Origin of the sequence: Paraburkholderia aspalathi (genome assembly GCF_900116445.1) — a bacterium.
In the GTDB taxonomy this organism is placed as follows: domain Bacteria; phylum Pseudomonadota; class Gammaproteobacteria; order Burkholderiales; family Burkholderiaceae; genus Paraburkholderia; species Paraburkholderia aspalathi.
Map to the genome: position 1 here is coordinate 1 of NZ_FPBH01000051.1, position 45492 is coordinate 45492.

A 45492-nucleotide genomic window follows, 5' to 3' on the forward strand; every position below is an offset into this window, starting at 1 on the left:
TCTTTGCGTCATGCCAACCTGGCTCCACGATTGTCCTGGAGATATAACGCTTGAGACGCTCAACGGTTGTCATGATTTTAGGAAATATCAATAGCTACCATGGTGCTGCGCTGTCCGCACTCAGTCCATCGAGAGTGAGCCAAACCGTGGGAGCTGAATTCAAGCCGCTCGGTGCGCATTCGGTGAGTTCGCAGCTACAGAAGCCCTGGCTAACTCGGCAAGTCTCTCAACCGAAAATTCTTCGTTGAGAACTGCAACCCTAACCAGCGCTAGATAGTGGGCTCCCTTGTCCGTCCATCGCATTTGCTGCTTCTTCGCCATGCGGTGGCTGACCACCAGGTTCACCGCGGACTCGGCAATGCTGCTGCTGATTGGTTGCCCCTTGTGATAGCGCATGCCATAGTTCACGAGCGCACCGGCGTTGTTCTCGATGTAAAAAAACAGACGGCGCAGGTTCCAGTACAACGTCGAATACTCATAGCCGTCGTTCACCATGAGCGTGGCATCCAATGTTTTGATACGGAATACTGATTGCTGGCCCCTTCCATGCCAAACCAGCCACTTGGCGTGATCGATCGCTGTCTCTACTGCAATTCGGTCGTCGGGCTCGATCGTTTTGTTTCCGAACACCGAACTCCTGGCAGCCTTGAACTTCATCGCTATGTGAAACCAGTCCAGGATCCTTGCTCTGGCGAGCTGGCTGCCGTCCACAGCCTTGCCAAATTCGCCGGCGTCATCGCTAATCACGGTTACTCGCTCGTCTTGACCCACGCCACTTTCAAAGAGGAATTGGTCTAGCCGTGCGGGCGCCGATGGCACCATCTTATGCACATACGCAAAGAGACGCGGGGTGTGATCAGCGAGAGTTGCTCGGCCCGCGACGACGTTGACATGTCGATCCTGAGTCAACTTCTGCGCCCAGGGCGATTTCAGCTCGGCAAGGTCGCGCGCCGCTTTGCGGCTCCTGGGGCTGCTGCTAAAGCGCAACCACGCCGAGTCAACGCTCACGCAACCCACGGTGGTCGATTCTCGAACCTGCACTGTGCTCTCCACTTTTGGTCCAGACGCGATATCGCGCTCAATCTGCGCGTCCAGCGCGCTACCAACGGTAAGGATCCGACGACGGATGCTACCGAAGGAGATCCCTTTGTCCAGCGGGAGGACCTCCCGAAGCAACTCTGTGGCTTGACGGTAGGGTAGATGGGCGGCCCACCTGGCCTGCAGGTACTCCAATTCCGGCGTCACACGTTGACGTACAGCCTTGCACAGCGGACTCACAGAGCGGCGCGGTTGCCCCGGCTTTGCCGCGCAGCTACACGTCCACGGCCTCGGGCTCGGCACTTTGACCTTGCCAAACACGGTTCGCAGCGCGATCGACCGGGCGTCCTTGTGCGCCAGCATCGAGCCACAACGGTGGCAAGCCAATTGGCTCTCCATCCACCCGGCAGTCTGCTCTGACACCAGTAACGATTGAACCTCGGCGAGCAAGGCGCGGCCTTCGGCAAGTGTGAGTCCCAGGTCGGCGACGCTCCGGTCCTTTCGTTCCACAACAGCAACGGTCGTCGCTTCAGTCTCACTCGTTTTCCCACCCTCCAGGCGGGCCTCGATGATCAGTCGCATAGCAACTCCGATCGGTTGGCAACGTCGCCAGCGTAGCTGATACAGCGAGCGTGCCGGGCGGGCTCGCTGGGCCCTCTTCGTTAGAAACCTCGCAGATTCCACGCGCCGCATCCCATCGGGTAAGGCGCCGTCGCGCCGTCTATGACGGCGATCAAGTCGACGGAAATGGCCTCCCACGGTTTGGTTCACTCTCGGCTTCGATAAACGCTGACATTGGCCATTCTCTTTGTCGCGCAACGCCGCGCCGTAGGTGCCAAGAATCAACATTTGAACGATCGTGCTTTTTCTGCGCTTATCAGATGTACGTCGACGCGACAGGTATGGCCAGCCGCCAACCGTCGGTTATCGGGTCAGGAAGCCGTTCACGGTCAGCCGCAGTGGTTCGTCGGGCCGCGCAAGTAACTTTCTTTGGGCGACCGCGACAATGCGATTGCGACCGTTTTCAAACGTCCGGAGTGTGCGCGTTGCGTCCGCGTCGCGCGATAGCCAGAAGTATTCTTCGAGTGCGTCACGAGCAACCGCGCCTTCGATCTCGCGTCCGCGAATCGACAGCATGAAAATCACAGCGCGTCCGTCCGGCGAGACGGCGGCCACGCGATCAAGAACTTCCATGAAGCACCTCGACGATATTATTGGCGGCCTTTGTATTTGTACTGCGCCGCGCAGCAATAATTTACCAGAAGTTGAAAGCAGGACGATCGTCATTGACACAACGATTCAACCTCACGAGGTATCCGCTATTAATCGCCACGTAACGTACCTGCTCAATAATTTTTGCGGGCGGCCACGTTCAACATACCTCCTTATGGTGAGCTTTTCCGGGAGTCAACGTGAGCCACGGACAGAGGACAAGTTTAACTAAATAGATAACGAAAAATCGATCACTTTAATTAGGTCAAAGCGTTGCGTCAGGGTAGCTGTCGAACCGCAACCCTCTTGGTCGGTCAGATACATGTGCCTGCAATGGGTAGCACGCCACGGCGTGGACGCGTGCCTTTCCCGCAAGTTCTGCCGGACCGACTCCCTTGTTCCCGCAGAAATATGTCAGCCACAGTGGCCCAGTTGTCCATCGATCCGGCAAAGAAAACAACGTATATCGGCGCCAGCCGGTCTGCAACGTCCGAAGATTTTTCTTGAAAAGATAGCCAGGTGGCTCATCCTCACCGAAATCATGGGCCGACAACAGCGTACATCCACTGGTCTGGTATGGCGCGAAGGCTTCTGGCTGACGGGGACCGGTGCTCAGAAATACACGCGTGTAGCCAGCAAACACCCTACTCGGTTGCACTTCCGACATGGGGCCTCCAAACGATCGCCATGACTACGAACGCCCGACTGAGCGATTTTTCACGGTGAGAACTCGAGGCACCTAGCTCCTAGGTGATGCCCGTCCCGCAAGACGGTCACGCTAGCGCACGACATTTCGTCGCCTCTGTGACGGCAGGACGGCTGCTTTAGCGCGGAGCACCCGTCGTCTTTTTCGAGGGCGTTTTCCGCTTCATTTGCTCACGCAGTTGCACTACATCGGGCACCTCGGCGCCCAACAGTGTGTAGACGTAACTGATGTGCTCCTGCGCGAAATGGTCGTCGAGCGGACCGTTTCCAACCAGCAGGCGCATGTAGACCGGCGCATACAGAACCTCGCTCAACGTCTCGATGTTCGGCGGCACGCGAATGCTGGTTGAACTGCGCCACTCTTCGAGCATTTCCCTGACAAGCGCCCTGCGCCCATAGTGAAAACGCTCGCGGAATTCGCGCAGCACGGCTGGATCGGCCTGACCTTCAGCAATGATCTGTGCGACGATCCTGCCGGACCAGCCGGCGTATTCGTGGATCAGCGAAATCAGATGCGCCGCAATGGCGTCGCCAGGCGGCAAATTGTGCGGCATGGGCGTTTTGACGACATGGTGTTCGATGAATGCATCGATCACGACGAGGGCTTTCGAATTCCACCAGCGGTAGATCGTCGCCTTGCCGACACCCGCCTCCTTGGCGATGGCTTCGATCGAGATCGACTGAACCGTGCGGGTTTCGAGCAGACGAACCGTCGCCGCAAGAATCTGCGCACGGGTTTCCTCGCTGCGCGGTCGGCCGACGCCTCTTGTGGTGGAAGCCGCTGTAACGGAAAGCTGGGCGTTTGTCTTCATTGGCATAGCGGAAAGTCGGCGGCAGTATGGCCGCGATACGTCGCGTCGCCGGGAACACCCGGGCGAACGCGTTGCCGTGAGCGCGAAACGCGCAGCACGGAATTATAAGACACATCGTATCCTAATTGCCGGCGAATTCGAAGAATGCCAATCCGCGCGGTTCCCGCCAGAATGACAACGACTGCCAACGCGGTCCAAAGCCGTCAAAGCCCGCCGAGCGCGACATACTTGATTTCAAGGTAGTCGTCGACGCCATACTTCGAGCCTTCCCGGCCCAGACCGGAGGTTTTTACCCCGCCGAACGGCGCCACCTCCGTCGAGATCAACCCCTCATTGACACCAACCATACCGAACTCGAGTTGATCGACAACACGGAAGATTCGCCCTACATCACGCGCGAACACATAGGCGGCCAGTCCGAACGGCGTGTCGTTGGCTAGCGCGATTGCCTCCTCTTCCTTGTCAAAGCGAAACAGCGGCGCGACCGGTCCGAAGGTTTCCTCGCTGAAGATCAGGGCGTCGCGAGACACATCGGCCAATACCGTCGGTTCAAAAAAGCAGCCGCCGAGTGCATGGCGTTTTCCGCCGGCAAGCACACGGGCACCCTTGGACAGGGCGTCCGAAATATGCTCTTCGACCTTGCAGACGGCGTCCTCGTTGATGAGAGGCCCCTGCACCACGCCTTCGCGCATGCCGTTGCCTACCTCGAGGGCGGCCGCGGCTTCGGCCAGCTTCTTCGCGAAGACGTCATAGATGCCTGACTGCACCAGTATGCGATTCGCCGCGACGCAAGCCTGCCCGGCATTGCGGTACTTCGCGGCGAGCGCGCCTTTTACGGCTGCGTCCACGTCGGCATCGTCGAAGACAATGAATGGCGCATTACCGCCCAGCTCCATACTCGTCTTCTTGATGGTCGGCGCGCATTGCGCCAGCAGTTGCGCCCCGACTTCGGTAGATCCAGTGAACGAAAGCTTGCGCACTACCGTGCTGGAAGTCAGCTCACCGCCAATGGCGCGAGCCGAGCCGGTGACGACGTTGCATACCCCCGGCGGCAGACCGGCGCGCTCGGCGAGCACGGCCAATGCCAGCGCGGACAGCGGCGTCTGGCTCGCCGGCTTGATGACCCCGGCGCAACCGACGGCCCACCCCGGGCCGGCCTTGCGGGTGATCATCGCGGATGGAAGATTCCACAGTGTGATCGCCGCGAAAACACCGATCGGCTCCTTCTGCACGAGGATGCGCCGGCCATCGACGCTACGGGGAATGAGGTCCCCGTAGACCCGCTTCGCTTCCTCCGAGAACCATTCGATGAATCCGGCTGCATACAGGATTTCGCCACGCGATTCAACGAGCGGCTTGCCCTGCTCCGCGGTCATGATCATAGCGAGGTCGTCAATGTTTGCCAGCATCAGGTCGTAGAGGGTGCGCAGCACCTTGGCGCGCTCCTTCGGCAACGCCTTGCGCCAGACCTGCATCGCGCGTCCGGCTGCAGCGATTGCGCGGCGGGTCTCGTTCGCGCCGCCATTGGGCACGCGTGCGAGCAGTTCGCCGGTGGCCGGATTGCGCACCTCCAGCGTCTCGCCGCTGTCGGCGGGCACCCATTCGCCGTCGATCAGCATCGCCTGCCGCAGCAGGCCCGGGTCCTTCAGGGCAAGCGTGATCAGTTCATTCATGACGGTCGGCTCTCACACAGGATGACGGCCGACGAAGAATGCCTCGTCGGGATCGCTTGCCGGATTGAGGCCCGCTGCTTCGAGGCCCTTGCGCAAGACGGTCATGTCGCGCTGGTACACGCGCTGCGTCGGATGCGGCATGGGGCCGCCGTTATAGCCCTGCAGCCATGCCTGGTACTTCCACAACATCCGGTTGAGCAGACCGTTGGCCGCGATCGGCAGGCTGGCGAAGGCCTTGCGTGCCGGGTCCATCTGGTACCAGAGCTGCGTGGCCTCGTTGTATTCGCCGGCGCGGATCAGCTTGTGGATTCGTGGCAAAAGCGGGCCGTAGTAGGCCGAATAGTTGGTGCCGCAGAACGGGATGTCCATCACCTGCGCAAGCGGTACGTATTCGTATTCCAGCGGAGACGAAATGACGACTTCCTCGTGGAATTCGCGATGCACCTCGATTGCCGACATGATGTAGGGCATGCCGCCCTCGGCCTTGATCGCGACCACGTTAGGTATCTCATCCACCATGCGGCGCAGCACCGGCAGCGGAATGTCGGCGGGATGCAGGCGGGAAAAGCCCCAGGCCGGCAGCGGGAACACCATCACGCCGAGATTCGTCGACGCGCAGATCACCTTCGTGTACTCGAACACTTCGTCGTAGGACTTCGGATAGAAGTACGGGGGATAGCCGAGCAGCACGAGGTCGGCGCCACCCGCCTCGGCCAGCTTGATCGCCTCGATGTTGTCTTCCAGCGTATTGAAGACCGCGTGATGAACGATGATGAGGCGGCCCGCAGCCTGGTCGGCCATGATGCCGCAGAACTCGCCGTACTGCGCCTGCGTGATGGCCACTTCCGAGCATGAGAGAGAGCCGACGAAGCCGTGCCTGATCGACAGTTCGACGTCGTGCCGGACTGCTTTTTCGTTGATGCGCCTGAAGTCCGACGTCATGGTCGGAATGGTCACGTTGGCGACGCCAACGAGGTTCTCACGTGCCCATTCACGGGCTTCCTTTCTGCTGTAGCGGGCCATGCTGTGCTCCTTTCGTCTGCGTTGCTATTGAATGTCGCGTGCGTTGGCGCACGGTTAGCGCTTGGTTTCGAATTCGATCGGCAGCGTCGTCGTGAGGCCTGCCGCGATTGCCTTGTCGAGGATGAGCTCCGCCACCACGATGTCCTGCAGGCCGCCGCCCACCGACTTGTACATTCTGGTTCTGGCGCTGTTCAGGCGCTCGTCGATTTTTCCGCTCATCAGATCCGCCAGGCTGAATGACTTGTCCCTGAACGCGACGCCAGCTTCATGGGCTGCGAGCATGTCGCCGGTTTCTTCCAGCACTTCCTCGAGCATGTCGCACACGATGATGTCGCTGCGAGCGACGACCGAGACATCGATCTCGCGCTGCTCGGGAATGGTCGAACCGATCGATACGACGGTCGCGCCGGACTTGAGCCTGTCGCCGAAAAGAATCGGCTGCTCGCCCCGGGAGCGGGCTGCGGCAAGCACGAGATCGGCCCCTTCCGCCGCTTCCTGCGCCGAGGCGACACCGCGGGCGGGCACGCCGAGATCGCGTGTCACGGCTTCGGCAAACGCGGCGCGCCGCTCGGGTGTCGGGCTGAAGACGACAACCTCGGTCAGATCCCGCACGCTGGCGATAGCGCGTGTATGCATCGTGGCCTCCAGGCCGCTGCCGAGCACGGCAAGGCGTGCCGCCCCTCCCGGTGCCAGCCGGTCGAGTGCGGCGGCCGAGGTGGCTGCTGTCCGGAAGCCGGTCACGAGGTTGCCGTCGACAAACGCGGCGATGCGGCTGGTTTCCTGGTCGAACAGCACGATCACGTATTCCACGCCGGGCACGGCGGAGCCCATCGCCATGCCCATGATCTTGGCGCCGTAGTAGCGGCCGCCCACCGGCACGGCCGGCAGCGTACGCAGCCAGGTCCTGCCGGCGACAGCCACGGTACGCGGCGGCGTGGACCTGGGAGGAATCGGACGGGCATAGGCCGACTGCAGGGCGCGTATGGCATCCGTCCAGTCAAAGACGGCCCTGGCGGCCTCGCCGGAGACAAACACGGGAGAAAACGAGGTGGTGGTCATGAGCAAAAGTAAAGAGTGAATTGAAGGGGGATGGCTGCGGGCAAGAGGCATTAATGCGTTTCTGCGCAATCCGATGCACGCCCTGGATCAGGGTTGGCAATTCAGCTCGGTCGCAATCGTCAGATGGGACTTCGTTACGACACCGATGGCGAACATCACTTGCTGGTGGACGCCATCCGCGCGCATAACCCAGGCAAGGCAGAGCATGTGCGCTCGGCGCCGGTCAAGCTGTCCGGTTTGCGCCGAGCCGGAGCGCGGCGGCGGCAGGATGGTTGTGGGTCCGCATTGAACGACGCGACTTCCCGGCGGCCCCGGTCTCGGGGCCGCCGATCATGAAGCCGTACAGCACGCGCTGCGCTCAGAACGGCTGAGCGAGCACGCCATATCCTTCGAACAACAGATCGACGGCGCGCTGTCCGCCTCCATGCGGATCCTGCTCCGCCTGGCAGATAGCCAGTGAGATGTCGAACACACGCTTCACCCGTTCGCCGCGACGCTGACCGTATGCCACGAGTGCATCGTCGATACTCGCCCGCTGACCCAGTTCTTCGGTGAGCACGACGGCGTCCTCGATCGCCATGCCGCCGCCGGAAGTTAGCTGCGGCGTGACCGAATGAGCGGCATCTCCCACCAGTACGACTCGCCCCCGATGCCACGGTTGCGGCATGAACAGAATGTCGAACGGACGGTAACTGATGTAGCGCGTGCCATCGCAACGGCCGATGACCGCGCGAAGGTCTGGAGCCGAGAACCCCTCCAGACGCTCCCTGAACATCTCGCTCAACCTCTCTCGCGGCATATGCGCATGGACTTTCGCATTCTCGAGGAAGAAGTAGTAGCAAAGCGTGTCCGACAACGGAAGCCCGCCCACCGCACGACCGTCCCGGTGCTTGTACAGCACCAGCCCATCAAACCCCGCGGGACGCTCAACAGTAAAACGCCACGCCCCTTGTCCGGCATAGGTCGGATGATGCTCAGTGCCGAATACCCTGGAACGCGTCTTCGAATACGTTCCGTCGGCTGCGACCAGCAGATCGCAGCGCCCTGTTTCGCCCGTCGACAGCCGGTATGACACACCGTTGCCGTCCTGCTCGACGTCCTCGACGGAGGTCCGATAGTCGACCCGCGCACCGCTCGCCAGTGCATGCCCTTCGAGCACCTCAGCCAGCTTCGGCCGCATGATGCCAATCGCGCCGGGCGCGTCATCCCTGAACGTGCGCGGAGGACGCCGCTCGCTCACGATCTCGCCTGCATCGTTACGCACGCTGACCGTGTCCCATCCGGATCCCGCCGCCATGCAACTATCGGCGAGCCCCACGCGATCCAGTGCACGAAGCGCGTTGCCGAGCAGGGAAATGCCGGTTCCCTGTTGATCGGATCGGTGGCTGCTCTCCACAACCCTCACATCCGCACCGGCCCGCGCGAGCCCGTGGGCGAGCGTCATGCCGCTGATCCCTCCACCTACGATAAGCACCTTGTGCTGCGAAGCCATGACTGTGTCTCCTTGAAATTATTGTAGTGATGCCGGCTCACATGAAGGGAGCGCGCTCCTCGGGCCACCACAAGCCAGACTGCGGCTGTCCCATGCGGTTGCGCAGGATGCCAATGCCGCCCACTTCGAGCTCTACCACATCGCCTGGCTGCAGCCTGCGGTCGAGTTCGAGCGCGGAGCCCCCGCCCATCGTGCCCGAGCCGATGACGTCGCCCGGCTCGAGGACTTCGCCGAGGCTGACCCATGCGATCAGTTCGTCCACGCTCCACAGCTTGTTCGCGCTCGTGCCTTTGCCCCAGGTCTCGCCGTTCACACGGACCTCCATCGGAATGGCGTCGAGATCGGCAAATTCGTCGATCGTCGTGATCCACGGACCCACCCCATAGGCGAAATCCTTGCACTTGGTCGGCCCCATCTGGATCGGCATTTCGATCGACTGGCGGTCGCGTCCACTGAAGTCGTTGAACACAGTAATACCGAAGAGGTAAGGACGCGCCTGTTCGGGTCTCAGATTGCCGCCGCGCCGGCCGACGATGTAGCCGAGCTCGAGCTCGTAGTCCATATGCCCGATGTAACCCGGCCACGGCACCTCCGCATCATGTCCGATGACCGTGTGTGGCGTGCCCTTGAAGTAGCCAGGAACTTTCAGCAGGCTCTCATGCGGCTTGTGCCCGATCTTCTCGTGAAAACCCTTGATGTGTCCGATGAAAGTCAATCCGTCACGGACAACGGAAGGGTCGGTTGCGGGCAGCCACTTCACCTCTGCGATTGGAATCGACGCCTCATCGGGGCGCTCCCTGTCCGCGCGACGGGCCGTGTCGAGGAATCGCTCGCCCAGACCAATCGCCGCCGACATGCTGCCGGGAAAGAGCGCCTCCGAGAACCGGCGCGCCGCTTGCCCCGTCGCGCCCTGCTTTTCCAGCGCCAGCACCGACGCGCGCTTCAGATCGACGACGCGCCCCTCTTCAGGCAATACCAGTACCAGGCGGGCAACGTCCCCGTCCGGACCATTCACAGCGATGCGACCCAGCTTCATTGTTCGGCTCCAGTTTCCAGGCTGCGGCGACGAAACCGGCCTCCCAGTCTCACCGCACGCACCTTCGTTAGTGATCGGCTCATAATATATACGATACGCAACGTATCGTAAGCGAGGGTTTTTCCTCATGCCGAAAAGTGCCATGGAAACCTTGAGCCCTCTTGCGTGATCAGGAGCCTGGGGAATATTATGATCCGCACCGTATCGTATTAATCGATATCGCATTCATTTTTTCAACAGGACGCTTAAAGTGAGAATTCTTGGACCTGACACACTCGTTTTCGGCGTTGAAGACGTCGAAAGCTGCGCGACTTTCCTCGCCGACTACGGACTGACTCCAAAAGGCGATGGGGCATTCGAGGCGCTTGACGGGACCGGCGTCATCATTCGCCACAAGGACGACCCGTCGCTCCCGAATTGGACGCTGCCGACCGCCAACCAGCTGCGCAAGACGATTTACGGTGTGGAAGATCGGGCCGCGCTTGATGAAATCGCGCACGAGCTGGGCAAGGACCGGGAAGTCAAATTTCTGGTGGATGGCTCGATTGAAGCTACCGACGACGCAGGATTCGTCCTCGGATTTCAGGTATCCGTGCGTCAGGCGCCAACGCTTGCCGCCGAGCAGGTCAATGCGCCGGGCGACGCGCGCCGCGGCCTGAACGTCGCGGGTTCGCCGGCCAACTGCGACGAACCGCCGCCGCTTCCCCGGACGCTTTCGCACGTCGTCTACTTTGTGCCCGACACAGACAAGGCCGAAGCCTTCTATGTGAACCGGCTGGGGTTCCGGGTCAACGATCGCTTCACCGGAATGGGCCCGTTTCTGCGCCCGCAGGGCACCCTCGATCACCACACGCTGTTCCTCATCAAGACCCCGCCGGTCATGCAGGGTTGCGATCACTTCACCTTCCACATGGGCGGCCCGTCGGACGTGCTGCGTGCCGGATACGCGTTCGCGGCGAAAGGCTACGAATCGTTCTGGGGGCCGGGGCGTCACCGGTTCGGGTCGAACTGGTTCTGGTATTTCAATAGCCCGATGGGCTGCCATATCGAATACGACGCGGACATGGATCAGCTCGATGACGCCTGGGTTCCGCGTGTCGCCCCCGCCATTGCCGAGAACTCACAGGAATTTCTCTTCCAGTGGCGCGAGACATGGGCGCCGGGAGGTCCGCCCCCGAAACAGTCCTGAGCGCAGATCGCCATGCCAGACGCTGACTGCTCCCGATGGGTCCGCCTGTGCGAGTTGAACGCGCTTTCGCCTACTGGCGCACGCGGATTCGACCTGCAGGGACGCGGCGTCGACGACCTCTTCGTCGTACGCAGAGGGGAGCTCCTGCGTGCCTATACCAATTCGTGTCCGCATTGGCCCGGGGCATCCCTGCCCTGGAAAAAGCATGCGTATCTCGACCACGGCGAGAACTATATTGTTTGCCACGGCCACGGCGCGAAGTTCACGCCTGAAGACGGCCTGTGCATATCGGGACCCTGCGCAGGCCAGTATCTCGAGGCCGTCTCGCTGAGGATTGAAGAAGGCAGGTACGTGAGCGCGCTTTTCCCGATGCCGCGTTGACGGGAACACCAGCGATTCCCCCGAGGAGTCGGCCACACAAACCAGATTGCACGCAAACGGAAACCGGTTTCCAGATAAAAAACTTCGTACTACAAATCAAAACCCATATAAATACAGGAGACAATGAAATGAAGCGATACAGACTTTACGGGGCCATGTGCGTCGTGGCCAGCTTGGCCCAGAGCCCGGCTTTCGCCCTCGAAAACGGGACGAGCAGCTATCCGTCCGGGATCATGACCGTCATGAGCGGACTGCTTGGCGGACCGGGAACGTACATCTACAGCTACAACAGATTCGAGGACATGACCTCACTGCGCGACGGTGGCGGCAACAGCAGCCCTGCCGGCGCTAACGGCGGCCTGCAGGCTCATGCACTCCGGACGGTCCATGTCTTTGAAACCCCAACCATTTTCGGCGGCAACATAGCCGTTCAGGCAGCCGTTCCCTACGTCGACGGCACGCTGCATCTTCCGTCGTTTGGCATCTCGGGCGGTGGACGGGGATTCGGCGACCCGCTGTTTGGCGTACTCGTTGGCTGGCAGTCGCCGCACTATTTCCAGACTGTCGAAGTCGATATCGTTGCTCCCTGGGGTTCATACGACAAGACCCGCCTTTTCAATCCGGGAAATAACGTCACGAGTCTCTATCTTGCCTACGCCTTTACATGGATGCCGCTCCAGCAGCTCGAGCTCAGCTCCAAGATCAACCTGAACTACAGCAGCGTCAATGCGGCGACCCGCTACCAGTCGGGCGTACAGCTTACCGCGGACTACGGTGTCAATTACCACATCAACCAGAACTGGCTCGTGGGCGTTGGCGGATATGTGAATACCCAACTCAACGACGACAGGATCAATGGACAGTCTGCGTTCGGCGACGGACATCGGACCAACGAGTTGACCATGGGACCGCAGGTCGGCTATGGATCGCAGAAATGGGGGGCTGTGCTTCACTGGCAGCATCAGATCTATGCGCGCAATGCTGCCTACGGCAATACGCTGTGGCTTAATGCCTACGTGAAATTCTAGGGGCGAGGATCCGGGCGTTGCCGTTGCATCGCCCGGCACCCGCGTCGGATCAAGGCGTCGGTGCCGAATTGCCACTGCCGGCCTATTCCCGGACTCGTGGCATTGGCAGCGCGCGTCCTACCCTCAACAGATGCGCAAGGACGAGCGCAAGGACAAGCAGTCCCAGCCCGCAGACAACGAACAGGACGCGTACTGAAACGTGACTGACCGACCAGGCGCCCATGGCGATGCCAAACGATTGCCCCAGAAAGAGCACGCACGAAAACAGCGAAACGGCCGTGCCTCTTGCCTGCGGCGCCATCTGCGCGGCATGATTCTGCAAGACGTTGTGAAGCGCGTAAAAGCCAAATCCGGCCAGTGCACAGGCCGGAACAGATAGCCACCAGACAGGCGAGGCCGCAAGTGTGACAAGCGCTATGGCGAGCAACAGTCCACCCCCTTCCGCGAGGCGCGTATCCCTCAAACGTCGTATTACGCGCTTCGCGTTCAGACTGAAGATCAGCCCGCCGATCCCGTACGTGGCGGCAATCAGTCCCGCCCTGGACCAGGGCAATGCAAACGACGCGTTGAGGTAGGTGGGCATGAACGCCAATGCGCAGTAGGCAAAGGTGCCCTCAACGAAAGTCAGCAGCAGGACAAGGCGAACCCACCTTGCGCCGAGAATATCGATCGTCTGGTGCACGAATGTGAGACGCTTCGTCGAGGTGTCTCGCGAAATGCGCAGCGATACGCTTGTCGCCGTCACCCAGCCGAGCACGAACACGGCACCAACCGACAGGAAGGGTGTTCGCCAGCTCAGGGACGAAGCCAGGGCGCCGCCGCCCCATTGCCCCGCCATCATGCCAAGCACGGTAGCGCCAAGCAGACGCGCCAGCGCTTCCTGCCGCTCGCCGTCCGGGCAGTGATCGCCGATCCACGCCATCGTCAATGGAACAATGCCCGCGGCAGCCGCGCCCGAAAAAAGCCGGGCGGCAAGCAGTTCGTCCAGACTTCCAGCAAGACATGCTGCAAAATTGCCAAGCGCGCAGGCAAACGCCGCGAACGCGATCACGCGTATTTTACCGAGCCGGTCGCCGAGCGGCCCGGAGCACAGCTGAAAGACTCCGTAAGCGAGCGCAAACAACGATATGGTCTGCGAAGCGTGGTCGGCGGGAACCGCAAACTCCCCGGCAAGAGCAGGCAGCATCGAATCGCACAGACGCATCGATGCCATGCTACCAAAGCAGCAGATATAAAGCGCCCATTGCGCGCCGCGGTCAATGGCGTGAGCCGTGCACAACCGCACCCATGTCATCAAGTCGTGACCTCACAGGCTCGCAGGATGGCGACGTGTGAAATCAGGCGCGCACATCGAACACCGCAAACGGGGCTGTGGCAGTGGCAACGCGCCGTGTTCCCGTCGCATCGTGCAGATCGGCTTCCACGAACGACACGCGTCCGCCCAGACGTTTGACGCGGGCATCGGCGACGAAGTCTCCGACATATCCCGGCTCGATCATATTGACCGTGAGACTGATGGTTGCGCACGTGCGGCCGGGCGGAAGCTGCGCGAGCAAGGCGAGCGCCATCGCCAGATCGAGCATCGATGCAAGCGTGCCGCCCGATACCACGCCATTGCCCTGGACTGAGTACTCCGGCGCGGTGAAGCGGATGGACAGCGCTTCACCGCTGCCCACCAGCAACGTGGCGCCAAGCGAGACCAACACGGGATTCATATCGAGCGGGACGTCCCGCGCCTGCGTCGACAGAAGATCGTGAAGAAAGGCGCGATCGGGATTGTCGCGACGTGCCGTCGCCTCGGTCACGTCAGCCATCCTGTTGCGCGACGCAGATCTGTCGTTGGCGGCCCAGCCCTTCGATCCCGGCTTCCATCACATCGCCGTCGCGCAGGAAACGGTTGTAGTGCGTGCCGTTGCCAGCCGGCGAACCGGTACAGATCACGTCGCCGGGCAGCAGCCGCGAATAGCGGGAAATATATTCGATCTGCCGCTCGATACCGAACAGCATGTCAGCGGTCGTCTCGTCCTGCATGACCTGGCCCGACACCGTGAGCCGCATCTGCAGACGATGCGGGTCGGGAACGAATGCCTTGGGCACCAGATACGGCCCGAGTGGCAGAAACCCTGGCTGCCCCTTCGAGCGCAGCCAGTCGGTGCCCAGCATCCTGTAGTCGGTGCGCGGGATGAGATCGCGCGCGGAGATGTCGTTGGCGATGGTGTAACCCGCCACATGGTCCAGCGCCTGTTCGCGGGGAATCTGGTAGCCGCCGCGCCCGATGACGACGGCCAGCTCCAGCTCCCAGTCCGGCTTCACCGTCGTGACCGGCAGCACCAGCGGATCGAACGCCCCGGAGACAGCGGAGACCGGCTTCGTGAATGCGTACGGCTCGCCGCTTGCAAGCCGTTCATCCATCATGGCCTCTGCCCAGCGCCGCAGCCCCGCTTCGTCGAGTCCGTCGGGACCGACCTTCGCATCCACCGTCAAATCGACCACGTGCTTGCGGTAGTTCGCGCCCGTGCAAAAAATCTGGCGCGGCAGATCGACGGCCGGGTGGGTATGCAAATCGGACAGCGCATACCATCCGCCCTCTTTTCCCGGGACCTGCGCGGCGAGGCGACCCAATGCGGGCTCGCTCGTCGACCAGGTCTCGAGAAGCGCGAGCACGCTGGGCGCGTTCGCCAGATCGCGTTCGCCATGACGCGCTGCCAGTTCGGCAAGCGAAGCCACGCGATCATTCACGACGAAGCCGACAAACCGGGCACCGTCCCCCACCGAAAACGTTCCGAGCGCGTATTGCTTCACTGCTGTCCTCCCGTGTATTGCTCCATCATTGAATCGTCGACGATGGTCGAATAGTCATTGTCCGCACCCGCGAGACCGAGCGAGCGGCGATGCGCGATGAGCAGCGCGACGCCCGCTGTCGTCGGACGCAGCGAATCAGGGTTCTGCGCGATCATCGCATCCGCAACGGCGCCCGGAAAGCCGGCTGCCAGCACCGCCTGTCTCGCAACTTCCGCATTCCCGCTCACGCGCCGGCGGGCACGCTCCAGCGCTCGCAGCCACGCCGCGACCCCGGTGTTCGCCTCGCCGCCCTGGCGCACGACGATGCCCTGCCCGGGAAAGTCAGCGTATATGTCCTGCACGCTGGCGATGTAAGCGAGCCCCGCCGCTTGCGCCATCGAATCGAATGGCGGCCCTAACAGGGTTGCGTCGCCCTGTCCCGCCACGAGCGCGTCGAAGCGCTCCTTGACGCCGCCCGCGGGCGTCAGGCGGACCGAGTCCGATTCGATACCCGCATCGCGCAGCATGGCCCTGAGCGCAACCACGAAGCCGTTATCCGGCGCATCGACCAGCAGGTTCGCGCCACGCAGATCCTGCAGGTTGCGCAGTTGCGGCCGCGCGACCACCGTCAACGGCGTGGTTCGCTCGATCTGCGCGACGACGCGAAAGTCCCGCGGACCCGCGCGGCGGTTCCAGCCGATCACGTTATCCATCGACGTCACGACGGCGTCCACGTCCCCGGCCACGAGCGCATCAAACTGCTGATCGGACGAGCGGTTGCGTTCGGCCCCGATAGCGGTTGCCTGCGCGTCCTGACTCGCGACAAGGGCAAGCAGCGGCGGCACGAACCACATCACGCGAATTTTCTGTGTCTCCATGAATCCCGACCGTTGTAATTGAATGCCGCCATTACAAAACGGACCGTTCATATTTGTCAAGCGCGAACAGGGCCAAAAAATGCCGAAAAATATCTCATCCTTTTCCCTATTGACAGGAAACTTGGACTCATTAACGATACGATACGACTCGTTAATGGAGAGAACATGGAGACGCTGGTAAAGAATCACGGGGTGCAGCAGGCAGACGCAGACGGCTATCGCGCGGTCCGGCGGATCGTCACGGGCATCAATGCACAGGGCAAGTCCTGCTTTGTCTCAGACGGACCCACACCGAACCGGACGAACCGGCCGGGGTTGCCGCTCGCGCAGGTGGTCTGGGCGACGGGCGAAGCGCGCGCGCCGGGCGACGATCCGGCGCCGGCCGGTCAGGCGTTCGCCTTCCATTCGAAAGGCGGCTCGCTGCTGCGCATCGTCGATTTTCCGCCTGACAGGAACTACGACGAAGCTCAACTCAAGCAGTTCCTCGACGACAGCGGCGTGCGCGACAAATCCGGCGCGCGGCATTTCTGGTTCCACAAAACGGAGTCGCTGGACTACGCAATCGTGCTCGAAGGCGAAATCTGGGCGCTGCTTGACGAAGGCGAAACACTCATGCGCCCCGGCGACGTCCTGATCCAGCGCGCGACCAGTCACAGCTGGGCGAACCGCTCGGACAAGCCGTGCCGGATGGCGTTCGTGCTGCTCGATCTCGTCGAAGGAGAGCCGCTATGAGCAAGGCGATCATCACCTGCGCGGTGACGGGTGGCGCTCATACGCCCTCCATGTCGCGGTTTCTGCCGGTCACGCCGGAGCAGATCGCAGCCGAATCCATCGCGGCTGCCGAGGCCGGCGCGTCGATCATTCACCTGCACGCCCGCAATCCCGAGGACGGCCGCCCCTCCGGCGACCCCGAAATCTTCCGGCGCTTCGTCACGGCCATCAAGTCCTCGACGAATGCCGTCATCAATATTTCGACGGGCGGCGGCGGTCCGAACATGCCCATCGAGGAACGCACGGCGGCAGGCCGCGCGCTCAAGCCCGAAATGTGCTCGCTCAACATGGGCTCGCTCAACCTCGTGCTGTCGGAGATGGCCGAACGCGAGCGCGAATGGCGTCACGACTGGGAAGTGCCTTTTCTGAAGGGCACGCGCGGGCTGATCTTCCGCAATACCTACGACGACATCGCGTGGATTCTCGAGCATGTCGGACAGGCCGGCGGCACGCGCTTCGAATTCGAGTGCTACGACGTCGGCCACCTGTACACGCTGCAGTACTTCCTTGAGAAGGGTCTCGTGAAGCCGCCGCTTTTCGTGCAGACAGTGTTCGGCCTGCGCGGCGCGATGGGCGCCCACGCCGAGGACCTGCTCCATCAGAAGCGCACGGCTGACCGGCTGTTCGGCAACGACTACCATTGGTCCGTGCTGGCAGCCGGCAAGCATCAGATGCCTGTCGCGACGATGGCGAGCCTGATGGGCGGCAACGTACGGGTCGGCCTCGAAGACAGCCTGTATATCGGCCGCGGCGAGCTTGCGCAAAGCAACGCCGATCAGGTCCGCAAGATTCGCCGGATTCTCGACGAACTGGGCATCGAGATCGCCTCGCCGGACGAAGCGAGACGGATGCTCGATCTGAAGGGCCACGACGAGGTTGCTTTCTAGTAGTACCGGACATGAATTTCTTCCGGGTCGCTGGCGCGGGACCGGCAGAAAAGCCGGCAGTGATCCCGGACCCGGTGTTCGATGTCCGTTGTTCTGTTTGCAGACGATGACACGTTTCCTGGCGCGCTGCGCCAGGAGCAGCCAATACAAGAACGTTGGAGACGACATGACTCATCTTTCCCCCGAAGCCGGGCCGGCCCGCATAGCCGGCGCGCGGCACGGCTGGCTCCTGATGGCCAGCTGCTGGCTCTCCTCGACCGGTGCGGTGCTGATTGCCCCTGTGCTTCCGCAGATGCGGCACGACTATGCGGGCGTGCCGAATGTGGACGTGCTGACCCTGATCGTGCTGGTCATTCCCGCGCTGATGATCGCGCTGTTCAGCCCACTGGTCGGATCGCTGGTCGACGCGTTCGGACGCAAGCGACTTTATCTGGTCGCGGTCGCGATCTACGCGGTCGCCGGCGTCCTGCCGTTCTGGCTGAAAAACCTCTACGCGATCGCCGCCTCACGCGCGGTGATCGGTCTCGCCGAAGCGGCCATTGTCACGATCGCCACCGCGCTCGTCGCCAATTATTTTTCCGGTGTGCGCCGACAGAAATGGCTGACGATGCAGCACGCGTCAGCCTCCGTCGTGGCTGCCTTGATGTTCGCAGTGGGTGGAGGGCTCGGCAGCCTCGCGGCGGGCTGGCGAACGCCGTTCCTGGTCTACGGTTGCGCGATCCTGTTCCTTCCGTTCATCGCGGTGATGATCTGGGAACCCGAGCAAACGCATGCTGAGCATGCACCCGTGCAGAAGTTGCCCTTTCCCTGGCGCGAGGTCGGCCCCCTGTGCCTGTTGATCCTTTTCGCGTCCGTCATGTTCTTCGTCGTGCCGGTGCAGATCAGCTTTCTGCTTGCCGCGCGCGGCGTGACGGCACCGGCGATTCTTGGTTTCGGCGGCGCCATCGCCAATGCCGGCATTCCGGTGGGTTCGTTCGTTTTTCACCGGCTCGCGCGATGGCCTATCAACCGGCTTCTGGTCGTCGCATTCGGACTGCTTGCCTCAGGCTTCTTTGTCATCGCATCGTGCACAGGCGTGAACGCGACAGTTGCGGGTGCCTTTCTCGCCGCAGCGGGCGCGGGCATGGCGCTTCCGCTACTCGGCACCTGGACACTCGCGCGCGTGCCGTTCGCGCAAAGCGGTCGCGCGACCGGCGGCTATATGGGATCGTTCTTCCTCGGTAATTTCCTGAGTCCGCTCGTCGTCGAATCGGTTGGCAGGTTTGCCGGTGGACTTATCCAGACGGTCGCATGGATGGCATTGGTATGCGCAGGCATGGCTGTCGGCGTCCTGATCCTGACGCTTGCGAAGCGTGGGCCCCGCGAATCGGTGCACGCGGCACAAGCAAAAGGTGTTTCACCGGGTTGATGCCCTCACTCGTCCGCAGCGAGAAACACAGCCGCTCACTTTCCTCCACATCGCCCCAACGCAGCGACTGAGCGGGGGCCATTGCCCGTTCCTTCCGGGGGAAAGAGCACGGCAGTATGCGCAGGAGCGATTCAGCGGCTCGTTCCGGCGCGTGATCGAGCTTTCGCAACGGGCCGATCCCGATAATGTGCAGGCACGTTACGTCGCTCGCTGTCTGCTGGTTTCGGTCGGGAGAACTCGAAGCGTCGCGGCGACTCAGGTCCGAGCGTTGCTGGGACCATTGCATCTTCTCCTGAAATAAGGACCTCTGATGTTACATGCGCTCTATTCCCGGAGTTGCGCCGACGCCCTGCTGATTGTGGCTGTCGTCGCCCTCTGTGCCGGCTGCAAGCCAGCCGACAAAGCCGGCGGTGCCGCTAATGCGGATTCGGCGGCCAGTAGCTCGCCCGCCGCGGCGAGCCACTGATTCCCCCGCGTTACGGCATCTTGTCTGCGAAAAACCACCATGTTTAATATGCGCGCCCTGAGCGTTTTCCACCACCACCCCGGAGGGAGATTCTGCTCCGCGAATGCAGGCCTATCACATCGAGTCGCCAGCGTCGGATAGGATGCTCCTCGGCGACTTCAAGCGTCTCCAAAGAACTCGATCCGGCGCGCACGATCAGCGACATTGTCGCGATGATGGTGCGCACGACGGTCCGGATTCGACAATGCACCGCTCGGCATTCGCCTCGGCGCCGCGATGAACCCATTTGCAACAGAGCCCGTAAATCACATCCCGACGTGTCCGGTTTCAAGCCGCGCCGAGCCACTGCTCGATGACCGGACCGCGTTCGCCTAACACCGGATCGCTCGGAGGAAACGGCAGCGACTCCATTGCCGCGAGTTCCGCCGGCTTGAGCCTATCGCGCCGAATGTCCCATTGCTGGCCGGCAGGATACGCGCCCACCACGCGCAAATTACCGGCGAAAGCCTGCAAACAATGCCCGGTTCCGGCAGGCAGCAGCAACGCGTCGCCCGCATGCACGGTGATCACCTTGCCGCCCGGGCCGCCGACGATGACGTCGGCCGTGCCCGACGCAATGCCCAGCACTTCGTGCGCGGTCGAATGGAAATGATGGTAGTCAAAGATACCGTCGCGCCATTGCGGTGGCCATTGGTTGTGATTGAAAAGCGCTTCGAATTCGGTGGCCAGCTCGGCGCGGCTGCCCGGTAATGCCGATCGATATATCGCCACCGCAAGTTTGCGGTTGTTCGGCACCCAGTCGCGCGGTCCCAGTGTGAACGCCTCGTAATGTCCCGGTTCTCTCGTCTGCTCATGTCGCATATCGGCCCCGCTCCCGCAATTGTGGATCCGCCAAGCATCGTCCCGCATCAAGACGCGCAGAAAACATTACATCTCTCCGCGCATCACTTACAACGCTGCCACGCTGCGGGCACAAGCTTGTCAACGTTTCTCGTTGCATCGCTCTCGTAGGAGACGATGCGTCGGCCGCGCCACGAATGCAGGCTCCGGCGCCCTGGTTTTCGATCACTGTGCGCAGCATGGCGCGTGCCGCGAGTGCACCCATGGATGGCCGGCGCCGACGCGGGTGGCCGCCCAGATTGCGCCATGCCTTGCGGACGAAGCTATTACGGGAGCGAGAACACCGTTGCGTGAGGCATACGCCTTGCGGCGTTCGTAGGCGAGTCGTCATCGGCTCGCTAAACATAAATCTCAATTCTGGAGGACTCGCGATGAAAACCTCGACGAAGAAACTGGTTGTTTCAGCGCTGTTGACGGTCTTTGCTGGCGGCGCATATGCACAGGCAGGCGGCACGGGAGCGGGCGGCGGCGGGCCTGCGGGTACTGGCGGCGGCACCGGTGTAGGAGCCGGAGGCGGAACAACGGGAGCGAATGGCACTGTGGCTCGACCGGGCAACTCGCCGTCACAGAACACGGGCGGCTACGGTAGCCCGGGAGGCACGGCCACCGGCGGCGGACAAGGTACCGGTACGGGTGCATCACCTAATATAACGACGCCGAACGGCACGAATCCGAACTACCCGGACGGCACGAAAAGTACGAATGGCGTGAATCAGCCAATGCCGGACACGCTGCAGAAAGGCAAGTAACGATGAGGGCTGCAGAATGCTTTTACGGCGGCGGCGTTGCGTGCAAGGCCGCCGCCGATTCCAGCACGCGCAACAGACGCTCGGGGGTCAGGGGTTTCGCGCAATGCGCGTCGAAGCCCACGGCGCGGGCCCGGGCACGGTCGTCGCGCGACGCGAAAGCGGTGCATGCAATCAGTAACATATGCGCCGTCGACGGATGCGTGCGCAAACGCCGAGCCAGTTCAAAGCCGTCGAGCCCGGGCATTTTGATGTCGAGGACCACCGCGAAAGGTTGCCACTCGCAGGCCGTCTCGCATACGAGATGCGGATTTTCGAGCGCCCGGCATTCGAATCCATCGGCATTCAGCAGCAATTGCAGCGCGTCCGCCGCTTCCCGGTAGTCGTCCACGACCAGCACCCGGCGGTGCGATGCCATCGCATACTGAATCGGTCGCCAGACGACGACGTCTTCGCTGTCGGCAAATCGATTATCGGGCGTCACCATTTTCTCCTTTATCTCCTTTAGCTCCTACGTGCGCCTCATACCGGCATTGGTGCAAGCCCGCAGGATTCGCTGACGAGGGCCATCACCCACGATCGTCGATAAAGCCCTTCAGCATCGCGAGCGTATCCGCGTCGTCGATATGTTTGTCCGTGCGCCAGCGCAGCATGCGCGGGAAGCGCACCGCGACGCCGGACTTATGACGCGGACTCGACTGTATGCCTTCGAAGCCGATTTCGAAAACGAGCGTCGGTGTCACGCTTCGCACCGGTCCGAATTTCTCGATCGTCGTCTTGCGCACGATGGCGTCAACCTGGCGCATTTCCTCATCGGTAAGACCGGAATACGCTTTGGCGAAGGGCACGAGCGTGCGGACACCGTTCGCTTCATCCCAAACTGCGAATGTGAAATCGGTGTACAGACTCGCGCGACGGCCGTGTCCGCGTTGCGCATAAATCAGTACGGCGTCCACCGCATACGGATCGATTTTCCATTTCCACCACGTGCCGGAAGCCTTGGTTCGGCCGACGCCGTACATCGACCCGCGCTCCTTTAGCATCAGCCCTTCGACGCCGCGCGCGCGGCTCTCGTCACGCAATGCTGCGAGCGCGCGCCAATCGGCCCCGAGCACAAGCGGCGACACGCGCAATAGATCACGCGCCAACGAACTGTCGAGCGATGCAGCCAGTGCGTCGAGACGTGCACGTCGCTCGACCAGCTGGCTCATGCGCAGATCGCCGCCATGTGCTTCGAGCAGGTCGTAAGCAAGCAGCGTGGCAGGCGAATCGGCGAGAATTTTTTTCGTCAGCGTCTTGCGTGCGATGCGCGGTTGCAAACGCGCGAACGGCAACGGCGCAAGCGCGCCCGGTTCCCACGCGAGAATTTCGCCGTCAATCACGAAGCCATCGGGCAAGGCCTCACCCAAAGCGGCGACTTCGGGAAAGCGACTCGTGATCAGATCCTCGCCGCGCGACCATAACCACACACGTCCGCCGCGTTTGACGAGTTGCGCGCGAATGCCGTCCCACTTCCATTCGATCAGCCAGTGCGACGGATCGCCGAGCGTCTCGGGATCGGCCTGCAACGGATGCGCGAGAAAGAACGGATACGGCAACCCCAGTTCGCTGTCGTGCCGCGCGGACGAAAACGGCTCATCGTCGGATACCCCTTGCGGCGCGATCAGACGCAGATAGCGCGCCGCGTCCGGTTTCTGTTGCGAGTCGGTCCAACCAACCATGCGTTGCGCGATCCGCTTATGATCGACGCCCGCGACTTCGGCCAGCGCACGCACCACCAGTTGCCGCGCGACGCCCACGCGAAAGCCGCCGCCAATCAGCTTCGTCAGCAGGAAGCGGCCGCTCCAGTCGAGTTCGTCCCAATAGCTGAAAAGTCGCGCGCGCAACTCTTCGGGCGCAAGGCCGCGCAAGCTCAACACGCGTTGCTCGATCCATTGCGTGAGGCCGAGTTCGGAGCGGCGTTGCGCGGGCGGCAGAATGTGCGCGATTGTCTCGGCGAGGTCACCGACCGCCTGATACGACTCCTCGAATAGCCATGTGGGAAGCCCGGCGCGTTCGCGGGCGAACTCGGCGAGCAGACGCGTCGGCACCGATTGACGCGGCTTGCCGCCAGCAAGAAAGTACGACGCCCACGCAGCATCCTCAGGCGCGGCCACAGCGAAGTAGCTGGTGAGCGCTTCGAGCTTGTCGTGCGTCGAGGTGGACGCGTCGAGCGCAGTGTAGAGAGCGGCGAAGTGCTTCATGAACGGCCCGGGGCGGCGTCGGATTCCTGTGCGCCGGGATCGCCGGCGCCGGCTTGATTGCGCTCGAGTCCATCAGCCGCACTTTGCGATGCGGGTTCGTCGCCACCCGCCGCATCGGCTTCCACCGTATCGTCGCCGTATTGCGTGGCGAATGCGCCCGCCTCTAAACCTTGCTCGCGCAGCCAGCGCACCATCGGTTCGACCGAGCCATGCGTGACGATCACGCGTGTCGCTCCCGTCGCGTGAATCGCGGTTTGCAGACCAGGCCAATCCGCGTGATCGGACAGCACGAAGCCACGATCGACGCCGCGTCGGCGGCGCGCGCCGCGCAAACGCATCCAGCCGGACGCGAATGCGTCGCTATAGTCGCCGAAACGTTTGAGCCACGGACTGCCTTGAGCGAACGGCGGCGCGACGATCAACGCCCGGCTGAACACCGCCTTGTCTTTCGGCGCGATTTCGCTGACGAGCCGCACGGGCGGCAAAAGCACGCCCGCTTCGCGATATGCGCGATTGAGCGGTTCGACCGCGCCATGACAGAAGACCGGCCCGATGCCCGTATCGACACTCGCCAGCACGCGCTGCGCCTTGCCGAACGAATAGCAGAACAATACCGACGCGCGTCCTTCGGCGGCGTTATGGCGCCACCATGAATCGATGCCGTCGAAGATCACTTGCGGCGTATCCCATTGGTAGATCGGTAAGCCGAAGGTCGACTCGGTAATGAATGTGTCGCAACGCACCACTTCGAACGCGTCGCAGGTCGGATCGGGATCGAGCTTGTAATCACCCGATGCGACCCACACCCGCCCGCGATGCTCGATGCGCAATTGCGACGATCCCAGTACATGACCGGCCGGATGTAGCGACACGGCAACGCCGCCGACTTCGAGCCGTTCGCCGTACGCGAGCGTCTGCAGGCTGATGCCGGGTAAGCGGGACAGCAGCACGCTCTTGCAAGCATGCGAAGCGAGATAATGCCCGTGCCCGAATCGCGCGTGATCGGAATGCGCATGGGTGATGACGGCACGCTCGACCGGCAGCCAGGGATCGATATAGAAATCACCGGCCGGGCAATACAATCCCTCAGGCCGCGCGATCACGAGGTCGTCACTATCGTCGCCGCGGTTGACCCGATGCGACTGGTCAGGCTCGATCTTCGACAGACCGCCGAGCGATCCTCCCACCCCCACAACGTCACTCAAGGGCATGACTCACCCCACTGTCGTTCACAACGTATCGGGTCACATGACGCGGCTGGCGCCGGTCTGCTTTCGTTATCTGCTTTCGTTATATTCGACCCGCACACCGGCCGGCAGCCACGGCTCCATGTGACAACAGCAAAGCTCGTAGGTCGGCTCATAAGGGCCAACCCGGTCGAAGGCGCCGAGCGGAAGATCCAGTTCGTCGCTATCGAGGTACTCCATGAACGCAACCGATCCGCACGTCGGGCAAAAATACCTTCGCGCCCCTGGCGAACTCTGCCACGCCTGCGTGGCGCCGGAAAATTCCACAACGCTCCGCTCGAACACTGCGTAACCGCCGAACACATTCCCATGTATTCGCCGACATGTCATGCAATGGCATATGGAGACTCGCCTGGGTTGCGCACTTACCCGGAATCGCACCGAACCGCACGCGCATCCACCAGTTTGTTCGCCAGGCTCGCTCGGTGTCATCACCACGCCCTCCTTCGCGGACTCCCTGGACGTCACAGCGATATGCGGATATGTTGCAATCGCGGAGGCGCTGCCGCGCCCCTCAGGCGCGCCGGGAATGACTCGAAAGTTGCTCGATCAGTGTCCTGTTAAATGCGGGAAGATCATCCGGCTTGCGGCTCGTGATGAAGTTGCCATCCTCGACAACCTGCTCGTCAACCCACGTGCCGCCAGCATTGCGGATATCGTCCTGCAAACTGGGCCAGCTCGTCATCTTGTGGCCCTTGACGATGCCCGCCGAGATCGGCAACCAGCCACCGTGACAAATCACCGCCACGGGTTTGCTGGCTCCGTCGACAGCACGCACGAATGCCTGTGCTTCCGGAATCACACGGATCGCGTCGCTATTCACCACGCCACCGGGCAACACGACCGCATCGTAGTCGTTGGGACTGACTTTATCGAAGGTGGCGTCCACATCGACTGCTTCGCCTTTGTCCACATGCACGAAGCCCTGAATCTTGCCTGGCTTTGCCGATACTACGTGCACCTCGGCCCCGGCATCCATCAGCGCGCGCTTCGGTTCGAGCAACTCGGCCTGCTCGAAACCGTCGACCGCGAGCACCGCTACCTTACAGCCTGCGAGTGTTTTTGCCATTTCTCCTACTCCTTTGGAAAAGCTACAGAGAATCGCGATGATCGGCGACAAATCCGCTGCCCCTCAGACGGTTCGTCAACCGCAAAGCCGCAACCGCACTATTGCGTGCAGCAGCAACCCCCAAGCCCCGCCGCATGCGCCGTGCCTGGAACATCGTGCCCCAGGCGGGCGCTGATAGAGATTTTCGGCCGGCCAATAGCACTCCGTCGTGTGTCGCGATCCAACGCAGGCACATGGGCTCTGGCGCAGCAAGTGCAATCGCTTCGCTGGCACGCGCGTCGCGCTCATACTAGCGTCGCGCGTCATCGCCACTATCTCGCGCTTCAAAGCATGTCGGTCCTGTCGCCGACCAGCCGGCTGCCGACAGCATCGAGCTTGCTTTGCAGTTCAGCTGCGCGCTTGGTGATTCTGTCGCCGAGCGCGCGGAGATCGCATTTCGACTTGCACAGTTGCGCAAAGAGGTCTTCCTCTTCCTCCTCGACGTGATGCCCGACCAGCTCGCTCAACACCTTGAAGGTCGCGTCGAAGCCCTTTTCGCCGGCTTTCATCGTTTCCAGCTTCGCTACCAGCGTCTTGACGAGGAAGTGCTCGATGTACGCTTCTTCGACGTCCATCCTGCCGCTTTCAGGCAGTGCCTCCTGCGCCGCCGGATAAAGCAGTTCCTCTTCGAGAATGGTGTGAATGGATAGCTCTTCGCACGTACGCTGTGCGAGCGCTGCTTTCGCTTCGAGATCGTCGTCCGCGGCTCTCTCAAAAGCCTTAAACAGTTTTTCGACTGCGCGATGCTGCGCCTCAAGAACGGTCAGCGCATCGTTCGGGGTGGATCTGGTCCCCGTCTGGACATGTTCCTTCGCTTCCATGCTGATCTCCTCGGTTACTCGGTTCGCCGCTAGCGTTGAAGCGGCAACGACCCTCTGGTGAGCAACCATCGTGCCGATTAGCGAACCACCGAACGCGGTCGCCGGTAGTCGGACAACGTTAACGTCACCGTGTCGCGGCGTCGGCGGACCCGGCGGCGCCGTCAGGCATGTCCTGCAATTGCGGGGACGCCGGCCGGCCGCTCCGCTCCCGGTTTACTGACTGGTCGACGCCGGATCGCGGGCCATCCTGGACATCGGCCCCTTCGGCTTCGATCTGCCGGCGCGCCTCCTCCCAGTGCTTTTCGGCGTTGTCGCCCGACGACGGGTCGTTCTCCCAGATCTGATAGGCCCGGGTACGAATGCGTGCTTCGAGATCGTTGTCCATGATGCGGCGCTCCCTGTAAATGGCGTAGCAACGCGCTATCGGTAATGTGCGGCAATGCGAACCGGTATCGACTTTGCGCCTGGCACCTTGCTTTCCTTCGCGTAGTGCCAGAGCGGCAACAGCGGATTGCACTCCGGGTAATAACCCGCAATGCAGCCGCGCGGGATGTCATAGGGGACGATCCGGAGTCCCTCGACGCGGCGGTCGATGCCATCGTCGGCAATGGTCTGCAACGTGACTTCTTCGCCCTCCTGAAGCGAGCGCAACGCCATGTCCGCGCGATTCATCAGAACCACCATGCGTGTTCCCTTGATGCCGCGAAACCGGTCGTCCAGGTTATAGATCGTGGTATTGAACTGGCTGTCCGAGCGCAGCGTCATTAGGCGCAATGCTTGCGGCTCATGCTCCGTCATATCCGGGTCCTCGTCCAGCGACTCCGGCACCATGAATTCCGCCTTGCCGCTTTTTGTCTGCCACTTTCGTTCACGTGCCGGCAGAGGTCTCGGAAAACCGCCGGGGGTCCACATCCGCGCTTCAAAAGTGTGAAAAATTTCCGGATAGGTCTCGGCAATAGCGGCGCGCACTCGACTGTAATCGTCGCGCCACGCGTCCCAGTCCACTGTCGATTTCGTCTCAAGCGTCGCCTTGGCAATGCCGGCGACGATAAACGGTTCCGAGCGCACGTCGGGACTGGCCGGCTCGGTCACACCGTGCGAGCCGTGCATGCGACCAGTACTGTCTTCCATCGAGACGGCCTGCTCGCCACCGGCCTGCCGGTCGATTTCAATGCGGCTCAGACACGGCAGAATGTAGGAGACGGCGCCATGAACGAGGTGGCTCCGGTTGAGCTTGGTAGCGACATTGACCGTGAGGCGCAGTCGACCCCAAGCCGGTTCTGTCTGTAACCGGTCGGGCACCGAACGGACGAGGTTGCCACCGAGGTTGAAGACCGCGGTGACTTCTCCCTTCACCATGGCCTCGAACGCCTCGACGGTGTTCGTCCCTTTTTTGCGAGGCGGTTCGAAGGAGAACTGCTGTGCAAGCTTGTCGAGCGGCGCGAGTTCCGGCTTCTCGGTAATGCCGACCGTGCGTTGGCCTTGCACGTTCGAATGCCCGCGTACCGGAGACGGCCCCGCCCCCGGCTTGCCGATATTGCCGCGCAGCAGCAGGAAATTGCACAGCATGCGCACGTTCTGCACGCCCAACCGGTGCTGCGTCAGACCCATGCCGTAATGGACAATCACCGCGTTCGCTTTCATATATTCGTCAGCGGCACGCTCGATGTCGGCGCGCATCAGTCCACTAACCCGCTCAATGTCCGTCCACTCAGTCTGCCGAACATAGCGCGCGAAGTCTTCAAAGCCATGCGTGTGCTCGCGAATGAAGGCGTCGTCCAGCACGCGCGGGCGTCCACCAGCCATTGCGGCATCGTCCGCGGTGATGACAGCCTTGCAAAGGCCGACGATTGCGGCGGTGTCGCCGCCTGTCCGCAGCTGGTGATATTGCGTGCTGATCTGCGTATGGTCCGGCGAGAGCATCTGCACAGGCGATTGCGGATTGGCGAAGCTGACGAGGCCCGGCTCGCGCAATGGATTGAAGGTGATGATCGGCACGCCGCGCTTGCGGGCGTCCTGCAGCGGGTGAAGCATTCGCGGGCTGTTCGTGCCGACGTTCTGCCCGAAGAAAAACATGAGGTCCGTCTTTTCGAAGTCTTCCAGCATGATCGTGCCCACACCGACCCCAATCGCCTCTTTCAGGCCGACGCTGGTGCTCTCATGGCACATGTTCGAACTGTCCGGCAGATTATTCGTACCATACATGCGTGCAAACAGCTGCAACATGTACGACGTTTCGAGCGATGCGCGCCCTGACGTATAGAACACGACCTGCTCCGGGTCCATCGCATTCAGTTCACGGCCGATCTCGTCGAATGCCTCTTGCCAGCTCACCGGTACGTAGCGGTCCGACACCGGGTCATAGCGTAATGGTCCGCTCAGGCGGCCCGCTTCCTCCAGGTCATGGTCGTGCCACGTCAAAAGCTCGCTGACCGAATGAAGCTGGAAAAAATTGGCAGTCACCCGTTTAGCCGTGGTATCCCACGCTGTCGCCTTTGCGCCGCTCTCGCAAAATTCGAACGTGTGCGGATCAGCAGGTTTCGCCCAGGAGCAACTGACGCACATGAAACCGTCCGGCTTGTTCTGGTGCAGCAGCACTGCGCTGTCTTTCAGCACGACTTTTTCCCGGCTGAGAATCTTTGCGACGGCCCTGAGCGATCCCCAACCGCCCGACGGGTGCGGATACGCTTCATTCAATTTTTCCTTGTCCATGGAACGCTCCTCGCGGCGGTGACGTTGCTAAATGCGAGCAAGCGACGTTCCAACGCGGCAACAAGCCCGGCAGGATTGCGCGGCTCAATGCTCTACCGCACGCAATTTTCGCGCGCGCATTGTGATGGGAGTGGGCGATGGCATCAGCGGTACGCTCGAGCAGGCGGCGAAAGTTGTCGCCCAGGCCATCACATATAACCGGGCGATCCTGAGCAAACGTGAACAAGGCAGGTGTCGGCCACCCTTGTCTGCTGTTCGCCAGAGTGCGTTGAAAGGCGGCCAGCAGGTCTGTCAGCCCGCGCTATTTATGAATTGCGTCGCGCACCCCGGTCACATCGCGCGTCGTGACGGGTGGCGCCGCGTTGCCCCACGTGTTGCGGATAAACGTCAACACATGAGCCATTTCCTCGCTGGTGAGCTGATCCGCGAAGGACGGCATCTTGCGCGAGAGCGGTCCGTTCTCCGTGCGCGGGCTTGCGCCGCCCTCGACCAGCAGACGTACGAGCGATGTGGTCTGCGGCGCAAGCACTGCCGGGTTGCCCGCGAGGCGCGGATACTTCTGCGCGACGCCTAACCCATCCGCCTGATGACACCGCGCGCAATAGCTCTGGAAGATGCCGGCGCCTGGCCGCTCGACATCGCCCGTACGCAGCGCCTGCACGGTTTGCTGCGCCGCGCGCGAATGCATGTCGTAGAGCCCGGCCGCCTCGCGCGGCGGCAAGCTCTTCAGGTACGCGGCGATGGCGGCCAGATCGTCGTCGCTCAGATACTGAGTGCTGTCTTCGACAACCTGAACCATGCTGCCAAACGTGACAAGCCCCCCACCGTGCCCGTTTTTGAGGAACGCTGCGATGTCCTGCGCCTGCACGCGTCCAAGACCCGCACCCGGGTCACCGGTCAGGTTCGGCGCAAACCAGTGATCGTTGGTGCCGCCGGTCAGGTAAAGGTGCGCATCGCCGTCATAGCCACGTTCCTCATACGCCGGACCACGCGGCGTATGGCAGGCACCGCAATGGCCAAGCGCCTGCACGAGGTAGGCGCCACGATTCCACTGCGCATCGCGTCCAGGCTGCCGCACATATTGCCCGCTCGGCACAAACGCCCAGTCCCAGAACATCATCGCCCACCGCTGGCTGAACGGAAAAGGCAGCCGCGTCGGCGGCGCCGGTTGTGCGACCGGTTTGACGCCATGCATGAAATACGCGTACAGCGCGCGCATGTCGTCGTCGTTGATCTTCGCAAAAGACGGGAACGGCATTGCCGGATAGAGCCGCTTGCCGCCAGGCGCAATCCCCTCGCGCAGCGCGCGGGTGAAGTCGTCATAGGTATAGCGGCCGATTCCGTTGACGGGATCCGGTGTAATGTTGGACGAGTAGATTGTGCCGAACGGCGAGGCCATGCCCAAGCCCCCAGCGAAGGAAGCAGGCAGTGTCTCGTGGCCAGGTTGGCCGCCGGTGGGCGCTGCGGTATGGCAGCCCGCACAATCGGCGGCTTTGGCCAGATACGCGCCACGGGTGATCAGTGCGGTGTCCGGCGCGGTTTGCGTGGCGCCGGCAGCCGGCATCTCCGGTTGGCCCGCGCGAAGCGCCGCTGACGCCGCCAGCGCCCCCACGAAAACCGCGACGCAACCCGCCGCCAGCACGCCGTGCAAACGCCAGCTGCCGGACCCGCTATTGAAGCGATCCTGAGGCGTTGGCCGGTCTACGGATTTACGCGCTCTCATCTTCACCACCGGCAAGGTGAGACGATCAGCACGACGATATCGGTGGCGATCAGTGCGAACATGAACAGAGCGCTGCTCATCGCCCCCACCTGTGCGAGGAAGCTATCCAGAAGAACCGGTTCCTCACCCGCATTGCCTGGCATTCCACAACGAATCCGTCTGATGAACCGGACGTTGCGCCATGCGGAGAAGGCACCACAACAGCCCAGCACCAGACAGGCGCCATTGACCGCGAGAATGATGGCATCCAGCCACGGTAACGTCGGGGCCGTAAGCGGACGATTGCGAGGAAAGCAGGTCTGTGCGGCCAACGCCTCGGTGATGCCCATCTGCGCAGCCCATGCGAACGGCGCGGCGAGCATGCCGATCAGTGCGCGCGATCCGGGCAGACGTGGCGGAACTACAGGCGTCGGGGATTGCGCGGGCGACGGTGCGACGGTTCTGGCTGAACTCATGATGCGCCCCGGAACAGATAAGGCGTCAGATACAACGTAGTGAAGATAAACAGCCACACCACGTCAACGAAGTGCCAGTACAAGCCGCCGATCGTCAGCGCTACGCAACGCCGCTCGTCGAAGTAACCCAACGCCGTCCACAATAACAGCAGGAACAGGACGACGACGCCCACGGCGACGTGCACCATGTGAAACCCCGTGATCGTAAAGTAAAGCGAGCTGTACAGCTGCGCGGTCAATCCATAGGGATGGTTATGCCATTCGCGCAACTGGATACCGATGAACGTGATGCCGAGCACCACCGCCACCCCCATCGATGCAACGCCCCAGCGCAGCCGCCGGCGCCGCACGCAGCGCTCGCAAAACCAGACGAAGCCGCTGCTCGATAGCAGGATGCCGGTGTTCAGAATACCGAGGCCAAGCTTGGGCAGCCCCTCTGGTGGCCATTGCTGACCGGTTTGCGAGGCAAGGTACAGATACGAAAAGATCAGATAGCCGAATAACGCACCCTCGGTCACGATCAGCGTGAGGCAGCCCCACCATCCGCCGGAGCGCTCGCCGGCGCTGCCGACCGGCAACGTGTATTCGGGACGCGTCGTGACTTCGCTCATGTCAGTCTCCCGCGTCGGTCACGGTCTGCGGCTCGCGCTGGATCAGCGCGCGTTCGGGCCACAACCACACCACGATGGTTATCGCGCAACCGAGCAACGCCGCGGCCGTAAAGAACTCGGTGCGCAGCGCGAGTCCAGCAAACACCAGCGTCGCGAACAGGCCAAGCCAGAACGGTGCGTACGAGTCGTCGGGCATCTTGAGGATCACATCCGGTCTGCCTTCGAGCGCTGTGGTGCCGAGCGCCTCGCGGCCTTCGCCCAGCAGGAAGCCCTCGTCGAGCGTCGAACGGCGGCGCGGCGCCCCGTCCGCCATGCCGTGTTCCATCCGCCCTTCCCACAACGGATGACGGCTTGCGACAAATGGCACTACCGCGAAGTTATACGGCGGCGGCGGCGACGAAACGGACCATTCGAGCGTCGGCGCATCCCACGGGTTATTGCCTGCGACGGCACCCCGTTTGACGCTGTAAAGCAGATCGGCCAGGAAAATCAGCACCCCGAACGCGAACACGAACGAACCGAGCGAAGTCACCAGATTCACGGTGTTCCAGCCCATGTCGGGCGGATAGGTATAGATGCGCCTCGGCATGCCGAGCAGCCCGGCGATATGCATCGGAAAGAACGCGGCGTTAAAGCCAATGAACATCACCCAGAAGCCGACCTTGCCCAGCCGCTCGCTCATCATCCGGCCGGTGAATTTGGGAAACCAGAAATAGATGCCGCCAATCACCGGAAACACGTTGATGCCAAGCAGCACGTAGTGCAGATGCGCGACTACGAAATACGTATCGGTCAGTTGCCAGTCGAACGGCACGGCGGCCGTCATCACGCCCGACACGCCGCCCACCACGAACAGGAATACGAAGCCGGCAAAGAAGAAGAACGGCGCGCGCATGACCGGCCTGCCTGTCCAGATCGTCGCGATCCACGCGAAGGTTGCCACCGCGCTCGGCACCGCGATTACCATGCTGGCCGCGCCGAAAAACGACAACGCGAGCGCCGGGATGCCGGTCGCGAACATATGGTGGATCCACACGACAAACCCCACCAGCATGGTCGCCACCGTGGAGAGCGCCACCGGCCCGTAGCCGACCAGCGGTCTGCGGCAGAACACCGGCAACGCATCCGAGACGATACCCATCGCCGGCAGCACCACGGCGTATACCCATGGGTGCGCGAAAATCCAGAACAGGTGCTGCCAGAGCAGAGGCCGTCCACCGTTGAGCACGTCGAAGAAGTGCGTGCCCACGCGCCGGTCCAGCCACAGCAGAAAAAACGCCAGGCTGACCGACGGCACCGCCAGCAGATTGGCGCCCGATGCGGTCAGCGTGCCCCACACCAGCACCGGCAGCCGGTCGAGCGCCATGCCTGGCGCGCGCATGCGCAGCAGCGTGACGACGAAGTTGATCGAGCCGACCGTGGTCGAAATACCGAGTAGCACCATGCCCAGCGCGTACACGTCGATGTTGGGTCCGTTGTTGTATTCCAGGCCGGATAGCGGCGCGTAATTGAACCAGCCCGCATTCGGCGCCTCGCCAAGCGGAAAACTCGCGTAGAGAAACAGTCCGGCGAACACGAAAACCCAGTAAGAAAACGCGTTGAGGCGCGCAAACGCCATATCGCGCGCGCCGAGAATCAGTGGCCACAGATAGTTCGAGAAACCGGACAGCACGGGCAGCGCGTACAGGAAAATCATCGTCACGCCGTGCATCGTGAAGAGCTGGTTGTACTGTTCGGGCGTCAGTAGCGTCGCGTTCGGGCGCGCCAGCTGCAGGCGCATCAGCAGCGCTTCAATGCCGCCCACCAGCAGGAACAGAAAGGCGGTCACCAGATAGCGCAGACCGATGGTCTTGTGGTCGACCGTCGAGAACCAACCGCGCCAGCCTGGCCGTGCTTCCCACAATTTCCGCAAGCGCGCTTCTTCCGCACTGCCAGGTTCGACGCGGCCAACGCGCAGCGTGCGCGACAGGCGCAGTGCGTCGGATTGCGTCGGTGATGCAGTGGTATCGGCCATCGGCTGGGCTCCCTGGTCACTGCAGCGTGGACAGATACGCGGACAGCGCAGCGGCATCCGCAGCGCTTAGCGTGATCGATGGCATCAGCGACTCGGGCTTGATCCGCTGCGCATGCAGGATCCAGTCGAGTTGATGCGCGGGCGTATTGGTGAGCGCGCCGGCGGCGAGCAGGCGGCGCGAGTTCAGATGGGTCAGATCGGGGGCCGCGACCCCCAGTGCATCGGTGCCGCGTACTGTGTGACACCCCGCGCAGCGCTCGCCAAAGAGCCGCTGGCCCGCGACTGCAGCGGCGCCGCTCGCCGGTCGCGCGGCCAGCCCCTGAGCGCGGCGCCACGCGTCGAACTCCTGGGCGCTTTGCGCGACCACCTCGAACGCCATGTGCGCATGCTGCGCGCCGCAGAACTGCGAACACTGGCCGCGATAGGTACCGGGCTGGTCGGCCTCGATCCATTGCTCGTTGATCTGACCGGGAATCGTCTGCGTTTTACCAGCCAGTTGCGGCACCCAGAACGCGTGAATCACATCGGCGCTTTGCAATTCGATCCTCACCGGTTCGCCGACTGGAATATGAATTTCGTTGGCGGTTACGAAGTTGCGTGCCGGGTCGGGCGCGTCGCTGTAAGCGACTTTCCACCACCAGTCGTACGCGGTGACGGTGACCGTCAGGTTCGGCGGCCTCGCGGGGGACGCGACCGTTTCGAGGGTCATCAACACATAAACAAGTGTCCCGAGCAGCACGACCGACGATACCCCCGTGCCGACATAGATCCACGCAACCCCGCCGCTATCCGGCTGCACCGTGGCTGGATCGGCGCGCGGCCGCCGACGCACGATGGCGACGCACAACAGCACCGCAACCAGCACCGACACTGCGACCGCCAACGCAGCGAGGATCCAGCCGAGGCGCATGGTGGGCGCCGCGGCAGGACCGGCCGCGTGCAGGAAATAGTTGAGCGGCGCGATACCTGGCGTGGGTTGCGCATCGGCGGGCGTCATGCCAAACGTCACGGCAAGCCACGCGGAGGCCGCACACGCGCACGCGGCGGAGCAACCGCGCAACGCCATCGCGAACCCTGGCCGTATCCGCATTCGTCCCTTCTCCGTAAGTTCCTCGTTTTGCGGCAGGATGCGCTGAAGAATCAGGTCCCGCGTGTGGGCGAGCAGCAAAAAACAGGCCGCACCGCCAACGAGGTCTGCGACCAGCCCCCGCGTACCCAGCATGGCCGTGACACGGCGGCTGGGCATGTCGATTGCTTCGCGTCGATGCGACGTCATCCTTGTGCAAAGGCAACCTCACACTGGAACGAATCCCAATGTCGGATCAAAGTACCTCCTCCCATGACAAACAGGACCGCGAAAATTCCGGGAACCCGCCTGAGCGCGCCTCCGGTGATCAGGGCCGGCAGGACAGTAAGGACAACGGCAGCACTGGGGGCAATGACAAAGGCAAGAACCACAACGGCGAACCATCCGGATCCCACAAGCGCTCCAGCAAGAAACCTCTGATCATCCTCGGCGCGGTCGCCGTCCTGCTGGCGCTCGCCGGGCTGATCTGGTGGTTCGCGACACGCAACCAGCTCAGCACCGACGACGCCTACACGGACGGCAACGCCATCACCATGGCGCCGAAGGTGTCGGGCTACGTGGTTCGGCTTGCGGTTAACGACAACGTCTATGTGCACAAGGGCGACCTGCTGCTTGTCATCGACAAGCGCGACTATCAGGCCCAGGTGGACGCCGCCCGCGCGCAGTTGGGGCTAGCACAGGCCCAGTTGAACGCGGCCCAGGTACAGCTCGATATCGCGCGCGTGCAGTATCCAGCGCAGTATCAGCAGGCAAAGGCGCAGATTTCGTCGGCCCGGGCGAACTTGCAGCAGGCGCAGGCCGCGTACGACCGCCAGCATGCGGTCGACCAGCGCGCCACCTCGCAACAGAACGTCGATACCGCCGACGCGCAGCGGCAAACCGCCAGCGCAAGCGTCGAGCAGGCGCGCGCGCAACTGCAGACCGCCAGCCTCGTGCCGCAGCAGATCCGGCAAGCCGCCGCCGCCGTCGAGGAACGTCGCCAGCAGGTTCAGCAAGCGCAGGCGCAACTCGAGCAGGCCGAACTCAACCTCTCGTATTGCGAAGTACGCTCGCCATCAGACGGCTGGATCACACGCCGCAACGTGCAATACGGCACCTTCCTGCAGGCAGGCGTATCGCTCTTTTCAATCGTGACGCCCCAGGTCTGGATCACGGCCAACTTCAAGGAGTCGCAACTCGAGCGGATGCGTCCGGGCGACAAGGTGAACGTCGAGGTGGATGCGTATCCCAAGCTCAATCTGCACGGTCATATCGATAGCATCCAGCTTGGCAGCGGCTCGCGCTTCTCGGCGTTCCCGGCCGAAAACGCAACCGGTAATTTCGTCAAGATCGTGCAGCGCGTCCCCGTGAAGATCGTGATCGACGACGGCTTGCCGCGCGACAAGCCGCTCCCTCTCGGCCTGTCGGTGACGCCCAAGGTTTACCTCAAATGAGCGCAGAGGACGCAAAAGGCTCGAATCGGCCGCCGCAGGACGGCGGCCAGTCCAGTTGGCGCCCCGCGGGGAATCCGTGGCTGATCGCCATCGTCGTCACGCTCGCCGCGTTCATGGAAGTACTCGACACGACGATCGTCAACGTCGCGCTGCCGCACATTGCCGGCACCATGTCGGCGAGCTACGACGAGGCCACCTGGACGCTCACCTCGTACCTGGTCGCCAACGGTATCGTCTTGCCGATCTCGGGATTTCTCGGGCGCTGGATGGGACGCAAACGCTATTTCCTCGTCTGCATTGTCGCTTTCACGATCTGCTCGTTCCTGTGCGGCGTCGCCACCAATCTCGGACAACTGATCGTATTCCGGCTTCTGCAAGGCTTTTTTGGCGGTGGTCTGCAACCGAACCAGCAGTCGATCATTCTCGACACCTTTCCGCCCGCGCAGCGCGGCCGCGCGTTCTCGATCTCGGCAGTCGCGATCGTCGTCGCCCCCGTGCTGGGACCCACGCTCGGCGGCTGGATCACCGACAACTTCTCGTGGCGTTGGGTGTTTCTGCTCAACGTGCCCGTCGGCGTGCTCACTTCACTCGCGGTGATGCAACTGGTTGAAGATCCACCATGGCGCAAGCGCGAATCCAAAGTGTCGATCGACTATATCGGCATCACGCTGATCGCCATCGGTCTGGGTTGCCTGCAAGTCATGCTCGATCGCGGCGAGGACGACGACTGGTTCTCGTCGCCCTTTATCCGCACATTCGCGGCGCTGGCGGTGCTGGGAATCGCCGGCGCGATCTGCTGGCTGTTGTATGCGAAGAAACCCGTGGTCGATCTGGGTTGCCTGAGAGACCGCAATTTCGCGCTCGGCTGCGTAACGATCGCAGCCTTCGCCGCGGTTCTCTATGGCAGCGCGGTGGTGGTGCCGCAACTCGCGCAGCAGCAACTCGGTTACACGGCGATGCTGGCCGGGCTCGTGCTATCGCCCGGCGCGCTGCTGATCACGATGGAAATTCCGTTGATCAGCCGGCTAATGCCCTATGTGCAAACACGCTTTCTCGTTACCTGCGGATTTCTTCTGCTGAGTTGTGCGCTCGCCTATTCGCATACGCTCGTACCGGATATCGACTACGCCACGCTCGTCAAGATGCGCAGCGCGCAGTCTCTCGCGATTGGCTTCCTGTTCGTCCCGATCACGACACTCGCCTATCTCACCGTGCCGCCACGCCTGAACGACGACGCATCCGCGCTCTTCACGATGTTTCGCAACGTGGCCGGCTCGATCGGTATCTCGCTGTCGACCGCATTGATCCGCGAGCGCACCCAGGCGCGTATGGCGCACCTGTCCGGGCATCTTTCACCCCTCTCGCAGAACTACAACGACACGCAGCAACGTACCGCGCAAACCATCGCGGATATGACCGGCCAGCCCTTCGCGCAAGCGCTGCAAACGGCGTCCGGGCGCCTCTACGAGACCTTCATTTCACAAGCGACAATTCTGGCCTATGTCGACGTGTTCGCGATTCTCGCGGTGTTCTGCTTTCTGTGCATTCCCGTTACGTTCTTCTTCTCTCCGGCCAAAGCAGCCGGCGGTGCGGGAGGCCACTGACATGTCGCATAGGCACCCGGCGCTCATCTTGCGCGTCACGATCCTCACGCTCGCTGGCCTGCTCGGCGCATGCACCGTCGGTCCGGATTTTCATGGGCCGAAGGCCGACGTACCCGCGCGATGGCACGATCCGCAACAGGCCACGGCTGCAGCAAACACAGCGTCAGATGCAACAGCGTCGCGGCCAACCGAGGATTCCGATCCCGATCCACACTGGTGGCGCACCTTCGGCGACCCGACACTCGACGCGCTGATCGAGCGCGCCGCGCAAGGCAACCTCGACCTGCAGGAGGCGGTGCTGCGGATTGTCGAAGCGCGCACCCAGGTGCAAAGCGCCGCTTCCGAGGGGTTGCCGAATCTGCGCGCTACCGGCAGCTACGAGCGCGAGCAGCTCGGTGTCAAAGGTTTCCTCGAATCGCAGGGGGTGTACGACAAGGTCGACCAATTGGGCGCGCCAAACTCGCCAGTCAACCAGATTGCGCCTGGCGCGGGCGCGGCATTGCAAAACGGCGCCAACCATGTTCTCGATCAACTGACGGCGCCCGTCAATCTCTGGCAAGCCGGGTTCGACGCCTCATGGGAGCTCGATCTGTTTGGCCGCGTGCGCCGGTCGGTCGAAGCGGCCAACGCGCAAACGCAGGCCGCCATCGAGAGCCGCAACGACGCGTTGCTGTCGCTCGAAGCGGAGGTCGCGCAGACCTACGTGCAATTACGCGGCGCACAGGCGCAACGGCAGATCGGCGCCAGCCTTGTCGAGCAGCAGCGCGAGATCGTGACCCTCACGCAAAGCCAGGCGCGCGTGGGCCTCGCCAGCGAACTCGACGTGAAAAGTGCGGCCGCGCAGCTCGCGCAAACGCAGGCGCAACTGCCGCAGTTCGACCAGCAGATCGCCCAGACGCTGAACGCGCTGTCGTATCTGCTCGGCGAGCCGCCGGGTTCGCTCGCCGCCGAACTTTCGGCACCCGCCGCCGTGCCACCGGTGCCGCCCGCCGTGCCCGTGGGCCTGCCCGCCACGCTGGCGCGGCGGCGCCCGGACATCCGCCGCGCCGAGGCCAGCCTGCACGCGGCAACGGCCAACGTCGGTGTGGCGGTCGCCCAGTTCTACCCGGACATTTCGCTCACCGGCGAGATCGGCACGCGTGCGACCAACGCGAGCGATCTATCGCGCTGGTCGCATCTGTTTTATTCGTTCGGCCCGAGCATTTCGCTGCCGGTGTTCCAGGGCGGCGCGCTGGTGTCGAACCTGCGTCTGTCGCAGGCGCAGCAGGCTGAAACGGCGCTCGATTACCGCAAGACCGTGCTGATGGCGCTGCGCGATGTCGACAACGCGCTCGCGGTGTACCGTACCGATCAGGACCGTCGTGTCGCACTCGATGCGGATGTCGCCGCGCAGCAAAGCGCCTTCGAGCTGGCGCGCGACAGCTACCGCAAGGGCCTCGTCACGCTCATCAACGTGCTCGATGCCGAGCGGCAACTTGCACAGGCCCGCCAGCAGGACGCACAAGGCACGATGCAAGTCAGTACCGATCTGGTTGCGCTCTACAAGGCGCTTGGCGGCGGCTGGCAGGACACCGCGACCGCAGCCGTGACGCCCCCCGCACCGCAGCGCGGCGATCCAGCGCCGCAGTAGCGCACCAACGCGCGACTCGATGCGCGAGGTGCATGTCGCCGTTTTGGCATACGGGTTGTTCGCGCGCGTTGCCGTCAACCTGGTAAGCGTTGCAAGAGATTGCGAATATTCCACGTAACGTGCGTGGAGAGACAACCCGCGAATCCCGTTGCCGCCGGCGAGGCTGCCAGATCGCCACACGGCCACCGCCTGCCGAGGTCACCGGTTCTCTCTTGGCACGACTTTTGCGCTTCCTTTCATATTGCACATGTCATGGCGGATGGAAGGTGAAAATCATGATCCAACGAACGATCACACTTGTTTCCGCGGGACTGCTCGCCGCGATTTTATCCATGGGTGCGCTCGCTCAAGGGGCGCCTCAGTCCATTACAGAAAAACGGACTGATGTCGTCCAGCTTTCCGCTGGATACCGAGCCTCAAAACTCGAAGGCGCAACCGTCTACAACCGGGAAAAGGACAAGATCGGCACCGTGGACGACCTCGTTGTCGCGCCGAACGACAATAGTGCCTATGCAATCCTGTCCGTGGGCGGCTTTCTAGGGATGGGCAAACATCTGGTAGCAGTGCCGTTCCACGATCTCCAGATCGACCGGCGCCAAGTCATCCTGCCGGACGCAACGAAGAAGTCCGTGGAGGCATTGCCCGAATTCAAATACTCACCGGAATAGGCGCGAGGTCCGCGTTCGCATCCGTGGCAATACCCAAACCGGTCTTTCATGCTTGAACACGTACGTCATCGGAACGCCCGGCCGGAACCCAATGGGCGCCGCGCCGGAACGCCTGCCCTGATACTCGGCGCGCTCGGCGTGGTGTTCGGCGATATCGGCACCAGCCCGATCTATGCGCTTCGGCAAGGCGCACTGGATGCCGGTGCGTCGACTGAACAGATCGTTATGGGGGTGTTGTCAACGATTGTCCGGGCCGTGCTCATCGTCGTCATGCTGAAGTATGTCTGCTACGTGATGCGGGCCGATAACGAAGGAGAAGGCGGCGGCGTCGCATTGAGCGCACTCGTCGAGAGTGGCTACGAGAAAAATGATAAGGCCGCGCCGCGCGCGCTGCTGCCGATCGGGCTGTTCGGCGCCGCGATGTTCTATGGCGATTCGATGGTGACGCCGGCGGTTTCGGTCTTATCGGCAGTTGAAGGCCTGCGGCAGATCAGCATGAAATTCGATTCGTTCGTGGTACCGGTGGCGTTGGCGATACTCGCCGGGCTGTTTGCGTTCCAGCGACGCCGCACGGCCGTAGTCAGCCGCTGGTTCGGGCCGGTGATGAGCGTGTGGTTCATCTGGTTGGCGGCGCTCGGCGTATATCGCGTCGTGCAGCATCCGCAGGTGCTGCGCGCATTGTCGCCGGGCTGGGCGATCGAGCTCGCACTCGCACGCCCCGGCATCGCGTTTGTGATCCTCGGCGCGGTAATTCTCGCGCTGACGGGCGCCGAAGCGCTCTATGCGGACATCGGCCATTTCGGCCGTAAGCCGATCCGCATCGCGTGGCTCGATGTCGTGTTTCCGTCGATCATCATCGGCTATTTCGGACAAGGGGCAACCTTGCTGTTCCAACCCGGCTCATCGCAGCAGCCATCTTCTATGCGGCGTCAAGCTGGGCGCTCATGCCTACTGTCTTGCTGGCGCTGCTCGCCACCATCATCGCGTCGCAGGCGGTTATTTCAGGCGCGTTCTCGATGACAAGCCAGGCCATTGAACTCGACTTCCTGCCGCGCCTGCGGGTCATCGAAACCTCTCATGAACAGCACGGCCAGGTGTATGTTCCGGCGGTCAATGCGATCCTCTTCGCGACGGTCATTTTTCTTGTCGTCGTGTTTCGCAGTTCGGAGCGGCTCACGTCCGCGTATGGCATTGCAGTTGGTTTGACCATGCTGATCACCACGATCCAGATGATCGCACTGTCGCGTACGGTCTGGCGTTGGCCCAAGCCGGCGGTCGCGGCGGTGAGCGTGCCACTGCTGGTCGTCGACGGCATGCTGGTCGCGGCGAATCTGCCCAAGAGTCCCCACGGCGGATGGTTTCCCGTGACCGTGGGCATTGTGCTGTTCGTGCTGATGGGGACGTGGAGGCGCGGCGGTCGAACCGCACGGCGGCACGCGGACGCCGCACAATCGTTGCAGGCGTTCCTGCACGAAGCGCTCGAGGGAGCGCAACCGCCGGCACGTGTGCCCGGCACCGCCGTCTATCCCGGCAATCTGCCGGACCGGACACCCGCGACACTGCGCAGCAACGTGCGCCATAATTGCGTTCTGCATCAGACATCGATCTTTTTTACGGACTTGCCGGAATCGGCCCCGCGGGTCGACGATAAAACGCGCATCGAAACGCGCGACCTGGGACATGGATGTTATGAGGTCGTCACGCGGCACGGTTTCGTCGAGCGGCCGAATCTGCCGCGCTTGCTGGAATCGCTGAATGGTCGTCTTGGCGACTGGCGTTTCGATGCGAAGCACACCACGTTCTTCCTGCCGCGCGATGAAATCATCAGGAACGCGACACACGACGCACCGCGTGGCTGGCGCGAAGCGCTCTTTGCGCAGATGTCGTTTCACTCGACATCGAGCGCGGAATATTACGGGCTGCGCGCAGAGGATGTCGTCGAACTGGGGATACAGGTTGCGCTGTAGCTTGAGAGACGCCAATACGGAGAACCCTGACCATGCAGCTCATGCCACTTGTCCTCACCTGGCAAGACGTCGCGATCCGGCTTGCGGTGGCACTCGCTGCCGGCACCACGATTGGACTGAATCGCGGCGAATCGGGCAAGGCCGCGGGATTGCGCACGACATTGCTGGTTTGCCTCGCCGCGTGCGTCGCGATGCTTCAGGTGAATGTTTTGCTGCCGCAAGCCGGCAAACCAGAGAATTCGTTTGTCGTGCTCGATCTGATGCGTCTGCCGCTTGGCATCCTGTCCGGCGTCGGTTTCATCGGTGCAGGCGCAATTCTGCGCAAGGACGGTCTCATCATGGGTGTGACGACCGCCGCAACGCTGTGGTTCGTCACAGTGATCGGACTGTGCGCAGGAGGTGGCCAGATCGCGCTGGCGGTAACCGGTACCGCACTCGGGCTCATCGTGCTGCAGGTGCTCGGCGTGCTCGAACGCCACTTGCCGCGCAATCATCACGCGTGGTTAACGTTTGAATACGCCGCGACATCGCGCCAGCGCCGCGAAGTGATCGCACGTCTCGAGCAGCAACGTTGCCACGTGGAGTCGAAGGGGTTGCGCATGAACGCGAGCAACGGGCTCCTTGAAGAGCGCGTCGAGATCCGCTGGCGCGCGCCGCTGAAGAGCGACGCGGTTGAACGTGCGATGAGCGCGCTCGTCAGCGCCAGCAGCCATGCCGCGTCATGGTCTGTCGAGGAATGAGCGCGCCCGCATGAAAGCCGCCGTGTCGCGAGCGGTGTATTACGCGCTGGCGTCCAACGTCGCTGTGGCGCTCTGCAAGTATGCAGCGGCTGCCTATACCAATTCCGGTTCGGCGCTGGCAGAGGCGATCCACTCTAGCGCCGACTGCATGAATCAGCTACTACTGCTGATCGGCATCCGCGCGGCCCGCAATCGCGCGGACGAGCAACACCCGCTCGGCTTCGGCCGCGAAACGTATTTCTACGCGCTACTGGTGGCTTTGCAGCTCTTTCTGGTGGGCGGCGTTGCTTCGGCCGCGCTCGGCGTGGTGCGCCTGCTACATCGTACGCCGCTCGAGCATCCGTACGTGGTGGTCATTGTGCTGTGCGTATCGGGCCTGATCGAAGCTGGCGCGCTGAAAGCGTCGATCGGCACGATTGATGAAAGCGGCCGCAAGGCGGGGCTATGGACGTGGTTCCGCGAGACCGGGCAGCCACAGTTGCTGCTCGCGATCGGCGAAGATGCCGCTGCGCTGGCCGGCGTGCTGGCGTCGCTCGTCGCGGTCGTTCTGTCGGTCGTCACCGGCAGCCCGGTATTCGATGCATGCGGCAGCATCGCCGTCGGGCTGATCCTGATGGGCACCGCGGTCTTCTCCGTGCGCGAGATCAAATCGCTGATTGTCGGCGAAGCGGCCCATCATCACGTCAGACAAGCCATGCAGGTGTGGCTTACTCAAAGACCGGACGTCCGGCGCGTGGTGAGTCTGATCGTGCTGAAGTGGGCCGATGATCTGGTGGTGGCGATCCAGGCTGAACTGCAGCCGCACAGCAGCGCCGACGATCTCGTGCGTACCATCAATGAGATCGAAAACGATCTGAAGACTGCGTTTCCGTCGGCACAATGGATATTCTTCGAGCCTGAGTTGCGCGAACACGGCAGTCATCCGATATAGGCGCCCTGGCATCGGCTCGCCGGAATCCTGCTTTGTCCAAAGCATGGAGAGCATGCACTACACAGACGGGTGGCGAGACGCAACGGACTGACTACAACAGGAGGATGCAAGCGAAGTTTCGACGGCGCCGCAACTCTCCTTCGTCCAGTTACCGGACACAACTTTGACGCTTGGTGCGCCACCGCAGCGAAAGCTGTCGTTGACCGTCGAAGACTGGATCTTTTCTGCAACCACACAGGTCACAATTGTCCATTCACACAATACGGGCGCGACGCTTTCGGTTCGATATGGGTTTTAAACTGGCGTCTTCTGCGCCCCCGATCTCGTCGATCCGGCGCGCAGATTGCGTACGGATTGGGTCGTGGCGTGCGACATCGGAATCGCTACTTTTCGGGCACGCTCCGGTCAGTCGCGATGATCTGCCGACCATACGCTACTGCCGCCTCGCGCGCTTCGGCGGGTGTCGCGTAAGGACCGATCTCCGGTGCCCCGTCGAACGGCAACAGGATCTTCCGGCCGGACTTCCTGAGCGCCCTGAGGCCATCCACGTATCGACCGTCGCTCGTGCATTGGGGTTGGCCAGGTGTATGTGTTGCTGCGCTGGGGTTTTTCGCGGCGGCAGCGGGGCTGCATCTGCGCGACAGTTCGCGCGGGTGAGGAGGTTCCGGGAGCGAGTCCGGTTATTCGGCACGCAAAAAAACTGGCCGGTTCGCCCCGGCCAGTTCTGCTTGATCAATCCGATTGCTTGACCCTTGCCCCTTCATGCGGCTATGCCGGCACCGTCTCCGCCTGGGCGGCACGCGACCATACGCGATGCTGCCCGGCCACCTTGATGAAGGTCTTCAGCACCTCGGCAGCCTGCTTGTCGTCGCCGGTTGCGACACCATCGGCATTGGCCGGCAAGTGAGCTGCAGCCAGCACGTCACGCCCCGCGCCGATGGCCGCAATCGCCTTCAGGTGCTTGAACGCTTCGAGCACGAAATGCCGTGCGTCGCCCGATTGCGCCAGCTTCT

General features: G+C 62.4%; 41 protein-coding genes and 3 pseudogenes. 16 read left to right on the forward strand and 28 right to left on the reverse strand.

Going from position 1 to position 45492, the window contains the following annotated elements; translation table 11 throughout:
* Positions 1 to 159: 159 nt before the first annotated feature.
* The 8 genes from BM438_RS41590 to BM438_RS41625 form a co-directional block, all read right to left on the reverse strand.
* Positions 160 to 1620 (reverse strand): ISKra4 family transposase, encoded by a 1461-nt coding sequence (locus BM438_RS41590; protein WP_093646818.1) that lies wholly within the window; start codon positions 1618 to 1620, stop codon positions 160 to 162.
* Positions 1621 to 1962: 342 nt separating this feature from the next.
* Positions 1963 to 2232 carry a DUF1488 family protein gene (locus BM438_RS41595; protein WP_093646820.1) on the reverse strand — a complete coding sequence of 90 codons (270 nt, stop codon included), beginning with the start codon at positions 2230 to 2232 and terminating at the stop codon, positions 1963 to 1965.
* A gap of 842 nt (positions 2233 to 3074) precedes the next feature.
* On the reverse strand, positions 3075 to 3767 hold the full coding sequence (locus tag BM438_RS41600) for a TetR/AcrR family transcriptional regulator (protein ID WP_093646823.1): 693 nt from the start codon (positions 3765 to 3767) through the stop codon (positions 3075 to 3077).
* A 203-nt stretch (positions 3768 to 3970) separates the two neighbouring features.
* Positions 3971 to 5440: an NAD-dependent succinate-semialdehyde dehydrogenase gene (locus BM438_RS41605; protein ID WP_093646825.1), complete on the reverse strand. Its 1470-nt coding sequence runs from the start codon at positions 5438 to 5440 to the stop codon at positions 3971 to 3973.
* Positions 5441 to 5452: 12 nt separating this feature from the next.
* Positions 5453 to 6463 (reverse strand): dihydrodipicolinate synthase family protein, encoded by a 1011-nt coding sequence (locus BM438_RS41610; protein WP_093646827.1) that lies wholly within the window; start codon positions 6461 to 6463, stop codon positions 5453 to 5455.
* A 54-nt stretch (positions 6464 to 6517) separates the two neighbouring features.
* On the reverse strand, positions 6518 to 7522 hold the full coding sequence (locus BM438_RS41615) for an ornithine cyclodeaminase family protein (protein WP_093646830.1): 1005 nt from the start codon (positions 7520 to 7522) through the stop codon (positions 6518 to 6520).
* Positions 7523 to 7880: 358 nt separating this feature from the next.
* Entirely contained in the window at positions 7881 to 9014 is a 1134-nt protein-coding gene (locus tag BM438_RS41620; protein ID WP_093646832.1) for an FAD-dependent monooxygenase, read from the reverse strand.
* Positions 9015 to 9051: 37 nt separating this feature from the next.
* Entirely contained in the window at positions 9052 to 10050 is a 999-nt protein-coding gene (locus BM438_RS41625; protein ID WP_093646835.1) for a fumarylacetoacetate hydrolase family protein, read from the reverse strand.
* 250 nt (positions 10051 to 10300) lie between these two features.
* On the opposite strand from BM438_RS41625, the gene BM438_RS41630 reads away from it, so the two are divergent.
* The 3 genes from BM438_RS41630 (at position 10301) to BM438_RS41640 (ending at position 12648) form a co-directional block, all read left to right on the forward strand.
* Positions 10301 to 11239 (forward strand): VOC family protein, encoded by a 939-nt coding sequence (locus BM438_RS41630; RefSeq protein WP_093646837.1) that lies wholly within the window; start codon positions 10301 to 10303, stop codon positions 11237 to 11239.
* 12 nt (positions 11240 to 11251) lie between these two features.
* A complete protein-coding gene (locus BM438_RS41635; RefSeq protein ID WP_093646839.1) occupies positions 11252 to 11620 on the forward strand; it encodes a Rieske (2Fe-2S) protein in 369 nt (122 codons plus the stop codon).
* 128 nt (positions 11621 to 11748) lie between these two features.
* Positions 11749 to 12648 (forward strand): SphA family protein, encoded by a 900-nt coding sequence (locus tag BM438_RS41640; protein ID WP_093646841.1) that lies wholly within the window; start codon positions 11749 to 11751, stop codon positions 12646 to 12648.
* An 82-nt stretch (positions 12649 to 12730) separates the two neighbouring features.
* Here BM438_RS41640 and BM438_RS41645 read toward each other — a convergent pair whose 3' ends face one another.
* The 4 genes from BM438_RS41645 to BM438_RS41660 are packed head-to-tail and all read right to left on the reverse strand — an operon-like array spanning position 12731 to position 16307.
* Positions 12731 to 13942 (reverse strand): MFS transporter, encoded by a 1212-nt coding sequence (locus BM438_RS41645; RefSeq protein ID WP_093646844.1) that lies wholly within the window; start codon positions 13940 to 13942, stop codon positions 12731 to 12733.
* A gap of 43 nt (positions 13943 to 13985) precedes the next feature.
* Positions 13986 to 14462, reverse strand: coding sequence for a PaaI family thioesterase (locus BM438_RS41650; protein ID WP_093646846.1), 477 nt, complete (start codon positions 14460 to 14462; stop codon positions 13986 to 13988).
* Entirely contained in the window at positions 14455 to 15450 is a 996-nt protein-coding gene (locus tag BM438_RS41655) for a fumarylacetoacetate hydrolase family protein (protein ID WP_093646849.1), read from the reverse strand. The genes BM438_RS41650 and BM438_RS41655 overlap by 8 nt, the downstream gene beginning before the upstream one ends.
* Positions 15447 to 16307, reverse strand: coding sequence for an ABC transporter substrate-binding protein (locus BM438_RS41660; RefSeq protein WP_093646851.1), 861 nt, complete (start codon positions 16305 to 16307; stop codon positions 15447 to 15449). Before BM438_RS41660 ends, BM438_RS41655 begins: the two co-directional genes overlap by 4 nt.
* A 165-nt stretch (positions 16308 to 16472) precedes the next feature.
* Between BM438_RS41660 and BM438_RS41665 the strand changes: the two genes are divergently transcribed.
* The 4 genes and pseudogenes from BM438_RS41665 to BM438_RS46530 all read left to right on the forward strand — a co-directional run.
* Positions 16473 to 17039 carry a cupin domain-containing protein gene (locus BM438_RS41665; RefSeq protein WP_093646854.1) on the forward strand — a complete coding sequence of 189 codons (567 nt, stop codon included), beginning with the start codon at positions 16473 to 16475 and terminating at the stop codon, positions 17037 to 17039.
* On the forward strand, positions 17036 to 17965 hold the full coding sequence (gene kce / locus BM438_RS41670) for a 3,5-dioxohexanoate:acetyl-CoA acetone transferase (RefSeq protein WP_093646856.1): 930 nt from the start codon (positions 17036 to 17038) through the stop codon (positions 17963 to 17965). The genes BM438_RS41665 and kce overlap by 4 nt, the downstream gene beginning before the upstream one ends.
* A 166-nt stretch (positions 17966 to 18131) precedes the next feature.
* Positions 18132 to 19373, forward strand: a complete 1242-nt coding sequence (locus BM438_RS41675) for an MFS transporter (protein WP_167378535.1) — start codon at positions 18132 to 18134, stop codon at positions 19371 to 19373.
* 100 nt (positions 19374 to 19473) lie between these two features.
* Positions 19474 to 19674 (forward strand): annotated as a pseudogene (locus BM438_RS46530) (Hsp20/alpha crystallin family protein); the annotation flags it as partial.
* A gap of 492 nt (positions 19675 to 20166) precedes the next feature.
* Here BM438_RS46530 and BM438_RS41685 read toward each other — a convergent pair.
* Entirely contained in the window at positions 20167 to 20700 is a 534-nt protein-coding gene (locus BM438_RS41685; protein WP_093646861.1) for a cupin domain-containing protein, read from the reverse strand.
* A 410-nt stretch (positions 20701 to 21110) separates the two neighbouring features.
* On the opposite strand from BM438_RS41685, the gene BM438_RS45180 reads away from it, so the two are divergent.
* Positions 21111 to 21488 (forward strand): hypothetical protein, encoded by a 378-nt coding sequence (locus BM438_RS45180; protein WP_143131851.1) that lies wholly within the window; start codon positions 21111 to 21113, stop codon positions 21486 to 21488.
* Positions 21489 to 21510: 22 nt separating this feature from the next.
* Here the strand turns inward: BM438_RS45180 and BM438_RS41700 are convergent, their stop codons facing one another.
* The 13 genes from BM438_RS41700 to coxB form a co-directional block, all read right to left on the reverse strand.
* The gene (locus BM438_RS41700) at positions 21511 to 21972 is read right to left on the reverse strand and encodes a response regulator (RefSeq protein WP_093646865.1); all 462 of its coding nucleotides are present in this window, start codon (positions 21970 to 21972) and stop codon (positions 21511 to 21513) included.
* Positions 21973 to 22054: 82 nt separating this feature from the next.
* Positions 22055 to 23728, reverse strand: coding sequence for an ATP-dependent DNA ligase (locus tag BM438_RS41705; RefSeq protein ID WP_093646867.1), 1674 nt, complete (start codon positions 23726 to 23728; stop codon positions 22055 to 22057).
* On the reverse strand, positions 23725 to 24939 hold the full coding sequence (locus BM438_RS41710) for a ligase-associated DNA damage response exonuclease (protein ID WP_244179584.1): 1215 nt from the start codon (positions 24937 to 24939) through the stop codon (positions 23725 to 23727). Before BM438_RS41710 ends, BM438_RS41705 begins: the two co-directional genes overlap by 4 nt.
* A gap of 66 nt (positions 24940 to 25005) precedes the next feature.
* Positions 25006 to 25407 carry a GFA family protein gene (locus tag BM438_RS41715; RefSeq protein ID WP_093646870.1) on the reverse strand — a complete coding sequence of 134 codons (402 nt, stop codon included), beginning with the start codon at positions 25405 to 25407 and terminating at the stop codon, positions 25006 to 25008.
* 82 nt (positions 25408 to 25489) lie between these two features.
* Positions 25490 to 26044, reverse strand: coding sequence for a type 1 glutamine amidotransferase domain-containing protein (locus BM438_RS41720; protein ID WP_093646872.1), 555 nt, complete (start codon positions 26042 to 26044; stop codon positions 25490 to 25492).
* A gap of 323 nt (positions 26045 to 26367) precedes the next feature.
* On the reverse strand, positions 26368 to 26904 hold the full coding sequence (locus BM438_RS41725; RefSeq protein WP_093646875.1) for a hemerythrin domain-containing protein: 537 nt from the start codon (positions 26902 to 26904) through the stop codon (positions 26368 to 26370).
* Positions 26905 to 27028: 124 nt separating this feature from the next.
* Complete coding sequence (locus tag BM438_RS41730) at positions 27029 to 27289, reverse strand: DUF2934 domain-containing protein (RefSeq protein ID WP_093646877.1); 261 nt, start codon at positions 27287 to 27289, stop codon at positions 27029 to 27031.
* A gap of 35 nt (positions 27290 to 27324) precedes the next feature.
* Positions 27325 to 29616: an FdhF/YdeP family oxidoreductase gene (locus BM438_RS41735; protein ID WP_093646880.1), complete on the reverse strand. Its 2292-nt coding sequence runs from the start codon at positions 29614 to 29616 to the stop codon at positions 27325 to 27327.
* 301 nt (positions 29617 to 29917) lie between these two features.
* Positions 29918 to 31180: a cytochrome c gene (locus BM438_RS41740; RefSeq protein WP_093646905.1), complete on the reverse strand. Its 1263-nt coding sequence runs from the start codon at positions 31178 to 31180 to the stop codon at positions 29918 to 29920.
* Positions 31181 to 31341: 161 nt separating this feature from the next.
* Positions 31342 to 31794 (reverse strand): hypothetical protein, encoded by a 453-nt coding sequence (locus tag BM438_RS41745; protein WP_244179585.1) that lies wholly within the window; start codon positions 31792 to 31794, stop codon positions 31342 to 31344.
* The gene (locus BM438_RS41750; protein ID WP_093646885.1) at positions 31791 to 32405 is read right to left on the reverse strand and encodes a cytochrome c oxidase subunit 3; all 615 of its coding nucleotides are present in this window, start codon (positions 32403 to 32405) and stop codon (positions 31791 to 31793) included. The genes BM438_RS41745 and BM438_RS41750 overlap by 4 nt, the downstream gene beginning before the upstream one ends.
* Before the next feature lies 1 nt (position 32406).
* The gene (ctaD, locus tag BM438_RS41755) at positions 32407 to 34419 is read right to left on the reverse strand and encodes a cytochrome c oxidase subunit I (RefSeq protein ID WP_093646887.1); all 2013 of its coding nucleotides are present in this window, start codon (positions 34417 to 34419) and stop codon (positions 32407 to 32409) included.
* A 16-nt stretch (positions 34420 to 34435) separates the two neighbouring features.
* Positions 34436 to 35485, reverse strand: a complete 1050-nt coding sequence (coxB, locus tag BM438_RS41760) for a cytochrome c oxidase subunit II (RefSeq protein WP_208620772.1) — start codon at positions 35483 to 35485, stop codon at positions 34436 to 34438.
* A 248-nt stretch (positions 35486 to 35733) separates the two neighbouring features.
* Between coxB and BM438_RS41765 the strand changes: the two genes are divergently transcribed.
* From BM438_RS41765 to BM438_RS41795, 8 genes and pseudogenes are all read left to right on the forward strand, one after another.
* Entirely contained in the window at positions 35734 to 36939 is a 1206-nt protein-coding gene (locus BM438_RS41765; RefSeq protein WP_093646889.1) for an HlyD family secretion protein, read from the forward strand.
* On the forward strand, positions 36936 to 38543 hold the full coding sequence (locus tag BM438_RS41770; RefSeq protein ID WP_093646891.1) for a DHA2 family efflux MFS transporter permease subunit: 1608 nt from the start codon (positions 36936 to 36938) through the stop codon (positions 38541 to 38543). Before BM438_RS41765 ends, BM438_RS41770 begins: the two co-directional genes overlap by 4 nt.
* A 1-nt stretch (position 38544) precedes the next feature.
* Positions 38545 to 40173, forward strand: coding sequence for an efflux transporter outer membrane subunit (locus tag BM438_RS41775; protein ID WP_093646893.1), 1629 nt, complete (start codon positions 38545 to 38547; stop codon positions 40171 to 40173).
* Between the two features lie 275 nt (positions 40174 to 40448).
* On the forward strand, positions 40449 to 40841 hold the full coding sequence (locus tag BM438_RS41780) for a PRC-barrel domain-containing protein (protein ID WP_093646895.1): 393 nt from the start codon (positions 40449 to 40451) through the stop codon (positions 40839 to 40841).
* Between the two features lie 48 nt (positions 40842 to 40889).
* A pseudogene (locus tag BM438_RS41785) lies at positions 40890 to 42247 on the forward strand (KUP/HAK/KT family potassium transporter); the annotation flags it as partial.
* Entirely contained in the window at positions 42236 to 42808 is a 573-nt protein-coding gene (locus tag BM438_RS47155; protein ID WP_425270766.1) for a KUP/HAK/KT family potassium transporter, read from the forward strand. The pseudogene BM438_RS41785 and the gene BM438_RS47155, both read left to right, overlap by 12 nt.
* 32 nt (positions 42809 to 42840) lie before the next feature.
* Positions 42841 to 43548: an MgtC/SapB family protein gene (locus BM438_RS41790; protein ID WP_093646898.1), complete on the forward strand. Its 708-nt coding sequence runs from the start codon at positions 42841 to 42843 to the stop codon at positions 43546 to 43548.
* A gap of 10 nt (positions 43549 to 43558) precedes the next feature.
* Positions 43559 to 44479: a cation diffusion facilitator family transporter gene (locus BM438_RS41795; RefSeq protein ID WP_093646900.1), complete on the forward strand. Its 921-nt coding sequence runs from the start codon at positions 43559 to 43561 to the stop codon at positions 44477 to 44479.
* A 383-nt stretch (positions 44480 to 44862) separates the two neighbouring features.
* On the opposite strand, the gene BM438_RS46890 is transcribed toward BM438_RS41795, so the two are convergent.
* Both BM438_RS46890 and katE read right to left on the reverse strand, forming a co-directional pair.
* Positions 44863 to 45123 carry a DUF6723 family protein gene (locus tag BM438_RS46890; protein ID WP_341865810.1) on the reverse strand — a complete coding sequence of 87 codons (261 nt, stop codon included), beginning with the start codon at positions 45121 to 45123 and terminating at the stop codon, positions 44863 to 44865.
* Between the two features lie 124 nt (positions 45124 to 45247).
* A pseudogene (gene katE, locus BM438_RS41805) lies at positions 45248 to 45492 on the reverse strand (catalase HPII); the annotation flags it as partial.

Coding starts and splice junctions, on each gene's coding strand:
- BM438_RS41720 (WP_093646872.1), bottom strand. CDS start 26,044: ATGGCAAAAACACTCGCAGGCTGTAAGGTAGCGGTGCTCGCGGTCGAC.
- BM438_RS41665 (WP_093646854.1), top strand. CDS start 16,473: ATGGAGACGCTGGTAAAGAATCACGGGGTGCAGCAGGCAGACGCAGAC.
- BM438_RS41615 (WP_093646830.1), bottom strand. CDS start 7,522: ATGACCACCACCTCGTTTTCTCCCGTGTTTGTCTCCGGCGAGGCCGCC.
- BM438_RS41620 (WP_093646832.1), bottom strand. CDS start 9,014: ATGGCTTCGCAGCACAAGGTGCTTATCGTAGGTGGAGGGATCAGCGGC.
- BM438_RS41625 (WP_093646835.1), bottom strand. CDS start 10,050: ATGAAGCTGGGTCGCATCGCTGTGAATGGTCCGGACGGGGACGTTGCC.
- BM438_RS41735 (WP_093646880.1), bottom strand. CDS start 29,616: ATGGACAAGGAAAAATTGAATGAAGCGTATCCGCACCCGTCGGGCGGT.
- BM438_RS41645 (WP_093646844.1), bottom strand. CDS start 13,942: ATGACATGGGTGCGGTTGTGCACGGCTCACGCCATTGACCGCGGCGCG.
- BM438_RS41795 (WP_093646900.1), top strand. CDS start 43,559: ATGAAAGCCGCCGTGTCGCGAGCGGTGTATTACGCGCTGGCGTCCAAC.
- BM438_RS41705 (WP_093646867.1), bottom strand. CDS start 23,728: ATGAAGCACTTCGCCGCTCTCTACACTGCGCTCGACGCGTCCACCTCG.
- BM438_RS45180 (WP_143131851.1), top strand. CDS start 21,111: ATGAAAACCTCGACGAAGAAACTGGTTGTTTCAGCGCTGTTGACGGTC.
- BM438_RS41605 (WP_093646825.1), bottom strand. CDS start 5,440: ATGAATGAACTGATCACGCTTGCCCTGAAGGACCCGGGCCTGCTGCGG.
- BM438_RS41710 (WP_244179584.1), bottom strand. CDS start 24,939: ATGCCCTTGAGTGACGTTGTGGGGGTGGGAGGATCGCTCGGCGGTCTG.
- coxB (WP_208620772.1), bottom strand. CDS start 35,485: ATGGCGTTGCGCGGTTGCTCCGCCGCGTGCGCGTGTGCGGCCTCCGCG.
- BM438_RS41775 (WP_093646893.1), top strand. CDS start 38,545: ATGTCGCATAGGCACCCGGCGCTCATCTTGCGCGTCACGATCCTCACG.
- BM438_RS41675 (WP_167378535.1), top strand. CDS start 18,132: ATGACTCATCTTTCCCCCGAAGCCGGGCCGGCCCGCATAGCCGGCGCG.
- BM438_RS41740 (WP_093646905.1), bottom strand. CDS start 31,180: ATGCCGGCTGCCGGCGCCACGCAAACCGCGCCGGACACCGCACTGATC.
- BM438_RS41595 (WP_093646820.1), bottom strand. CDS start 2,232: ATGGAAGTTCTTGATCGCGTGGCCGCCGTCTCGCCGGACGGACGCGCT.
- BM438_RS41600 (WP_093646823.1), bottom strand. CDS start 3,767: ATGAAGACAAACGCCCAGCTTTCCGTTACAGCGGCTTCCACCACAAGA.
- kce (WP_093646856.1), top strand. CDS start 17,036: ATGAGCAAGGCGATCATCACCTGCGCGGTGACGGGTGGCGCTCATACG.
- BM438_RS41685 (WP_093646861.1), bottom strand. CDS start 20,700: ATGCGACATGAGCAGACGAGAGAACCGGGACATTACGAGGCGTTCACA.
- BM438_RS41700 (WP_093646865.1), bottom strand. CDS start 21,972: ATGGTGACGCCCGATAATCGATTTGCCGACAGCGAAGACGTCGTCGTC.
- BM438_RS41610 (WP_093646827.1), bottom strand. CDS start 6,463: ATGGCCCGCTACAGCAGAAAGGAAGCCCGTGAATGGGCACGTGAGAAC.
- BM438_RS47155 (WP_425270766.1), top strand. CDS start 42,236: ATGGGGACGTGGAGGCGCGGCGGTCGAACCGCACGGCGGCACGCGGAC.
- BM438_RS41765 (WP_093646889.1), top strand. CDS start 35,734: ATGTCGGATCAAAGTACCTCCTCCCATGACAAACAGGACCGCGAAAAT.
- BM438_RS41640 (WP_093646841.1), top strand. CDS start 11,749: ATGAAGCGATACAGACTTTACGGGGCCATGTGCGTCGTGGCCAGCTTG.
- BM438_RS41745 (WP_244179585.1), bottom strand. CDS start 31,794: ATGAGTTCAGCCAGAACCGTCGCACCGTCGCCCGCGCAATCCCCGACG.
- BM438_RS41660 (WP_093646851.1), bottom strand. CDS start 16,307: ATGGAGACACAGAAAATTCGCGTGATGTGGTTCGTGCCGCCGCTGCTT.
- BM438_RS41635 (WP_093646839.1), top strand. CDS start 11,252: ATGCCAGACGCTGACTGCTCCCGATGGGTCCGCCTGTGCGAGTTGAAC.
- BM438_RS41780 (WP_093646895.1), top strand. CDS start 40,449: ATGATCCAACGAACGATCACACTTGTTTCCGCGGGACTGCTCGCCGCG.
- BM438_RS41590 (WP_093646818.1), bottom strand. CDS start 1,620: ATGCGACTGATCATCGAGGCCCGCCTGGAGGGTGGGAAAACGAGTGAG.
- BM438_RS41730 (WP_093646877.1), bottom strand. CDS start 27,289: ATGGACAACGATCTCGAAGCACGCATTCGTACCCGGGCCTATCAGATC.
- BM438_RS41650 (WP_093646846.1), bottom strand. CDS start 14,462: ATGGCTGACGTGACCGAGGCGACGGCACGTCGCGACAATCCCGATCGC.
- BM438_RS41715 (WP_093646870.1), bottom strand. CDS start 25,407: ATGACACCGAGCGAGCCTGGCGAACAAACTGGTGGATGCGCGTGCGGT.
- BM438_RS41770 (WP_093646891.1), top strand. CDS start 36,936: ATGAGCGCAGAGGACGCAAAAGGCTCGAATCGGCCGCCGCAGGACGGC.
- BM438_RS41750 (WP_093646885.1), bottom strand. CDS start 32,405: ATGAGCGAAGTCACGACGCGTCCCGAATACACGTTGCCGGTCGGCAGC.
- ctaD (WP_093646887.1), bottom strand. CDS start 34,419: ATGGCCGATACCACTGCATCACCGACGCAATCCGACGCACTGCGCCTG.
- BM438_RS41725 (WP_093646875.1), bottom strand. CDS start 26,904: ATGGAAGCGAAGGAACATGTCCAGACGGGGACCAGATCCACCCCGAAC.
- BM438_RS41790 (WP_093646898.1), top strand. CDS start 42,841: ATGCAGCTCATGCCACTTGTCCTCACCTGGCAAGACGTCGCGATCCGG.